A 55,920-nucleotide genomic window follows, 5' to 3' on the forward strand; every position below is an offset into this window, starting at 1 on the left:
AGCGGTCCGAGATCTTCACCACCGCCGAGGACAACCAGCCGTCCGTGCAGATCCAGGTCTACCAGGGCGAGCGCGAGATCGCGGCGTACAACAAGAAGCTCGGGATGTTCGAGCTGACCGGTCTGCCGCCGGCGCCCCGCGGCGTCCCGCAGATCGAGGTGTCCTTCGACATCGACGCCAACGGCATCATGCACGTGACCGCGAAGGACCTGGGCACGGGCAAGGAGCAGAAGATGACCGTCACCGGCGGCTCCTCGCTGCCGAAGGACGAGGTCGACCGCATGCGCCAGGAGGCCGAGCAGTACGCGGAGGAGGACCACAAGCGCCGCGAGGCCGCCGAGTCCCGCAACCAGGGCGAGCAGCTCGTCTACCAGACCGAGAAGTTCCTCAAGGACAACGAGGACAAGGTCCCGGGCGACATCAAGACCGAGGTCGAGGAGGCCGTCGCCGAGCTGAAGGAGAAGCTCAAGGGCGAGGACTCCGCCGAGATCCGCACCGCCACCGAGAAGGTCGCGGCCGTCTCGCAGAAGCTCGGCCAGGCCATGTACGCGGACGCCAATGCCGCCCAGGCCGCCGGTGGTCCCGCCGGTGACGCGGGCGCGGCCGGTGGTGCCAAGGCCGCTGACGACGACGTCGTCGACGCCGAGATCGTCGACGAGGACCGGAAGGACGGTGCCGCGTGACGGAGGAGACCCCGGGCTTCGACGAGCAGCAGCCCGACGTCCCTTCCGGCGCCACCTCCGAAGACGCCGAGCCGAAGGCCGCCTCCCCCTCCGCGGAGGAGGGGGCGGCCCCGGCCGGGGACACGGGCCAGGACGTGGCCCTGGTGGCCCAGCTGGACCAGGCCCGCACGGCGCTCACCGAGCGCACGGCGGACCTCCAGCGCCTCCAGGCCGAGTTCCAGAACTACCGCCGCCGGGTCGAGCGCGACCGGATCGCGGTCAAGGAGATCGCCATCGCGAACCTCCTGACCGAGCTCCTGCCCGTGCTCGACGACATCGGCCGCGCGCGGGAACACGGCGAACTGGTCGGCGGCTTCAAGTCCGTCGCCGAGTCGCTGGAGAGCACCGCGGCGAAGATGGGCCTGCAGCAGTTCGGCAAGGAGGGCGAGCCCTTCGACCCGACGATCCACGAAGCCCTGATGCACAGCTACGCACCGGACGTCACCGAGACGACGTGCGTCGCGATCCTGCAGCCCGGGTACCGGATCGGCGAGCGCACCATCCGCCCCGCGCGGGTGGCCGTGGCCGAACCCCAGCCGGGGGCGCAGACGGTCAAGGCGGACGAGTCCGCCGACGCCGACGACAAGGAGAGCGGTGGCCCGGACGAGGGCTGACGTCACGGACGAAGGGAAGGAGGGGCGTCGAGGATGAGCACCAAGGACTTCATCGAGAAGGACTACTACAAGGTCCTCGGCGTCCCCAAGGACGCCACCGAGGCCGAGATCAAGAAGGCGTACCGGAAGCTCGCCCGCGAGTTCCACCCGGACGCCAACAAGGGAAACGTCAAGGCGGAGGAGCGCTTCAAGGAGATCTCCGAGGCCAACGACATCCTCGGCGACCCCAAGAAGCGCAAGGAGTACGACGACGCGCGCGCCCTCTTCGGCAACGGCGGCTTCCGCCCGGGGCCGGGCGGCGCGGGCGGCTCCTTCAACTTCGACCTGGGCGACCTCTTCGGAGGCGGCGCCCAGGGCGGCGGCCAGGGAGCCGGCGGCTTCGGCGGCGGACTCGGTGACGTTTTCGGGGGCCTGTTCAACCGCGGCGGCGCGGGCGGACCGGGGACGCGTACGCACCCCCGGCGCGGCCAGGACATCGAGTCCGAGGTCACGCTCAGCTTCACGGAGGCGATCGAGGGCGCGACCGTCCCGCTGCGGATGTCGTCGCAGTCTCCCTGCAAGGCCTGTTCGGGCACCGGCGACAAGAACGGCACCCCCCGCGTGTGCCCGACCTGCGTCGGCACCGGGCAGGTCGCCCGGGGCAGCGGCGGCGGCTTCTCCCTGACCGACCCCTGCCCGGACTGCAAGGGCCGCGGCCTGATCGCGGAGAACGCCTGCGAGGTCTGCAAGGGCAGCGGCCGGGCCAAGTCCTCGCGGACCATGCAGGTGCGCATCCCCGCGGGCGTCAGCGACGGCCAGCGGATCCGGCTGCGCGGCAAGGGCGCGCCGGGCGAGCGCGGCGGCCCCGCGGGCGATCTGTACGTCGTCGTGCACGTCGACTCCCACCCGGTGTTCGGCCGCAGGGACGACAACCTCACCGTCACCGTCCCGGTCACCTTCACCGAGGCGGCCCTCGGCGGCGAGGTGCGGGTCCCGACGCTCGGCGGCCCGCCCGTCACGCTGAAGCTGCCCCCCGGCACGCCCAACGGCCGCACCATGCGCGCCCGGGGCAAGGGCGCGGTCCGCAAGGACGGCACCCGCGGCGACCTCCTGGTCACCGTCGAGGTGAGTGTTCCGAAGGACCTGACGGGGAAGGCTCGTGACGCACTCGAGGCGTATCGCGAGGCGACCGCGGGTGAGGACCCGCGGGCGGATCTGTTCCAGGCCGCGAAGGGAGCATGAGTCAGATGGACGGTCGTCGACGCAACCCGTATGAACTGACCGAGGAGACCCCGGTCTACGTCATCTCGGTGGCGGCCCAGCTGTCCGGCCTGCACCCGCAGACCCTGCGTCAGTACGACCGCCTGGGCCTGGTGTCCCCGGACCGGACCGCGGGCCGGGGCCGGCGCTACTCGGCCCGCGACATCGAACTGCTGCGCACCGTCCAGCAGTTGTCGCAGGACGAGGGCATCAACCTGGCCGGAATCAAGCGCATCATCGAACTGGAGAACCAGGTCGCCGCGCTCCAGGCCCGGGTGGCCGAGATGCAGGACGCGCTCGACGGCGCGGCGGCGGCCATGCGCCAGCGCGAGGCGGCGGTGCACGCGTCGTACCGCCGCGACCTGGTGCCGTACCAGGAGGTGCAGCAGACCAGCGCGCTGGTGGTGTGGCGGCCGAAGCGGCAGCAGCAGTCCGACTGACGCGCGTACGCAACGGAAAGGGGCCGGGAGCTGACTCCCGGCCCCTTTCGTCTGTTTGGAGCGCCTTGCCCTGGTTTCGCTGGGCCCCCCGTGGATGACCGGGTGGTGCACGCCACTTGAAGATGATTCCGCAGAGTCTTCACAACCGCTGCGGAGCGTGGTGTTGTCATCTCGTTAAGTGGTTCCGCTTGACGCTGAGGGGCGCGTCCGCGTTGGCTTTTCAGTCACATGGGCACCAAAGCTGCGCCCACGTCCGAATCACACGCGAAGTGAGCCCCCGCATGCGTCGTATCGCCATATCCGTGGCAGCCGCCACGATTTCCGTCACGCTCGCCGGCTGCGGCGTGCTCAACGCGACGGGGAGCAGTGACGACGCGAGTCCGGCGAAGGGCAACGACATCACCGTCGGGCTCCTGCTGCCGGAGAAAGCCAACACGCGCTACGAGAACTTCGACTACCCGATCATCAAGACGAAGGTCGAGTCGCTCACCAACGACAAGGGCCGCGTCGAGTACGCCAACGCCGAGGCGAGCTCGGACAAGCAGGCGACCCAGCTGCAGCAGATGATCGACGACCGGGTCGACGTGATCCTGCTGGACGCCGTCGACTCGAAGGCCATCGCGAGCGGCGTGAAGAAGGCGAAGGAGGCCGGCATCCCGGTCATCGCCTACGACCGGCTGGCCGAGGGCCCGATCGACGCGTACATCTCCTTCGACAACGAGCTGGTCGGCGAGGTCCAGGGCCGCACGCTGCTGGAGGCCATCGGCGAGAAGGCGAGCCTCTCCGACAAGATCGTCATGATGAACGGCTCGTCGACGGACCCGAACGCCAAGCAGTTCAAGGCGGGGGCCATGTCCGAGCTGAACGGCAAGGTGACGATCGCCGCGTCCTTCGACACCAAGGACTGGAAGCCGGAGAACGCCCAGGCCAACATGGCCGAGGCGATCCGGAAGATCGGCAAGGGCAACATCGCGGCGGTGTACTCCGCCAACGACGGCATGGCGGGCGGCATCCTCGAGGCGCTGCAGGCCGCGGGCGTGACCGAGCTGCCGCCGATCACCGGGCAGGACGCGGAGCTGCCGGCGGTCCAGCGGATCATCAGCGGCGAGCAGTACATGAGCGTGTACAAGTCCTACCCGCAGGAGGCGGAGAACGCCGCGGAGATGGCGGTCGCCAAGGTCCAGGGCCGCGACATCCAGTTCGCCGCCCTCACCCGCGACAAGGTCGACAGCCCCACGCACAAGGGCATCCCGGCACAGCTCGTGCCCGTGGTCGCGCTCACCAAGGAGAACATCAAGGACACGGTGGTCGCGGACGACATCTACAAGCTGGCGGACATCTGCACGGCCGAGTACAAGGCGGCGTGCCGGGCCATCGGCCTGAAGTAGCCGCGCCCCCGGCGCACATCGCGCCGGGCTCACCCACCCCCCGGCCGGCGGCCGCGACAGGGCGATCCGGCGCCCGGAGATACCGGTGCGTACCGGTGGTTTCCGGTGGTCGCCGCGCGGGGAGCCGTGTTGCGGAGCACGTCCCGTCCGCGCATAGTTGCGCTGCGGAAAGACGGCGAAACCGGGGGTGGGATGGGCGATGGCCGGGCACGGGGCGGAGCAGCATCCACACGGTGCAGACCGACTGTGCGAGGCCGGGGACCGCGTGTATTCCCGGGCCGTACGGCGCGGCCGGGTGCCGCGCCGGGATGCCGATCCGGTGCCCTGCCTGCTGGAACTCGCCTTGCTGCACCCGGATCCCGACGACATGGACTGGCTGGTGCCGACCTCCCCGCAGGAGGTCATGACCCGGCTGCTGCGCGGGATGCACGACGAGGTCAGCGCCAGCCAGCGGCGGGTGGGTTCGGCCGTCGCGGCCGTCGAGTGGTACGCCGGGCTGGGCCGCCAGGTGCGGCCGGCCGCGCCGGCGGCTGAGGGCCCCGCGATCCGGGTCCTGGACGGACTCGCCCGGATCCAGGCCGCGATGGACGAGGCGACCCAGGCGTGCACGGCCGAGGTGCTCACGGTCCAGCCCGGCGGCATCCGCCGCGAGGCGGAACTCTCCGAGGGGCTGCACCGGGCGCTGGCGCTGCGCGGCCGGGGCGTGCGGATGCGGGACCTGTACACGCATGTCGCCCGGCACGGGCAGGGCTTGCTGAACTATCTGGAGCTGATGGGCGACGCGGTGGAGGCGCGCACACTGGACGAGGTGATCGACCGGCTGATCCTCTTCGACCGGACGGTGGCGTTCATCCCCGCCAACACCGACCGCACGATGGCCCTCGAGCTACGGCATCCGGCGATCGTCGAGTACCTCGTCACGGTCTTCGACCGGCTGTGGCGCCTGGCCATCCCCCTCAAGGCCCCGCTCCCCGACACCGGCATCGAGGGCATCTCCCACCGTGAGCAGTCCATCGCGGCGCTGCTGGCGGAGGGGCATCAGGACGCCGTCATCGCCGAGCGGCTGGGCATAAGCGTCCGGACCTGCCGGGCCCACATCGCGCGCCTGTCGGAGACGCTGGGGGCGGCCAGCCGTACGCAACTCGGCGTGCGCATCGCCCAGGCGGGCCTCGACGGCCCGCCCCCCTCGGCCGCCTCCCCGTCCCTCAGCGTCCCTGATCAAGGATCCCGGACCGCCCGATGAGATACCCGGGCTGCGCCCTGCTCCGACTGCCCAGCGTCGCCGCGAGTTTGGCGATGTGCACGCGGGCGGTACGTCTCCCGGTGCGCGCCCGGGAGGTCAACCGGCGACACCTTCCTCATCCTGCTTCAGGATGCCGGACCGGGCGATGAGGTACCCCAGTTGGGCACGGCTGCCGCTGCCGAGGGCGGACGCGAGCTTGGCTATGTGGGCCCGGCAGGTGCGTACGTTCATGCCGAGGCGCCGGGCGATGGCCTCGTCCACGTGCCCCTCGACCAGGAGCTTGGCGATGGAGTACTGGATCTCCGTGATGCCGTCGCGGGCGGTCTCGTACGGTGTGCCGGTGCTGAGCGGGACCGACCGGTCCCACAAGTACTCGAAGAGCTTGATGAGGTAGCGGACCAGACCGGGGTGGCGCAGTTCCAGGGCGACCTGCTGATCGTCGCGGGCGGGGATGAAGGCGACGGACTCGTCGCAGATGATCAGGCGCTCGACGAGTTCGTCGATGGTGCGGTACTCCGCCTTGCCGTTGGAGAGCTGGGCCGCGTAGGCGAGTTGCTCGGGGTTGTAGCGGGCGGTGTGCTGATACAGGGTGCGGATGCGCACACCGCGTTCGATCAGCGGCCGGTCGCGCTCCAGGCCGAGCAGGAGGCTGCGTTCGGACATCCGGTCGGTGGGCTGGACGGTGAGCATCTCCGTCTGGCATTGCAAAGTGGCCATGTTGAGTGCGGCGTTGATTCGTTCGCCGCCTTCCAGCACAGTGATGGCGTCACTGGTGGCGGCCAGCTGGGTGCCCAGGGTCATGAACGGCTCGAAGGTCTCGGCGAGGCCGGTCGCCAGGCGCCGGCGGTCGGCTATCTCCTGCTCCAGCGGGTTGAGCTGCCGGGACAGGGCGACCGCGGGGGGCACCGGCCGCAGCCAGCCGGGGTCGTCCGGGTCGGGGTGGAGCAGGGCGAACTCCATCAGGCACGGAGCGGGCGCCACGTCCTCGCGTGCGATGCGTCCGGCGCGCAGTGCGGCGGCATACAGACGGCCGCCCTCGTCGCACCACTGGGTCATCGCATGGGGATGTGTCTCCTTAGTCCGATTCGATGTCAAATCTCCACCCCCCAGGGTCCTGAACATGCAGGAACATGATGCATCGATTGTGTGGCCATGACGTGCCCGAATGAGCCATCGTCGTACTCGACGGGGGAAAAGGGGACCTTCAAGTGAGGACGAAGCCGACTATGCGTAACAGAATGCTTCGCTCGGTGCTTGTCGCCGCCTTCTCCGCCGTTGTAGCCCTCGGTGCGCTGAGTGGCTTCTCCGATGTGAAGGACGAGGTTCGGGCGAACAGCAGCTGGCCGTCCGTCGCCGTGAACAGCGCTCAGGGGGCGGAGAACAGCAGCTGGCCGAGCTCCGGGGCAGCCGGATCCGGGAGCTGACCGTGACCACTCCACCCGACGACCGCTCCTTCCGCCGCGAGATGGCCACGGCCTACCGCTCCGGCTGGCACTTCATCGACCTGGTCACCGCCATCCCCCACAGTGGTGACTCGTTGATGGTGACCGTGTTCGGCGAGCCGGTGGTCGTCACGCGGGACGAGGACGAGGACGTACGGGCGTACCGGTGTCTGCGGCGGCCTCGGGGGGCGCCGCAGCCGGTGCGGTGCGCCGTACGGTACGGAATGATCTTTGTGAACCTGGACCAACGGGACCACCAGCAGGTGGAGGCCGACTCCCCTCCCCCGAGGACCATCTCTGCCACCCCCCGCAGTGCCTGACGCGATTCCCCCGTCGTAACAGATCGCTCAGGTGCTTCCCCCCGCAGCGGCGTCACCGTGACCTGAACACGGTGACGCCGCTGCAGTTTTCGGGGACATTTCCGGGTATCGACCCCAAGCGGTGGTGGCTGGATCCAGTCGATCACCGGTGTGGATTTTCACTTCGCTCAACCTCGCCCCATCGCCCGCGTCAGGTGGATCTCGATCACCACGCGCGCCGGGTTCGGCGACGGCGTCCTGCCGTAGCGCTCCGCGTAGCGCCGCTCCGCCTCGGCCACCCGGTCCGGCTCGTCGCGGACGAAGGCCCGGCCCTCCAGTGTCGCCCAGCGGCGGCCCTCCAGCTGGCAGACGGCGACGGCCGCCCCCTGGTCCCCGGCCGCCCGCACGTACCGCACCTTCGCGCTCGCCCGGTTGGTGATCACCCGAGCGAGACGGGCCTCGGGATCGTATGTGACCCCGACGGGTACCAGATGCGGAGTGCCGTCCGGGCGGGGAGTCGTCAGGGTGCACAGGTGCCGCTCCCGCCAGAAGCTGAGATACGACGGGTCCGGAGCCCCGGGGTCGACGGAGTACTTGGTCGCCATGCCCCGGAACTTAGACCCCCCGTGCCTCCCGGAACCGTCCTTGAGTGCACTAGACTCAACTTTGTGCAAGCCGTTCGGGTCAGTGCAAGGAGGAGAACGCGAACGTGGACGCCGAGCTGACCAACCGGAGCCGGGATGCGATCAACGCTGCCAGCAACCGGGCCGTGACCGAGGGGCACCCCGACCTCACCCCGGCCCATCTGCTGCTCGCGCTGCTCCAGGGCCAGGACAACGAGAACATCACCGACCTGCTCGCCGCGGTCGACGCCGACCAGGCCGCCGTACGCGCCGGGGCCGAGCGCGTCCTCGCCGGGCTGCCGAGCGTGACCGGGTCGACCGTCGCGCCGCCCCAGCCCAACCGCGAGATGCTGGCCGTCGTCGCCGACGCGCAGGCCCGCGCCAAGGACCTGGGGGACGAGTACCTCTCCACCGAGCACCTCCTGATCGCGCTCGCCGCGAAGGGCGGCGCGGCCGGCGACGTGCTGTCCCAGCAGGGGGCCGACGCCAGGAAGCTCCAGGCCGCCTTCCAGAAGACGCGGGGCCAGCGCCGGGTGACCACGGCCGACCCCGAGGGGCAGTACAAGGCCCTGGAGAAGTTCGGGACGGACTTCACCGCCGCGGCACGGGAGGGCAAGCTCGACCCGGTCATCGGCCGGGACCAGGAGATCCGCCGCGTCGTGCAGGTCCTGTCCCGCCGCACGAAGAACAACCCCGTCCTCATCGGCGAGCCCGGCGTCGGCAAGACCGCCGTCGTCGAGGGACTCGCCCAGCGGATCGTCAAGGGGGACGTGCCCGAGTCGCTGAAGGACAAGCGACTCGTCGCGCTCGACCTCGGCGCGATGGTCGCGGGCGCCAAGTACCGGGGCGAGTTCGAGGAGCGGCTGAAGACCGTCCTGGCCGAGATCAAGGACTCCGACGGGCAGATCATCACCTTCATCGACGAGCTGCACACGGTCGTCGGGGCCGGCGCGGGCGGCGACTCCGCCATGGACGCGGGGAACATGCTGAAGCCGATGCTGGCCCGCGGCGAGCTGCGCATGGTCGGTGCCACGACCCTCGACGAGTACCGCGAGCGGATCGAGAAGGACCCCGCCCTGGAGCGGCGCTTCCAGCAGGTGCTGGTCGCCGAGCCGACCGTCGAGGACTCCATCGCGATCCTGCGCGGGCTCAAGGGCCGCTACGAGGCCCACCACAAGGTGCAGATCGCCGACAGCGCGCTCGTCGCCGCCGCGTCGCTCTCCGACCGGTACATCACCTCCCGCTTCCTGCCCGACAAGGCCATCGACCTCGTCGACGAGGCGGCCTCCCGCCTGCGCATGGAGATCGACTCCTCGCCCGTCGAGATCGACGAACTCCAGCGCGCCGTCGACCGGTTGAAGATGGAGGAGCTGGCGATCGGCAAGGAGACCGACGCGGCCTCCCGCGAGCGCCTGGAGAAGCTGCGGCGCGACCTCGCCGACAAGGAGGAGGAGCTGCGCGGCCTCACCGCCCGCTGGGAGAAGGAGAAGCAGTCCCTCAACCGCGTCGGTGAGCTGAAGGAACGCCTCGACGAGATCCGCGGCCAGGCCGAACGTGCCCAGCGCGACGGCGACTTCGACACCGCCTCCAAGCTGCTCTACGGCGAGATCCCCGCCCTGGAGAAGGAACTGGAGGCCGCCTCCGAGGCCGAGGAGGAGGTCGCCAAGGACACGATGGTCAAGGAGGAGGTCGGCGCCGACGACATCGCCGACGTCGTCGCCTCCTGGACCGGCATCCCCGCCGGGCGGCTGCTGGAGGGCGAGACGCAGAAGCTGCTGCGCATGGAGGACGAGATCGGCAAGCGGCTCATCGGCCAGACCGAGGCCGTGCGCGCGGTGAGCGACGCCGTACGCCGCTCACGGGCCGGGATCTCCGACCCGGACCGCCCCACCGGCTCCTTCCTCTTCCTCGGACCGACCGGCGTCGGCAAGACCGAACTGGCCAAGGCCCTCGCCGACTTCCTCTTCGACGACGAGCGGGCGATGGTCCGCATCGACATGTCGGAGTACAGCGAGAAGCACAGCGTGGCCCGGCTGGTCGGCGCCCCGCCCGGATACGTCGGCTACGAGGAGGGCGGCCAGCTCACCGAGGCCGTGCGCCGCCGTCCGTACTCCGTCGTCCTGCTGGACGAGGTGGAGAAGGCCCACCCCGAGGTCTTCGACATCCTGCTCCAGGTACTGGACGACGGGCGTCTGACGGACGGCCAGGGCCGTACGGTCGACTTCCGCAACACGATCCTCGTGCTCACGTCGAACCTGGGCAGCCAGTACCTGGTCGACCCGGTGACCAGCGAGCAGGAGAAGAAGGAGCAGGTCCTGGAGGTGGTGCGGACCTCCTTCAAGCCGGAGTTCCTCAACCGGCTGGACGACCTGGTCGTCTTCGCCGCGCTGACCAAGCCCGAGCTGGAGCGCATCGCGAAGCTCCAGCTGGACCGGCTGGCCAAGCGGCTCGCCGAGCGGCGCCTCACCCTGGACATCACGCCCGAGGCGCTGGCGTGGCTCGCGGAGGAGGGCATGGACCCGGCGTACGGCGCCCGGCCGCTGCGGCGGCTCGTGCAGTCCGCCATCGGCGACCGGCTCGCCAAGGAGATCCTGTCCGGGGAGGTCAAGGACGGGGACACGGTCCGGGTGGACCGCTTCGAAGACGGGCTGCTGGTGGGCCCGGCGACCGGCAAGACCCTCTGACGGCCGCTCACGCGCTGGACGGCGGCCCGCCCCGCACATGCGGGGCGGGCCGTTTGGGCAGGGCGGGCCGTTGCGCAGGGCGGGCCGTGTGCCGCTCCGCCGGATGCCACGCCCGGGCATGGTGCCCGGCGGGGTTCGGGACCTCGTCCGCGACGCCGCCGCCCGGACGCGATGTATCCGGCCAACTCGCCGCGCCGTCCGTACGCTGCGGCCCTTCCGTTTCACGGCACCGTCGCTGTGTGCGGCCTTGTTCGAACGGCCTTCCGGTTTTCAGCCGCCGGTTCCGCTCCCCTGGCGGTTATCGGCCATGTCCTCTTGGCTCACTGTCGGCGTGTTGCCGGTGTGCCTAAAGTGACCGGGCTGCCAGTGAAGTGGACCTGACCAGTCCGTCCTGGTGCGTTGACCATCCACGGGGGGATTCAGCCATGCACGTCATCCTGCGCGCCTTCACGCCGCCACCTGCCCGCTGACGGGGAGGGAGCACCTCGCGGCCCGCGCCCGGAACAGCGGCGCTCCCGCACGGCGATGAACGCGTCCGCGTTCTCCGGCCGACGCTCCTTCGCACAGGTGACCAGCCCTCGGCCGGTGCCCTGCCCAGCCCTCGCGTGTATCCACTCCAGCAAGAAGGAATGCCCATGCGCAAGCTCCTGACCGCAGCCGGTCTCACCTCGTCCGCCGTCGCGCTCGGCGTGCTGTTCGCCGGCCCGGCCGCCGCCTGGACGGCCTCGTCCCAGTTCGACGTCGTCTTCCCCGGCCAGAAGCCGCAGACGACCTACTACGTGGAGAACACCGGCGCGAACACCACGTCGACCGGCAACATGACCGGGAAGTCGGTCGTCTACTGGCAGCTCGGCGTCAACCAGGTGATCGACGACTCGAAGCGGTTCACCAGCTTCAAGATCACCACCCGCATCGAGGCCCGCCTCGGCAAGGACGGGGACGACGAGGTCATCACCAAGAAGACGTGTGACATGACCACGGCCATCAATGAGCGCTACGCGTGGTCCTACGACTCCCCGGAGAACACCTGCGTCGCCCCGTCCACCGTCTACGACGGTGAGCTGTGGTGGTCGTCGGACGCCACGGTCGTCTACGACATCGAGGGAGACGGCAAGGGCGCCATCACCCAGGAACTCGCGGGCACCACCCTGATCCACGGCTGACGGGCGGAGCGCATGACCCGCACGCGGGTGACGCGCCCCCACCCGATGATCGCCGAGTACCGACCTGCGCCCCGGGCCCGTCGAGGACCGGGTCCGGCGGCCACGTCTTCGAGGTCCGGCGCGCCTGACAGGTGCGCCGGGGCTCCGGCGAGGTACCCGGTGTTTCCGCCGACCGGCCGGATCCTGTCAGCCGTGGGCTGACGGGGCCGGTCCGGGCTTGCCACCCCCCTCCCTGCATGGGGGAGGATGGCGGAATCCGTACGAAGGGAAATTCACGGTGACCATCGACCCGTCCTCGATTCCGAACTTCGGGGGCCAGCCCGAGCCGCAGCCCGGCGGCCCGGCCGGCCCCGTCGTCCCGGATCAGGACCTCGTGAAGCAGCTCCTCGACCAGATGGAGCTCAAGTACGTCGTCGACGACGAGGGAGACCTCGCGGCGCCGTGGGAGCAGTTCCGCACCTACTTCATGTTCCGGGGTGAGGGAGACCAGCAGGTCTTCTCCGTGCGGACGTTCTACGACCGGCCCCACGAGATCGAGGCCAAGCCGCAGATCCTGGAGTCGATCGACGACTGGAACCGCCGCACCCTGTGGCCCAAGGTCTACAGCCACACCCACGACGACGGCACGGTCCGCCTGATCGGCGAGGCCCAGATGCTGATCGGCATGGGTGTCAGCCTGGAGCACTTCGTCTCCTCGACGGTCAGCTGGGTGCGCGCCGCGATCGAGTTCGACAAGTGGCTCATCGAGCAGCTCGGTCTCGAAGAGGAGATCAACGAGGCGGAGAAGCCCGAAGACGACGAGTAGGCCCCCACGCCCGGGGCCACGGCGCGTCGGCGCGTACGAACAGGTACGCGCTGTACGCGCCGTTTGCCTTTTCGCACACGAGGAGGAGCAGTCCATGAGCTCCCCGTGAGCGGCTCCCACGGACGGACCCAGCCCTGCGCCGTTGTTTCCGATGAGTAGAGTAACCGGCTGACTGAAGATCGTAAGAGAAGGGAGCAAGGGTGCGCCGGTTACTGGGCGTAGCGGTTGTGATTGCGGGGATGGCTCTCGCGTTCTGGTTGGTCTTGGGGCCTTCGGCTGACTGGGAAGGTGGCGCGAGGTTCGGGCGCTTCGCCCTGTTGCTGAGCTGCTTCCTGGTGATCGGCGGCGGCGTGCGGTTGATCTTCCCCGACAAGGCCAAGGACGAGCCGACCGAGGTCGCCGGGTAGTCCCGTGCCCGGGGCTCAGCACGATCGCCCGGCCAAGTCGATGGCCGACCGGCCAGGATGCAGGCCCAGACGGGTGATGTCCTGGCCGGACAGGGTGGCCGGCGTCGGCGAGCGGGAGACCTGCTCACCACCCCGGCAGAGCCTCAGCGCGGTCCGAGGTGCGGAGGAGTACGCATGCCGAACTCGCGACGGAGTGCGGACAGCGCGGCCAGGTAACCCGACATGCCGTGAACGCTCGGCCCGGGCGGCGTTGACGCAGAGCACATGTAGACACCGGTCAGCGGTGTGCGGTATGGATCAAAACGTGGAACAGGGCGCATGACGGACTGCCAGAGAGTCATGGCACCCGCCCCGATGTCCCCGCCCACATAATTCGGGTTGTACGCGTGGTACTCGGCACCGCTGATCCCACGTCGATGGATCACCGTGTCGGCGAATCCGGGCGCGTAGCGCTCGATGCATGCCGTGACCATTGCCGTCGGGTCCACCGCGTCGCCGTTGGGGACGTGCGCGTAGGCCCACACCGGACGTCGCCCCGGTTTGGCGCGGCTCGGATCGGCCGAGGCGGGGTCGACCAGCAGAACGAACGGTTCCTCGGTTCGGATCCCGGCGGCAGCCTTTGTCTCGGCGTCGAACATCTCAGCCTGGGTTCCCCCCAGGTGAACGGTTGCGGCTTGCCCGACGCCAGGGTTGGCCCAGGGAATCGGCTCAGAGACGAGAAAGTCCACCTTGGCCGCTGCCGGCCCGTACCGGAAGCGTGCCAGGCCCCGCTTGTAACCGGCCGGAAGCCGGTCGGCTGCGATCTCCGTGAACGTCTTGGGGCTTGTGTCGAGAAGCACCAGTTTCGCTCGCGGGAGTTCGTCGAGGCTGGTCACGTGATGATCGGTGTGGAAGGTTCCGCCGTGGGCGGTGATGTCGTCTGCAAGCGCGTCGGCGATGCGAGCGCTGCCTCCCTCGGGGATCGGCCAACCGCCGGCGTGCGCGAGGTGTCCGAGGAGCATGGCGACCGCGCCCGAGGCAAGGGAAGGAAGTTTGCCGACCGCATGCGCCGCCACCCCCGTGAGGAGCGAACGGGCTACTTCGGTGCTGAAGCGGTGGGGCGCCAGCGCAGTGCCATGGGCAAGCACGCGGGAGCCCAGGAGCGCTGGGACGGCAAGGCTTCGCGGGAGTTCTCTCTGCCCCGACAGGACGAAGTCAACGAGCTCCTGGGAGTGGTTGACCAACGGCTGCATGAGACGACGCCAGCGCTCACCGTCCGGACCGAGATGGGCGCAGGTCGCTTCCAGATCCTGGTAGGCAAGGCCGGCCAGTCCGTTTTTCAGGGGGTGGGCGTAGCTGACGGATGGATACAGCATGTTCACCCCCCGGGATGCCAGGTCGAACTGACGAAAAAAGGGGGACACAACGGCCATAGGGTGAACGGCGGAACAGATGTCATGTTCTATCTCGCTATCGAAGAGTGACTCCGTCCGCAGCCCGCCCCCGATGGTTGTCCGGGCCTCGTACAAGGCAACCTTGAGGCCTGCCCGCCCGAGAGTGACCGCAGCGGCAAGGCCGTTCGGGCCGGTTCCAACCACAATCGCGTCGGGTTCCATTCATCCTCCGTAATTTTCGCCACTCGGAGCCGACGGCGAATGGGAGCCGCCCGGCGTCGGAAGTCATCGGCGGCGACTTTATGTGGGCGCTCGGCGGTATGTCACAGCGGCCAACGGGTGCAGACCGCGGCGACCATCGGGCGGGAACTTCCGGAATGGTTGGTTCCAGACCTTGTGATGATCATCACGTGACCACTCCTTGAGATGCCCGCGTCAATCTCCATAAGATCATCAGGAATCACGGCGGCGTGAGGAATCAACCTGCGAAAACAAGTTGACATCCGGAACGCGCGTCGCGAGAAAGCTTCCGGCTCCGTCGGAAGGCTGATTCGTCCACGGGGGACGAGCGGTCGAAGATGTCTGACCAACATCTTCAAACATGCCGCTGTTGATGTCTGACCAACATCTCGGGTGTGCCGCCGCTCTCCCCTCAGGCGATGAGGTAGTGAACAATAGAGGGGAAAAATGAAGAAGAAGAATGCCGCTGCCGTCGTCGGCGTGGCCATTGCCGGCACGTTCCTGACCGTGTCGATGCAGGGTTCCGCTCAGGCCTCCACGCCGCCGCAGGCGACCGCGGCCCTGAGCGCTCAGGCCACCACCGAGGACGCTCCGAAGGCGCCTCAGGCCCGCGCTGCCGGCCGGGCTGCTGTGGCTGCCGGCCGTGCTGCCGGCCGGGCTGCGGCCCGGGCCACCGTTCACGCACGGGCTGCTGCGGGATCCCTCGCGGAGCAGGCGGGGCAGGTTGCCAACAACTTCAGCCTGTTCGCCCCGCCTGCGAAGGTGTCGGGTGACGGCGCCTCCGCTGCGGCGACTGTCTTCGACAGGTGACAACGCGCCATCGGCGCATCCAGAGGGCGGCACTGTTGGCTGGTGCCGCCCTCCTGGGCGCCCATTTCTCCATCGCGGCGTTCTCTCAGGCGCCACTCAGCCCAGCCAAGATTCAGCTGCATGGAGTGATCAGCGGCTATCTGGAGCCGTACTTCACGCAGAACTGGAGTCTGTTCGCCCCTGATCCGACGAAAGACGATCAGGGGATAGTCGCGCGCGCAAAATGCGCCGACGGTGCGGTCACGGATTACTACGATGTGACCGGCCCTTTGATCAAGGAGACCCAGGAAGACCGATTCTTTCCTTCTCGTACGGTGCGGCTCGTAAGTAACGGGCTCAATCAGCTCAACGATTCAGATGACCTGTTGTGGCGTCTCCGTCAGAAGCAGAAAGAGGAGAACAGCGAAGACTCCGAGGTGAAGGACGGGAAGCGTAAGGGTGAAATCCCTCTGACGCCCTACGAGAAGAGTCAGCACAAGGACGCTGAGCGCTCCCTGTCCCGTTTCGCACTGACCCAGATACGCAACGTCTGCCCGGATGGCACGGGCCCGACCGCCGTCCAGGCGCGCATGTACATCAAGAAACTGCCTCCGTGGTCACAGCGAAACAACTCAAAAGCGAAGAGCACGCTGGACATTTACGACTTGCCGTGGAAAAAGGCGGTTGAACTGCAGTGAGTATCATGAAAAAGATTGACTCAGCTGCCAGTCGACCCGTCGCCGCACTGGGAGTTTCAGGAACCCGTGCGCTGCTCGGCTTCGTCGGGCTCATGTACTACCTGAGTCACTACGGTGATCGGAGCTACCTCTTCGGCCCGGGAGCCGATTCGGTCCTGCCGCACCACCTCTTCCTCGATCAGATCCGTGAGAAGGGAAGCTTCAGCCTCTACGCCTGGAGCACTTCCGAGGTCTGGTTCGAAGCGGTCTTCCACCTCGGCGTGCTCGCCGCCCTGGCTGTGACAGTGGGTGTGGGAGGCAGAGCGGTTCTCGCGGTGCACGGCATCCTCATCTGGTCGCTCTACGAGCGGCAGTCAGCCTTTCTGGACGGGGGAGACAACCTCGCCCAACTCGTGATTCCGATGCTGCTCCTGACAAACTGCTACCAGAACTTCTCGTTCTCGAGCGGAGTCGCCGACCGTGTCATCGGGCGGCTCCCGGAGAGCGTGCGCTCTCTGGGTGTTCCACTGCACAACCTCGGCGTGGTGGCGATCGCCGTACAGATGTGTCTCGTGTACGTGGTGAGCGGTCTGTACAAGGTGCAGGGAGACGTGTGGCAGGACGGCACCGCGCTCTTCTACATCATGCGCGTTCCCGAGTTCGAGCTGCCAGGTGTGTCCAACCTCGTCTACAACAACGACGTACTCGTCTTCCTCGGCACCTACAGCACCACCTTGTTCCTGGTGTACTTCCCCATGGGGATCCTGGTGCCCGCCCTGCGCCCGTGGACTGCGGCGGCCTCCATCGCGTTCCATGTATCCATCGGCGTGTTCATGGGCCTTACCGCGTTCGCCCTGACGATGATCGCCTGCGACCTCATCTTCCTCTCCTCCGCGCTGTCTCGCGCTCGCCGGATGGCACGGACCATCGGCAAACGCCGGACGCGGGAGCAGCCCGGGAGTATCCCGACGGTCACCGACCAGGACGCACCGGAAAGTGACACCCCGGACCGTGTCCCCGTTCCCCAAGCTGCAAGGTGAGGGTCATGCGCAGCGTCCCCACCTGCATCATCGGCAGTTCCCACACGGCTCCGTTGGTCACCGGCGCGCACGATCCCGACAAGTACGCTGAGGTGGGCTCCTTCACCAAGGTCATCACCGGGACCGTCCTGCAGCAGCTGGCCGAGCAGGGTGTCCTCACGATCGACGACCCCGTCGAACGCTGGCTCGACGTCCCGTCGGGAACCGGCATCACCCTGCGCCACCTCGCCGAGCACACCTCGGGCCTGCCTCGCCTCCCCCCTGGCACCGCTCGCCTCGACCCGTACCGGAATTTCACCGCTGACCGGCTGCGCCAACTGCTCGCCGACTTCGACCGGCTCACCGATGGTCCCGCCGGCGCGCACGAGGAGTACTCCAACTTCGGCTACGCGGTGCTCGGGGCGGCACTGACCGCAGCGACGGGGCAGGAATACGACGAGCTCGTCGCCGTGCACGTGCTGTCCCCGCTCGGCCTGCCGCCAGAAGCCATGACTGCCCGACCGCCCCAGGACAGCAGTCTGCTGCCGACCGGATGGTTCGGCCGCAGGGCGAAACCGTGGACCATGACGGGAGCCATCCTGCCCGCGGGCGGCCTGTGGGCGAGCCCCCGCACGCTGTCACGTGTGCTGACCGGTCTCGTACTCGACCGATCACTCGGGGAACCCGCCCTCGGATGGCAACGGTCGGGGCCGCTGCCCCTGATCTGGCACAACGGAGCGACAGGCACGGCGTCTTGCTTCGCCGGCGCGGTGCCTGACGGCCGCTGGACAGTGGTCCACCGTTTGAGTGGCTCGCCCGACGTGACGGACCGCACCGGCCTGGAGTACCTGCGCACAGCGCATTCCCGGTGAACCGGGAAAGGGCCACGCCCGGCGACCCGTCGAAACCCTCACGTCGACAACGCCGCCCCGAGCCGCTGCGCCGCCTCCTCCAGCACCCCCGTCCGCTTGCAGAACGCGAACCGTACGAACGGGGCGCCCTCCTCGCGGTGGTCGTAGAAGACCGCGTTGGGAATGGCGACGACGCGGGCGCGTTCCGGCAGGCCGCGGCAGAAGGCGATGCCGTCGCTCTCGCCGAGCGGGCGGATGTCGGTCGTGATGAAGTACGTGCCCGAGGGGCGGAAGACGCGGAAGCCCGCCTCCGCCAGGCCCGCCGCCAGCAGGTCCCGCTTGGCCAGCATGTCGGCGCGGAAGTCCGCGAAGTACGACTCGGGCAGCGACAGGGCCTCGGCCACCGCGTACTGGAACGGGCCCGCCGAGACGTACGTCAGGTACTGCTTGGCCGAGCGCACCGCCGTGACCAGCTCCGGGGCCGCCGTCACCCAGCCGACCTTCCAGCCGGTGAACGAGAATGTCTTCCCGCTGCTGGAGATGGTCACCGTGCGCTCGCGCATCCCCGGGAACGTCGCCAGCGGCACGTGCTCGGCGTCGTCGAAGACCAGGTGCTCGTACACCTCGTCCGTCACCACCAGCAGGTCGCGCTCCACGGCCAGCTCGGCGATCGCGGCCAGCTCCTCGCGGGTGAGAACCGTGCCGGTCGGGTTGTGCGGGGTATTGACCAGCAGCAGCCGGGTGCGGTCCGTGACGGCGTCGCGCAGCTCGTCGAGGTCGAGCCGGAAACGGCCCTCGTCCTCGTGCGCCCGCAGGGTGACCGGCACCCGGCGCCCGCCCGCCATCGCGATGCACGCCGCGTAGGAGTCGTAGTAGGGCTCGAAGGCGATCACCTCGTCCCCGGGCTCCACCAGGGCCAGCAGGGCGGCGGCGATGGCCTCCGTGGCGCCGGCGGTGACCAGGACCTCCGTGTCGGGGTCGTAGGACAGTCCGTAGCGGCGCTGCTGGTGGGCGGTGACGGCGGTGCGCAGCTCGGGGACGCCGGGGCCCGGCGGGTACTGATTGCCGCGGCCGTCCCGCAGGGCCCGTACGGCGGCCTCCCGGATCTCCTCGGGGCCGTCGGTGTCGGGGAAGCCCTGCCCGAGGTTGATGGCGCCGGTGCTCAGGGCCAGGGCGGACATCTCGGCGAAGATCGTCGTCCCGAACTCGGCGAGCCGGCGGTTCAGGAGGGGGCGCGCGCTGGAGGTCATGGCGGCCATCCTGCGCCGAAGCTCTGGAGTTCCTCAACTCACCTTCGGGGATGAGCGCCTGCGCCGGCACACGAGGTGCCCTCTCTGAGCAGGGGGAGGGCTGTCGTCGGCTGTCGTCATTTGTCGTCGTTGGCCGCCCTCGGACGGCCCACAGACGGCCCAGCCCGCAGGGAGTGGGCGGGGCCGTCCGAGGGCGTGTGGCTTGGCGTGCGGAGTATCTGCCCCCATAGACCGGGGGCCCTGAGCACGAGCATCGACTACAACAACCGCGATTTTGCAGGGGACTTCTTCGTCCCGAAGCAACTTGGGTGAGGCCGAGGCCTTGTGCTCATGCGCCTCTCACCTGCGCTGATAGTCCGCAGGCGTTCGCATTCGTCCGCTACTGTTCGCCGACGTTGTCACGCAGTTAGACGCTCAGCCGATCCGGCTCTGGAGGACTGCGCCCCGGTCGGCCGCTTCCCAATCTCAAGGCTTTCTGACTCTTGGCTCACCCCATCGCGCACGGGCACAACTCTGCCGAGTGGTGCGCCACAAACCGGCTGGTTATCCTTGCTGTGAGGTACTTGTCCGACCTGCTCGCGTGTACGGCGAGGCGAACGGCAAGCGAGGGTTTCCCACAAAGGCTCAGAAAGGCTGGACGCAGCCCTCTTTGTGTCGCAGGCCAACTAACTACCGGTGCCATCGCGCATTGATCCGGGTAGAGACAACCGTATGCCAGCGGCGGTTAGAACTGTCATCGGTATAGGCCCTTGGGGGTCAATTATGGAAGCCCTGATCGCGATCCTGGGATTTCTGGGCGGCGGGGCGGCTGGCGCGACGATAACGACTATATCAACGCGCGCTAGGAATAGGGCTGAAATTGAGAGAGCCAAGGCGGAAACGCGCAAAGCAGGGCTGGAGGCAGACCGCATAATTGCCGAAATTGAGCGAGCGAAGTCGGCAATTCAAGAGAGCCAGTCGAGCAATACTGAGGCCATAGGAAGCCTGAGTGAAACGATTAGCGGAACCGCAAGTCGGGTCGAAGAGGTGGCTCGACAGATTGAGGACGATCGGAAAGTCGATTCGGTCGATCGTGCAGTGCTGAGTAACTTGATCCGAAGAGCATCTGAGATTCCAAATCGACGCCTCAACGAAGAGTCACTCGTCTCGTCTATTCGCGAAATCCTCGGAGATAATGCAGAGATTGAGATAGAGATAGATAGGCTTATTCGGTCGGGAAGTATTAAGCGGCTGGCCAGCGATAGGTATGTAGTGACGGAGATTGGGAGACAGCGAATCGTCTGAAATTTAAGGACGAATCACCCGCGACATTCACAAGAAAGGAGCACAACAATGAATAGGAAGTTTTTCGACCTGGGAGCAAACGCTGGAGAAGGCGTAATGGAAATTCCAAGTTTTGCGGTCTTGCAATTTTACAGCCCGGAAGCGTTGATCGAAGACTTCCAAAAGCGCTGGGGCGTCCCTCCTCGGGCCATAGCGATTCCAGTCGTTGAGCATGATGGTTTGCTCTTTGAGGTGTCCGGCCTTGGGGATCTCAAGCAATCCGAGTACGCGATACCGTCGGATACTCTTCAAGGGTTCTCTGAGGTCGTGGAGGAATTCACTCGCCGAGAGATGGAGGTCATCCTGTTGTTGGATCCTGCTATCTCGTTTGTTCCTGGAGAAAGTCTTGTTTCGCGCGATATTCTCGGCGTTTCCTCGTCTCCGTTGTGCATCGGAAACGATCAGAGTCGCCTGATTTTGGGAGCCGTATTGGGAACAGCGATTGACTTGGTAGAGGAGGTGACAAAATCCGCACCAAGGAAGCTGATCGGAATTGCACTTGACACAACAGATCTATGGCCGATGGGAGGGGAACTGGGCAGGATTGAGGCAACCTGCTTCTGTGACAGCTGCACCACCTACTTTGAGACAAATGAACCCGGGCTTTTGAAAGAGTTTCGCACTTTCCCGAATCCCTGGAGCTTGCTGTTGAAGCCGAGCGAGACCGGCATAGGCTTCGTTAGCGACGTGAGCCCGAACACTTCGGATGAGGAAATCATCGGAATTTCGCGCCTGCGGGGTTACATAAGTCAGTTCGAAGAAAATGCTCAAGCGCAACTCCTGTCTACTTCCCGAGCCTTGCGTCGCTATATGCGAACGCGGCACAATCAAACCCTTGGTGCAGCAAAAAAGATCTTCGATACTGCCTGTGAAGGCTTGCAGGTAGATGAACCGCCAAAGCGTATCCTCATCTTGGAGGGGGAGCGGTACGGATGGTCGTCCGGCCTATCGATTGAAGACCTTGATGCGGAGTATCGTCAACATTCGGGTGGGGCTTATGATGAATTGTGGTTCAATTCCAGTCAAGAAGTTCACCAGGTGAACGAGGTGCCATTCCGAGCATACATGCGTCGGCGATCTCGTTATTATCTAAGGAGCTTTTTTCAGTTTTGTGCCAGCGTCCGAAATGTGCAGTCTCGCACGATCGGCGGCGTCAGTGAGTTCACCGTGAGTGAAGTAAAAGAGCTTATCCGAGAACGTCTTGATCGTGTGATCGGCACAAACGTAACGGGCCAAACAGCGCTAATTTCGTTGCCGCAAGTCAGCGACTGCTCCCGGATAGGATTCGTAGGGGTTTCCATAGATAAGGAGTTCGGGGCGCGGTTTATGAATCAGCTCACGATTCTCCCGGGTCCGGCCGACCGGCGCTCTGCCGCAGGTGCAAGTGCCACGGAAATGGCCAGGATTCTTAGCGCTATGCACATGGATTCATAGCGCTTTTCCATCCTCGCCCGCATGCCCACAGCGCGCCGGCAGGCGCGGCCAGCCGGGGCGGAAGACCCGAGACAGGCCGCGCCGTGCGCGGGCCTTGATGAGGCAGGGAAAGCGCAGAACCGTGGGCTGATGCCCGCCCTGGCATCACGTGCCGGGGCGGGGAGCAACGTCAGTCGGCATGAGTCGGCTGGTGAAGCCCTCGATGCACAGCCGCTCAAAGGCGGCTACAACGGTATGTGGTACGTCCTGCTCGATGGCCAGACCCAACCTTGGGAAGACGAACACTCGTTGCAGGGCGCCCACGATCATGTCGATCACCATGCGAGCGTCTCCGATGGAGGCGGCGTACTCCTCCAAGCCCATCGGCGTGGACGCGCACACCACGTCGACATCAGGCCAGAGCTTCCGCATCATGCCGTACGAGCGTCGCTCTTCATACGGCTTGCTCACGAGCAGGACGGACGAGACCTTGACGTCGGCCTCTGCCAGCACCGCTTTCGTGAGCTCGATGTTCTCGCCGGTGTTCGTGGCACGCGGTTCCAGGAGTACCGCGGACTCGGGCACTCCTAGCTGCAACGCCCGCTCGCGGTAGTGGACAGCTTCACCGCGCGGCATGCGCGCCCGGGTCGTCGGGCTGGTGGCCCCCGTGAAGACGATGACCGGTGCCATGCCCTGGTGGTACAGCTCCGCTGTCACGTCGGCCACCCCGAGGTCGTGACTGCCCAGCCCCACCGCCACCGAACATGGCCGTGGGGCATGGTGCATGAAGTGGTAGTCCCACAGGATTTGAGCGTCCGCCCATGCCTGCGCCGAGATCATTCCTGCCCCTTCTTGTCCTGTGCCGAGTCGGGAACCTTGAAGTCGTACTCCCACGCGAAGCGAGAAGCCGCGTGAATGCCCACTGCGAACTCAACCACCGTGCCATCTGCGGTGTACGTGGTCCGGTGCAGCTCGACTACGGGCTCACCTGCGGGGAGCTGCAGGAGCTGCACTTCGTCCGTTGTCGGGACGCGGGCGAACAGGGCCTCCCTCATGTGGTCGATCTCGTATCCGGCGTCGTAGAGGACCCGGTACCCGCCGCCACGGCCGGCAGGGCCCGGGGTGGGGTCGACGATGCGTGTTCCCTCGACGTGCTCCGGCCGGTAGTAGCTGGTCAGCGTGTGAGTCGGCTGCACCCCTTCCTTCACGAGTCGGGCGCGTGCGTACACCTCGGAGCCAATCGGGACACCCAGCCCCTCTGCTACGAGGCTGTCCGCCTCGACACGGCTCACGGTCTGCGTCTGCTCGTTGCGCTTGTACGCGCGTCCCGATGCGACGCGGTCAGCGATGAACGCGACTTCATCACCGTCGCGCCACTTCGCCTTGTCGTACCGGGTGATACCCAGCCGCTTGAGGGCAGTGCGAGGACGCACGACGGTGCCACGTCCGCGCGTCGACGTCACAAGGCCTTCAGCCTCCAATGCCTTAAAGGCCTTGTGGACGGTCTCCTTTGAGCCTTCCCCCGCGTCCACTAGCTCTCTGATCTGGGGCAACTGGGCGCCCGGCGGCAACTGACCGCTCTTGATCTGCTCCGCGAACCTGTCCGCCAGGTCGCGCCACTTCGGTGCCACGCAGAACTCCTCTCGACCCAACCAGTGAACCACATAGTCCTAGGACTGTTGACAGTCCTAGGACAGCGTGGCACTGTCATCTCAGGCCGCTCGCAGTCCTAGGACAGCGAGGTGGAGGGGCCTTCTTTGGGCTGCTTCCAGGCCGAACCAGTTCGGGACAGCTCGCCCCCAGGGGCGGGCCCCTTGCTGGAAGTTCCTTGACAACTCAACAGCGTGCCTGGGAGGCCGTCCCTCCCCTGCCAGCAAGAGGACGGATGCGTACGGGTGCACCTCGTACGCGACTGCACGACCAGCCTCCGCAGCGCTTCGCTGCGGCCGGTTGCCTCCGCTGCTCGTCTCGTACGAGCAGCGCTGAGGGGAGCCGGACGTTCCGACTTCAACGGCGCGCGGCCCCGGTGCGGGAACACCGGGGCCGCTGTTCGGGCCGTTCCTGTGTGAGAGGAACCAGACCCAATGGACCACATCGTTACTGTTCAGGACGCTGTTACCGTGTTCGCCGACTTCATGGAGCCGACGGACGTTGCGCTGGACGCGATCGAGCAGGAGATGCCCGTCATCCTGGCGGACGTCGAGCTGCTGGACGCGCAGATCGTCACTCTCGACCGCACCCCGTCCGAGCTGGACGAGCGGCGCATCCGCCGGGCCCGCCGCCGAGCGCTCGCCGCCCGGGTCGCTCTGGTGAACCGCGCGGCCGGTACGAGCCTGCCCGGGGGTGCCGCGTGAGCACCGCGACGGAGAAGAGCCTGACCGCCGCACACACTGAGGTGAAGGCGGAGATCACGCGGACCGACACGAAGACCGGTCTGCTGCTGGCGTTCGTCGGCGCGGTGCTCGCCGGCGCCTGGACGGTCGCCCGAGAGCTTCCCTTGACGCTCCCCGCCTACGTGGCGGGCGGGTTCGGGATGGTGCTGCTGGTCTCGGCGGCCGGTCTGCTGCTGCGCTCGACCCGCCCGAACCTGAGCGGCCGGCACGGGTTCCCGCTGTGGGCCACGCTCACCGCCGAGGAGATCACCACCGCCGTAGAGAGGGACCTGGCGGCCGATATCGCCGGGCTGTCCCGGCTCGCGGTCGTCAAATTCACCTGCCTGCGCCGCGCGGTCGACCTCACCTTGTCCGGCGGGGCAATGCTCATCCTCGCCTCCCTGCTCACTGCTGGCGGTGCCGCATGGGGACGCTGACCGCGCAGATGGCGAGCGACGGCGGGCCGTGGCGTCTGTACATCGTGTTGTACGGCGAGAGCGAGTGGCCCACCGTCCGGTGGGCGTCCGGCCCAGTGCCCACCGGGGCGCAGCGCCGGGAGGCACTGGCTTCCCTCGGCTACGAGGTGGCGCCCCGTGCCGAGTGGTCCTGGGTCGAGGACAGCCAGAAGCGCGACGACGACAGCACGCCGGTCGTCCTGATCGCGGCCGTGGACGTGCGCGAGCAGGAAGGGGCCAGCGCATGAGCGCGAAGACTGTTCTGCCGGCCGTCGCGATGACGGCCGTGTCCATGGTGCTGACCCTGGCCGTGGTGATGATGTGGCTGGGTAGGGCGGTGCCGTGGCCGGTCGCCCTGGTCGTCGGTCTCGGTATCGATGGCGGATGGCTGGCGACCCTCGCCTACGAACGCCGCCTTGCCGCGCAGGGTGACCACAACCGCACGGTGACCGCCGTCGGCTGGTGCTTCGGCATCCTCGCCGCCGGCGTCCTCGTGGCGCACGCGCTAACCGCCGAGCATTCCGCCGGGGCGTGGCTGGCCGTCGCGTGGCTGCCCATCGCCGCCAAGGCCCTGTGGCTGGTCCACAGCCTGTGGGAGCGCACGGCGCTCACTCCGCTCGCGTTGGACGCGATCCGCGGAATCCAGCAGGAAGCGCGCGACGAGGCGGCCGTGGCCCGTGCCCGGCTGCGGGCAGAAGCGGCCACCGAGGAGACGCGACTGACGGCCGTGACGGAAGCCGGGGCCCGCGTCGCACGCGTCCAGGCCGAGACCGCGCAGACCCTCGCGGGGGCATGGTCGACGCTGGAGATCACCCGCAAGGGAGAAGAGACCGGCAGGGCCCTGACCAGCGTGACGACCCCCGTCACGCCCGGCGTCACACCCCGCTGGGAACTTCCCGTGTGGGGCCCCTCCGACCCGGTGCCGGCGCTGGAGACGGGGGCGCCCGCGCTGTCGGATGAAGCGCTGGACACGCTGGTTCACGACATTCGGCACAGCCAGACGCCGCCGTTGTCGTACCGCGACATGGCCGCTCGCTTCCGGGCCGCCGGGTACTCCGCCTCTGAGGTCCGGCTGCGGGCCGCGTGGAAGCGCGTCGCCTGATGGCCGCGCTCCCGGTCTACCGGTGGCGCCTGGCCCCGGACGGCTACGCCACCCGCCGCCAACTCCGCGCCCGTGGACTTCGACCCGGTGGCCAGGACGTGGCCGCACAGCTCGAACGGCCGCGCCGCCGTGGCTCGCTGGTCGCCTACCTCTACCGCGTCGACTTGGCCAAGCCGGTGAGGCCGATGACACCGGCCCGGTGGGCGGCGCTCGCTAAGGCCAACGCCGCCCGCCGTACTTGCCCCGCATGCCGGCGTGACGTCGGCTATGTCATCCCTGCCTCGCTCGGCATGTGCGTGACCTGCGCCTACCCCGAATAGCGCGCCGCCTGAGCCAGTTGGTGATTCGAACTGGTACGCCACGTACCAGTTTGGAAGTTCGACGCTCGTAGAACTGGTACGCACCGTATTACTTCGACGGTTATCGAAATATCAAAGTGGTACGGCTCGTGTCTTCAGTTCAGCGTCGCAACGCGAAACCCTTGCAACTCACCCCAGGACGGGGCCCGGCCTTGCCCGCCAAGACAGCGGCCGGGCCCCTTTCGCATCCCTTCTGAGGAAGGAACTCATCGAGTGAACCACGACGACGACAAGGAACTGTTCAACCGGCTGGAAGCGGAGATGGCCGCCGACCACGGCGCCGACGTGGTCGACCTGGACAAGGCCCGCGCGGCGCGCGAGTCGGCCCCGTCCGGCCCCGAGGTGGACGATCCGACCGCACCCGACATGGTCGACCAGCCCGCCCCCGCGGCGACCGGTCCCGGCTACCTCGGTCGACTCGCCGGCGCCCGCCGCCGCGCAGTCGTGCCGGTCTGGCTGAAGTCGGTGGCTGAGCTGCGCACCGCTATCGGGTGGGTGGCCCGCCACTACACCCACGCCGCCGGCTACCACGCGCTCCGGACCCCGGTTTATGCCGCCCGCCTCGCCTTCCAGGCGCCGGCCGGCGCCGCGAAGGTCGTCGGGGGCACGATGCGGTGGGTGGCCGACCGCGAGGGCGAACTGGTCCGACTCGCCGCGGTGCGGCGTGAGGACGCTGCCGAGTACCTGAAGCTGTCGCGGCAGCGTGACGGACGGGTTCGGCTGCGGACCCTGGTCGCCGCGCTCGCGATGTTCACCGGTCTCGGTCTGGCGCTCGCCATCTACGTGCTGGCCCCCGACTGGCTGCAAGCCGTCTCCGTGAGCACGGTCGTCCTCGCCCTGGGGGCCGCCGGACGCCAGGCGGACGCCCCGGTTGTGCACCGGGCGGTGGAACTCCCGAAGGCGACCAAGCTGACGAGTGACATCGTCCTGCGGGCCCTGGGCTCACTCGGTATTCCCGCGATCAATCAGGCGCAGGGCAAGGGACGGGACGGGTTCGAGTTCACCGCCCCCATCACCCGCGACGGCCCCGGCTGGCGTGCGGAAGGCAACCTGCCCTACGGCGTCACGGTCACGGACATCATGGAACGCCGCGAGCGTCTCGCCTCCGGTCTGCGCCGCCCGCTCGGGTGCGTGTGGCCCGAGGCAGTGCCGGATGAGCACACCGGGCACCTGGTGCTGTGGGTCGCGGACCAGGACATGTCCCGGGCCTCTCAGCCGGCATGGCCGCTGCTGAAGTCCGGCACCGTGGACCTGTTCAAGCCGGTCGCCTACGGCACCGACCAGCGCGGTCGGTGGACCGAAGTCACGCTCATGTACATCGCCGGCGTCATCGGCGCAATCCCGCGCATGGGCAAGACGTTCCTGCTGCGTCTGTTGCTGCTCATCGCGGCATTGGACCCGCGTGCTGAGCTGCACACCTACGACATGAAAGGCACCGGCGACCTGGACCCGGTCGGCAACGCGGTCGGCTACCGCCACGCCGCCGGCGACGACGACGAACCCATCCAGTACGCCCTGGACGACTTCCGAGCCCTGCGCGAGGAACTACGCCGCCGCACAAAGGTGATCCGCTCCCTGCCCCGCGACATCTGCCCCGAGTCCAAGGTGACGTCTGCACTCGCGGACAAGCGGTCGTTGGGGCTGCACCCGATCGTGGTCGGGGTGGACGAGTGCCAGGTCCTCTTCGAGCACCCCGACCACGGCAAGGAGTTCGAGGAAATCATCACCGACCTGGTCAAGCGCGGCCCCGCCACCGGCATCGTGGTCCTGCTGGCCACGCAGCGCCCCGACGCCAAGTCGCTGCCCACCGGCATCTCCGCCAACTCGTCCGCCCGGTGGTGCCTGAAGGTGATGGGCCAGCTGGAGAACGACATGGTGCTGGGCACCTCCGCCTACAAGCGCGGGGTGCGGGCGACCATGTTCGCCTGGGGAGACAAGGGCATCCACTACTTCGTGGGTGAAGGTTCCGACGCCCGTATCGTCCGCTCCGTCTACGTTGACGCCGGTGGCGCCGAAGCCATCGCCGCCCGCGCCCGCCGCGTGCGGGAGAAGGCCGGACTGCTCGCCGGCCACGCCCTCGGGGAAGCACCGGAGCCGACCACGGCGGCCTACGACCTGCTGGCGGACATCCTCGCCGTGGTCCCGGCCAAGGAGGCCAAGGCGTGGTCGGAAACCATTGTGGCCCGACTGGCGGACCTTCGCCCCGAGGTCTACGACGGATGGGACCCCGACGCACTCGCCGCCGCACTCAAACCGCACGGCATCGCCACGATCCAGGTAGGCCGCCGGGTGAACGGCAAGGTCGTCAACCGGCGCGGTGTCGACCGCTCCCACATCACCACCGCGATTGCGGAGCGTGACGGAAAGCGGGACGCGGGCTGACACTCCGGGACCGCTAACGATAGCGGCAACCCCCGCTAACGTTAGCGGCCCCGCTAGCGCCTCAAACCGCATCTGATCAGGCCGCTAGCGGATAGCGGCCCACCTGCGCAAACCCCAAAAACCCGCCAGGAAGGGCCCCACGTGACCCCCGCCCTGCTCGCTTTCTCCTGCCTGCTCGCCGTCACCCTCAGTTACGGCGGGGTGTGTGCGGTGTCGCCGTTCGGTGACTGCCGCCGCTGCCGTGGCATGGGCCACGCCCTCAAGACCGACCGCAAGGGACGCATCAAGCGCGGCAAGGACTGCCACCGCTGCCACGCCACCGGCAAGCGCATCCGCATAGGCCGCTGGCTCTACAACCGCTGGGCGCGCATCTACCGCGCCGGCACGGACTGAGCATGCGACCGGCGACCGCCCGTCATGAGACGGACCCCGCTCCGAGAAGGAGCTAGGCGGGCGCGGTCGCCGGTCAGACGCCCCAAGCTTGCGAGCACCCGGGGCGCCTGAAGCGTATCCACCCATCCGCCTCACCCGGAAGCGAGTTCTTCCCGATGATCCTCAACATCTCCGCCGTGCTGCTGTTCGGCGCCGCCTCCGTCTTCGCCGTCAAGACCAAGTCCGCCGGCGGCGGCGCCGCGCTCGTGCTGTTCCTGTTCGGGTTCTTTGCCGCCGGCACCGGCGCCTACGAGCCCATCCGCAACCTCGTGCAGGCATCCGCCGACGCCCTGTCCGCCCTCGACAACTGAAGGAGACCCGGCCGTGAACGAACCCACCACCCACCACAGCGCGCCCCTTGTGGTCCACCACCCCACCCCGATCACCCCCGCCGCGCACGCGGCGCCGGTCGTTCCCGTCCAACCGGGCACCATCCCGGCCGTGACGAGCGTCGTCCTGCCGGACGGCCGCGTCGTCACCGGCTACGCCGTGGCACCGGCTCAGCCCGAACTGGTCACCGCCAAGCCGGTCGTCTCCCGCGCGGCGGTGAACGTCGCCGTCGGCGGCGTCGGGTTCCTCGCGACGTGCGGCGGACTGCTGCTGCTCACCTCGTTCATCACCGCCCTGACCGCACTCGTCACCCAGCTCGTCATCCTCGCCGCCGTCGTCACCGGCGGCTGGATCGCCGTCCGGGTCCTCACCCCGAGCGGTGGCGCGAGTGGCACGACGGTGAACATCCGCCGCGCTGTGTTCAAGCGCAACCACTTCCGCGGCTGAAGCCCAGGTGTCCCTGGGCTGGGCAGCTAGGACTCCGATCGATGGAGACGCCAGTGCCTACCAAGCCAAGTGCGGTGTTCCCGTTGCAGGGGGACTGCCACCGGTTTTCCCTGCAAACTCGCGTACAGCGGATACGCGAGCATCTCCGCACTGATATCGAGCGTGCCTGTCGTGGGATTCACCGCAATCTCGCCCAGGTCGAAGAGACGGTGGATGTCGCGGCGCAGCAGCAGCCCGCCGTGCTCGTGGTGCTCTCCGCTCTGGGCATAGCTGTAGAGGTGGGCAGCTTCCAAGGCTGTAGCGGGTGCAGGGCCTGTGAAAGCACATTGCTCGCCTTGGTCGGCCAGCAGCCGCTTACGGAAGGCGCCTTGCCCTATGCGAACCCGTACGACCGACTCTCGGTGTCCTCCGGGAATGGCCAAGCGCGTCTCTTCCAGCACGTCGAGTTCAGCGACGTCGCCCGTGACAGCGGTCAGGGCGTTACGTAGCTTCTCCCACCGCGCGGGTCGCATGCTGTGCTGCGATCGCGGCGAGTCACACAGGGCCCGTAGTTCCGCCCCGGAAAGTAGCCCTCTCGCGTCCATCCACGCCTTGCCATGGCGTGACTGGTATGTCGTCACCTGCTTGGTCGTGCGGCCCGGGACGTCGAACGACGCTCCGCAGTCATAACAGCGGTACTGAGGCGCCTTCTGCTGTCTCCGCTTGATCGCTGCCTTATCGCAATGCGGGCAGAAATACAGCGGCTTCTCACGAGTGTCCGTCTCGATGGCCTCGATGACAGAGACGCCGATCAGTTCCTTCCTGTCCCAGAGGGCGATCACGTGTCCCTCTGCCAGGCGCGCGTGGTTGGGAACCGTGCTGTCCCAGCTGTAGTGCTCCGCAGGATTGTCGTCGTACCCGTCGTTTCCGGCGTGCTCTCGCCTGTCCCCCAGAGCCAGCACCAGCCACGCAGTAGCCATTCCACCCCCAAGTTGTCATGACTCGGGGCGGTCGCCTCTCGCCAAAGACCGCGACCGCCCCGACAACCAGCACCCAACAAGAGAACTGGAGACACACCAGCATGACCCAACCCACCGACATTCGGCGAGCACCTGACTCGCCGCGCATCCTGGCACTGTGCGCCGGCTACGGCGGTTTAGAGGCCGCGATCCGGGCCCGCATCGGCGGCCAGGTCGCCGCCTTCGCCGAGAACGACCCGCACGCCGCGACCGTGTTCGCCCACCGACACCCGGGCGTGCCCAACCTCGGGGACATTCGCCACGGCGACTGGAACCGCGTCCGGGACGTGTACCGGCCCGACGTGATCGGGGCCGGCTTCCCCTGCCGCAACACCTCCAACGCTGGACGAAGGGACGGGATCAATGGCCAGTGGTCGCGAGTCTGGAAAAATGTCGCTGATGCTGTGGGCTTCGTTCGACCGCGGCTCGTCTTCCTGGAAAACGTGGCGGCGCTCCGCTCGCGGGGGCTGGACGTCGTCGCCGCGGACCTGGCCGCGATCGGGTATGACGTCCGGTGGACATGCGTACGCGCTGGTGACCCCGAAGTCGGCGCACCGCACGAGCGCGACCGCTGGTTCGCAGTTGCCCATCCCGCTGATGCCGACCCCCACCAGCTCGGACGGCACTGGCGGCCCCGGCACCTCGCCGAAGCGCAAGGGCGGGATGAACCTGCGCACCGCCGTCACGAAACTCCCGGCGCCCCCGGAGTCGTGAGCCTGCTGCCCACGCCGGCGGCCCGCGACTGGAAGTCCGGCGCGTCGAACCTGCTGGAGCGCAACGCCCGGCCGCTGAACGAGGTGGCCGTCAACCTGCTCGCCGGCGTGGACACCACCCCCACCGGGCCGGTCCCGCTGGACGAGCGGTGGGTGGCGAGCGACGGCACCGACTTCGGGCCCGCGATCCGCCGTTGGGAGCGCATCACCGGACGGCCGGCGCCGTGCCCGACCGAACCGGGCACGCGCGGAAACCGGCGGCTGTCCCCGCTGTTCACCGAGTGGATGATGGGCCTGCCCGCCGGCTGGGTCACCGCCGTGCCCGGCATCCCCCGCAAGGAACAACTGAAGATCCTCGGCAACGGCGTCGTGCCACGCCAGGCACACCACGCCTACGGATGGTTGCTTGGTACCGCCGCGGCCAGGCCGTCGCTGGGGGTGGCGGCATGAGCGGGACGCTCTCCCCCCGGCACACCGCGCTGAGCCTCGCGGCATCCGGCTTGCCCGTATTGCCCTTGCGTCGGGGCAAGGTGCCGTTCGGCAACTGCACGACGTGCGCGGACAACGCCTGCGGCGGCCGGCCGAACATGAAGACCCCGGGCCCCTGCCGGTGCCCCGGCGTCTGCCACGCGTGGGCCGCTGCCACCACCGACCCGGCCGTCATCATCTCGCCCTCGTGGGCGGCGACGTGGCGGCGGGCGGTGTGCGTCGGCTACCACCCCGGCGGCGCCGGCCTGACCGTGGTCGACCTGGACAACGCGGACGCCATCGCCTGGGCCCGCACCACCCTGCCCGTGACGCGGACCGTGCCGACGACGCGCGGCCAGCACTGGATCTACCGGGGCGCCATGCGGTCCGTGAACGGGGTGCGCCCCGGCGTGGACATCAAGTCGACCATGTCCTACGCCCGCTACCTCGGTCCCGGCACCGGCCACATGGCCGACCTGCCGGATACCGTCCGTGCCCTTGCGGTGAAGGAGCCTTCCCCGGCCCTGCCGGCGCCGCAGGCCGTCACCGTGCCCGCAGGGCCGGGGGGTGCGGAATGCCCGCACCGCACGCCCGCCTACCTCGAACGCGGCATCGCTATGGCCGTGCAGCGCATCACCGGTGCCCGCGGCGCGATCCACGCCACCGTGTACGGGGCGTTCCTCGCGGTGCTGTCCACGCACGGCCGGTGCGGCTGCCTCACCGAGACCCACGTCGCCCGGTTGTTCACCGCCGCGCAGGCCAAGGGCGAGACCCTGCGGCACTGCACGGACGCGTGGACCAACGCCCGCACCACGTTGGGACTGTGACCATGTCCGACGACGACAAGAACCCCGCCCGCGAGGTCATCACCGACTACGCGCAATCCCACTTTCGGTACTTCCGCACCGCTGACGGGACCGTGTACGCGCAGCGCAACGGCCACCCCGTGGCCCGCCCGATCCGCTCCCAGGGCACCACGGGAAGCCACCGGCAGGAACTCATGGTCGGACTGTTCAAGGACGGCATCGGCGTGTTCAACGGCACCGCCATGAAAGAGGCGCTGGACCTGATCGAGGCACTGGCGTTGACCGAGGACGTGCAGCCCGTGCACATCCGCGTCGCCCCCGGATTCGACGGCGCCACATGGCTGGACCTCGGGCGCAGCGACGGGCAGTCCGTGCGGATCCACCCCACCGGCTGGGACATCACCACCCCGGACCCGCGCGAGGTGTGCTGGCGGCGCACCCAGCTCACCGGGGAACTGCCCCTGCCAGTCAAGGACACCAACGGCAAGGGCATCGATCTGCTCATGCGGCTGTGCAACTTCGCCACCGCGGAGACCGAGTGCCTGGCCATCGCCTGGCTCATCGGCTGCCTCGGGCCGACGGTGCCCGTCCCGGCCCCGTTCCTCACCGGACCGCAGGGCGCGGGCAAGTCCACCGGTGGACGGATGCTCGTGCGGATCATCGAGGGCATGACCGGGGACCTGCGCCGAGCACCCAAGGATGAGGAGAACCTGATCACGGCGGTGGCGGCCGGTTGGGTCACCGCCCTGGACAACCTCTCCCACATGACCCCGGAGCTGTCCGACGCGATGTGCTGCATCGTGACCGGGGCAGAAAACGTCAAGCGCGCCCTGTTCACCGACGGGGACGTCTTCCGCGTCAGCTACCGCCGCCCCCTGCTCCTGACTGGCATCGACGTGGGCGTGATCCGGCCCGACCTCGCCGAACGCCTGTTGCCTCTGCGTCTGGAACGCCCCCGCGTCCGGCGCACTGAGGCGGAACTGTGGTCCGACTTTGCAGAGGTGCTGCCGGTCATCCTCGGCTCGCTCCTGGACCTCACCGTGCAGGTGCGCGCAGCGGAGGCGGACATCCCGACCGACCTGCGGATGGCGGACTTCGCGCACCTGTGTGCGCAGCTCGACGCGGCCACCGGTCTGAGGGCGCTCGCCGCCTACCGGGCCAGCCTGGACGACCTCAATGACGACGTCATCGAGGGCGACTTGTTGGCACAGACCGTGCTCAAGCACGCCGCCGGCATCGACCCCGGCACCGAGCAGCGGATGACGTCGGCCGAGTGGCTGCACTGCCTCAGCGGCCTCTACGCGGGTGAGGACTTTCGTCCCCTGCCTAAAGGGTGGCCGACCACGGGCAAGGTGCTCTCAGACCGCCTCAAGCGCCTTCAGCCCACCCTCGCGGCTCGGGGGGTCCTCATCGACTGGGGGCGCACCAAGACGTCCCGCTACATCGAAATCGCGCGGCCGTCCGCCGCACGACCCCCGCACGAGCAGGAACCGGCTTTCTGACCGCGGGGCACCACGCCTGCCCCGCACAAGCAAGAGGAGCACCCGGCGACGCGTGCTCTTCTTGCTGTTCGGCGGCGGCGCCGCCCTCCGATGGTCGCCGCGAAGCGGCCCGTTCTTTCACTCTCTGAGCCGCGCACCACAACAGACACCACCCCTCTCTTGTCCGAAGTAGGAAGACCCTGCGTCACCTGCGTCACCCACACCCCGCAAACGGCTGTTGACCTGCCGAAAGACGGGTGACGCAGGCAGCCGATTCCTGCGTCACCCCGCGTCACCTGCGTCACCTGCGTCACCCGATGACGAAGGTCTACGTCACCGATGACACACCTCCAGAGTCCTGCGTCACCCAGAAACCGCAGGTCAGGGGCGCGAATGACGCAGGTGACGCAGGTGACGCAGAAAGCCGCACCTCGGACAGACGCAGCTCCGGCGCCCGCACGCAACCCACGGCACCAGAACCCACCGCAGGACACCTCACCCCCCCGCGACGGATATGAGGAGTCACCACACCATGGCCACCGACGAGCCGACCGACCCGCGCGCCCTCCTGCGCGGCGGACTCCCAGACCGCTACCTCACCCCCGAAGACCTGGTCACGATGTTCAGCCTCCCGAGCGTCGAGACGGTCTACCAGTGGCGACGCAAGCGCATCGGCCCGGGCGGCTTCCGCGTCGGCCGCTACCTCCGCTTCAACCCCGCCGCCGTACAGGCGTGGGAGGCCGAACGCACCGCCCTCGAAGACGCCGCCTGAGGCTGCCGAACTCCTCACCACTCAACTCCGCGGGGAGGGCCACACCGTGGCCCTTCCCGTCCCGTGCCCAGAAGGGACCGCACCCTACGTGGCAGGCCACATCCAAGACCGCTGGTTCAAGACCGAGACCAACTCCGCCGGCAAGACCGTCCGCGTCAAGACCGACCGCCACGGCACCGGCCTGCGCTACCGCGCCCGCTACATCGGACCCGACGGAACCGAGAAGTCCAAGAGCTTCCCTGACGGCAAAAAGCGTCTCGCTGAGAAGTGGCTCAGCGCCGTAGAGACGGACATGACGCGCGGTCAGTACACCGACCCCAAGTCCATGCAGATCACGTTCCAGCAGTACGCCGAGAAGTGGTTGGACAGTAAGACACCCAGCCCGATGACCCGGAAGGAACTCGGCCGGCGCCTGCGGTTGCACGCCTACCCGGTGCTTGGCTCCCGTCCGATCGGGACCTTCCGGCCGGAGCACATCAGGGAGTTCGTCGCCGCACTGGAAGCGAAGCCCGGCGTCGGCCCGTCCTACGCCCGGAACATCTTCGCCGACGTTCAGTCGGTCCTATCTGCCGCTGTTGACGACACGCTGTTGTCGCGCAACCCGTGCGGTGCCCGGACCGTTCGGCGTCCCAAGCCTGACCCGCATCCCGTGGTCCCGTGGGTGCCCGACCAAGTGTTCGCCGTTCGTGCGGCCCTTCTGGATCGGTACCGAGCGATGGTCGACGCCGGGGCCGGATGCGGTCTGCGCCAGGGCGAGGTGTTCGGTCTCGCCGAAGACGCCATCGGCACCGACGGGCGCACGCTTCACGTGGTCCGGCAGATCAAGCACGTGGAAGGGCACCCGGTGTTCGCCCTTCCTAAGGGCGGCAAGAAGCGAGACGTGCCGCTCCCTGCCTCCGTGGCGGAAGCTTTCCGGGTCCACATGGACGCCTTCAAGCCCGTAGAGATCACCCTCCCATGGGATGTGCCAGAGGGGCCCAAGGTGTCCGCGCGATTGATTTTCACGGCGGAGCAGGGCGGCCTGGTGTGGCGCAGCAACTTCAACCGCAAGGAGTGGAAGCCCGCTCTCGCCGCCGCTGGCCTCATTCCGGGAGCAGACGACGACGGCAACTACGAGTCGGCGCGCGAGCACGGCATGCACGCCCTGAGGCACTTCTACGCCTCCGCACTGTTGGACGCGGGCGAGAACATCAAGGCTGTCAGCGAATACATGGGGCACGCTGACCCAGGGCTCACGCTGCGGGTGTACGCCCACCTCATGCCCGACAGCCGCCAGAGGGCCCGCCGCGCCATCGACACGGTGTTTCAGCGCGTCTCTCAGGAAGATCACGGCCCACAGACGGCCCGGTGAACCACGAACGGCCCCTGACCTGCCCTTCTGTGCAGGTCAGGGGTCATCACCCCTACGGAACCCTCTGAAGTTCCTCAACTTTGTGTTGGCCCGTTCCGCGGCCGGGCATCACCGCCTCACGCAAGAGCGAGGCGCCCACGGGGGGCCGCTTCGGGGGAACGAAAGGAGGGTGACGCCATGATCGTCGGCATCATCCTGGCGGTGGTCGGAGTCGTACTGATCGGGGCGCTGGTCTCCCAGGCCCGCAGGGGCGGTACCCGGCGGACGACGCGTCGCGGGGCGTGGGCGTCCACCGGGTCGAGCAGCAGCACCAGCGGCAGTGGCGACGGCGGCAGCTGGTGGGTCGGCGGGGGAGACTCCGGTTCCTCCGGTTCCTCCGGCGGCGACGGACACCGCGGGGGGCACTCCTGCGGTGGCGGCTCGTCCTGCGGAGGCGGGTCGTCCTGCGGGGGTGGTGGCTGCGGCGGGGGCAGCTGACTGACGTCGGCCGTCCTCACGACGGGGGAGCCGCACGACCGAACGCGGGGTCCGCACCTGGGCGGGCCCCGCGTTGCCATGTCCGGAGTTCCCGGACGGATGACCGCTCGAACGGCTATGGGGCGGCTTCGGGCGCATCCTGGCAACCTCCCCTGTCTGTAGGACAACTGCCGCCGTGCCGAACCGAGTCCGGAAGGGCCTTCCGCAACTGCACGTTTTTCACGGCGATTTCGGGCGGCGGCCGAAATCCCGGGCTCCCCTCCGTCGCGGCTCCGGGCGTGAAGCACGGCGCACCGGCGCACGCCTCCCCGGCACTGGCGCACGCCGTAGTTGAACAGTTGAGCTGTGGAGCCCTCTGAGGGGTGGAAACCCCACGAACTTGGGTAAAAACGCTGTGGTGGCGCCACCGTTCATGATTCCCTAAGTCACCGACGCAGCCCCTCGGACGTTCTGCGGACCTTCTGAAACCGGCCGACCGGTTTGACCCGGGCCGACATCCCCCGGTGCGACCGGGGCGCAGCGGACCCATCTCCCTCTCCTTGTGTGCTTGCGGAGCCGATCCATGCTCACGACCCTGAACACCTCCTACACCGACACGTCCGCAGCCGATCTCGCGTGGGCCCTGGGGCGCGAGCCACTTCCCGCACTGGCCGTGCTCGACCTCGAACTCGCGGGCACCAAAATGCAGTTGCGACTCCTCGGCGCGTCCCATCAGGTCCTGCTGGAGGAGGAGCGGGGCATCTGCTCGGAGACGGTGGCGTGCCTCGCGGGCAGCAGCACTCCGTTGCCGCTCGGCGTCGCCAAGCGCGTGGACGACTGGGAGTACGAGTTCGCGGCCCGGGTCGAGGTCCTCTCGCCCGGCTCCTTCGCGGGCCGCGCCCAGGAGTTGCTGGCGCTCGTCTCCGACCATCCGCACGGCCTCGCCGGCGTCTTCCCCGGCAGCCCGTACGCCTTCACGGCCCTGCTCGCCCAGCACCACGAGGGGCAGGTGCACTGGCGCACGTGGCACGCCTACCCGCAGGACGGGCAGTTGGTGGCGACCCGCACGAAGGTGGGGGTGCGCGTTCCGGCGGCGGTCTCCGCCAACTGACCCCGGCCGACCGCTGCCCGGCCCGTCGAACCACGCGCGGCCAACCGCACGCGGCACACCGGATCCCGTACCGATATCCGGCCTCTGTAAACCAGCACCACACGTGTGGGTGACGAACCGCAGTCGAGGCGTGACGTAACGTCGCAGCGTGATCGAGCCGCCCGCGCCCGCCCCGCCCGGTTGCCCGCAGCCCTGGAGCGCCCCTGGCGGCCCCGCCGGCCCGGCGCGACTGCCCGTCCGGCCCGGCACCGGACGGTTCCTGGTCCTCGCGGGCGTGTTCGTCTGCGCGGCCTGCGGACTCGTGTACGAACTCGAACTCGTCGCGCTCGCCTCGTACTTGATGGGCGACTCCGTCACCCAGGCGTCCGTCGTGCTGTCCGTCATGGTCTTCGCGATGGGCATCGGCTCCCTCGCCGCGAAGCGGCTGCGCCCGCTCGCCGCGGCCGGCTTCGGCGCCGTCGAGGCCACCCTCGCGCTCGTCGGCGGGTGCAGCGCGATGGCCCTGTACGCGGTGTTCGCCTGGACCGGTGACTGGGGCGGGATGTGGGCCAACGGTCCGCGCTGCCTGCTGGTCGCCTTCTCCCTCGCCACCGGACTGCTCATCGGCGCCGAAGTCCCGCTGCTCATGGAGCTGATCCAGCGCATCCGCCGCCAGGACGCGGGCGGCGCCGTGGCCGACCTGTCCGCCGCCGACTACGTCGGTGCCCTCGTCGGCGGCCTCGCCTTCCCCTTCCTCCTGCTGCCGTTCCTCGGCCAGTTGACCGGCGCGCTGCTCACCGGCGCGGTCAACGCGGTCGTCGGCGGCGCGCTGGTGCTCGGCCTGTTCCGCCGGGACCTGACCCGGCGCGCCCGGTGGCTGCTGCTGCTCGGCAACGCCCTCGTCCTCACGGTCCTCGCCGCGGCCGCCGTCCTCGTCGACGACTTCGAACGGGCCGCGCGGCAGGCGGTGTACGGCGGGGACGTCCGCGTGGCGCTCCGGACCGGAGTGCAGGAGGTCGTCCTCACCGGCGGCACGCACGGGCGGCCCCTCGCCCTGTTCCTCGACGGCCGGCTGCGGGTCAGCGAGCGGGACGAGCTGCGCTTCCACGAGGCCCTCGTCCACCCCGTGATGAGCGGGCCGCACGCGCGCGTGCTGATCCTCGGCGGCGGGGACGGCCTCGCCGTCCGCGAGGTGCTGCGCCACCCGGGAGTCGACCGGGTCGACGTCGTCGAACTCGACGCCGAGGTGGTCCGGCTGGCCCGCACCGACCCGGCCCTGTCCGCGCTCAACCAGCACGCGTTCGGCGACCCGCGCGTCCACGTGACGACCGCGGACGCCTTCCACCGGCTGCGCGGCGTGACTCCGGCGGCCTACGACGTGGTCGTCTCGGACCTGCCGGATCCGCGCATCACCGCGAGCACGAAGCTGTATTCGCAGGAGTTCTACGGCCTGGCCCGGCGCGTGCTCGCCCCCGGAGGCCGGCTCGTGGTGCACGCCGGCCCGGTCGCGGCCGGCCCCCGGGTCCACTGGACCGTCGAGGCGACCCTGCGCGCGGCCGGATTCCGCACCGCCCCGTACGGCACGGGCGGCCGCCGCCCCGCTGCCGCCGCCGGGCCCGACCGCACCCCCGCCGACCGTTCCGGGGCGCCCCGCGACTGGCGTTTCGTGCTCGCCGCCCGCACGGAGCCGCCGCTGCGGCTCGACCCGGCCGGACCGCGGCCGAGCGTCCTGACACAGGCGTCCCTCGCCGCGGGCGAGCGGGCGGCGCGCAGGACGCGGATCGCGGGGCTGCCGGCGTCGACGCTGGTGCATCCGCGGTACTGAGGGGCCGGAACCGCCGGGCGGGCCGGGAGGATACGCCTGGTGGGGGTGGATCGGAGGTGAATCCCTCAGGCGCGGGTGCGTTTCGGGCTGTGCTGGGTAGAGTCCGTCGACATGGAGCACGAGGTGTTCGTTCCGGTTCCGGCGGAGCGGCTGAGGGAGGTGCTGGACGACCCCGCGCGGGTCGCCCGGGCCGTTCCCGGGCTCCAGCAGGACGCCGGCGCCGGGCCCGTCGCCGGGCGGATGAAGATCCGGGTCGGCAGCCACTCCGTCACCTACCGGGGTGCCGTACGGGTCTCCCGGCGGGACGACGGCACCTACGCCGTCGAGGGCGAGGCGGAGGAGTCGCGCGGCAGCGGCTCGGTCGAGCTCACGCTGCGGATCGCCCTGCGCGAGGCGGAGGGCGGCTGCACCGTCGCGTACGACGGCACGGCGTCCGCCGACGGACGGATCAAGGACCTTCCCGCGGAGTCGGTGGAGGGTGCCGTCACCCGGCTGCTGAACCGTTTCGCGGAGCATCTGGCCGCGGCGGCCACGGACGAAAGGGCCGCCATGAACGACGAGCGTGCGGGGGCCGGGGCTGACGCGCAGCCCGCTCCCGACCCCGGTCTCACCGAGGAACCCCCGGCTCCCGAGCGCCCCTCCGCCTTCGGCTCCGACCGCCCGTCCCCCTCCTACGGACGCGCGGACGAGGGCGAGGACGATGATGACGACGAGGAGGACATCGCGGAAGCGGCGCACGCGCGACGGACCATGATCGGACGCAGCGCCGAGGAGGTCGACCACGCCCCACCGCGCGGCCGCTACGCCCCGGTCCCCGCGCCACAGACCGTGACACCCCCGGCCCCCCTGCGCTGGGCGGCCCCCGCGGCGGCACTGGCACTGGCGTCCGCCATCGTGGCGGTCCGGGCCCTGCGCAGACGCCGCTGAACCGCTCGTCGGCCGCCCACCAGGAGCCCCCTAACCGTCAAGGCCCTCTTGATCACCCCAGTAGGGTCGTCCCGTGAGTGACGAAGACATCACGCTGACCGCGGGTGACGCGGAGGTGACCGTGCAGCCGGGCAACGGCGGCCGGGTCGGAGGACTGCGGATCGGCGGGGTCGAACTGCTCCGCCAGGGCGAGCGGTTCGGGTGCTTCCCGATGGTGCCGTGGTGCGGCCGGATCCGGGACGGACGGTTCCTGGACGGCGCCCAGGTGCGGCAGATGCCCCTCAACGCCCCGCCGCACGCCATCCACGGCACCGTCCGCGACGGAGCCTGGCGCACCGCCCGCACGAGCACGGACGAGGCGGTCCTCACCTACGAGCTCGTCGCCCCCTGGCCCCACCCGGGCCGCGTCACCCAGATCGTCGCGCTCAGCGAGGACGCGCTGACGCTGAGCATGTCGGTCGAGACGTACGAGTCGTCCTTCCCGGCGCAGCTCGGCTGGCACCCCTGGTTCAACCGGAACCTCGGCGGCGAGGACGTACGCCTCGACTTCGAGCCCGCCTGGCAGGAGGAGCGCGGCGAGGACCACCTGCCCACCGGCAACCGCCTCGACCCGAAGCCGGGCCCCTGGGACGACTGCTTCGGCATGCCCGGCGGCGTCGAGGCCACGCTCACCTGGCCCGGTCAGCTGGAGCTGAAGGTGACCAGCCGCGAGGAGTGGGTGGTCGTCTACGACGAGCAGCGGGAGGCCGTGTGCGTGGAGCCGCAGACCGGCCCGCCCGACGGCCTCAACACCATGCCGCACCTGGTCACCCCCCTGGAGCCGCTGGAGGCCTCCACGACCTGGAGCTGGCGCCGCCTCTAAGCTGGGCGGCATGACGGACACTCGCGGCGCGCTGCTGCAGCAGATCAAGGACAAGGCCGTGGTGCACGGCAAGGTGACCCTGTCGTCGGGTCTGGAAGCCGACTACTACGTCGACCTGAGGCGCATCACGCTCGACGGCGAGGCCGCGCCGCTGGTCGGGCAGGTGCTGCTCGACCTGACCGCCGACCTGGAGTTCGACGCGGTGGGCGGGCTCACCATGGGCGCCGACCCGGTCGCCGCCGCCATGCTGCACGCGGCCGCCGCGCGCGGGAAGCGCCTGGACGCCTTCGTCGTGCGCAAGGCCGCCAAGGCGCACGGCCTGCAGCGGCGCGTCGAGGGCCCGGACATCGCGGGCCGCCGCGTGCTGGTCGTCGAGGACACCTCCACCACCGGCGGCTCCCCGCTCACCGCCGTCGAGGCCGTGCGCGAGGCCGGGGCCGAGGTCGTCGCCGTCGCGACCATCGTCGACCGGGCGACCGGCGCCGCCGAGAAGATCCAGGAGGGGGCCGGGGTGCCGTATCTCTTCGCCTTCTCGAAGGACGAGCTGGGCCTCGACTGACCAGGGCGTGGACGGTGGCCTGGACCTTCCGGCCAAGTCTGGAAAGATGGGGCCGACGATGACGTCGCACCCCAAGGTCTAGGTCAGGGCCGTTAGACACAGCAGTACGTCAACCCGCAGATACAAGGAGCGGACGCATGCCCATCGCAACTCCCGAGGTCTACAACGAGATGCTGGACCGGGCGAAGGCAGGGAAGTTCGCCTACCCGGCCATCAACGTGACCTCCACCCAGACCCTGCACGCGGCCCTGCGCGGTTTCGCTGAGGCGGAGAGCGACGGCATCGTCCAGATCTCCACGGGTGGCGCCGAGTTCCTGGGCGGTCAGTACAGCAAGGACATGGTCACCGGCGCCGTCGCCCTGGCCGAGTTCGCGCACATCGTCGCCGAGAAGTACCCGGTGAACATCGCGCTGCACACCGACCACTGCCCCAAGGACAAGCTCGACGGGTACGTACGTCCGCTGCTGGCGCTCTCCCAGAAGCGCGTCGACGCCGGTCTGAGCCCGCTGTTCCAGTCGCACATGTGGGACGGCTCGGCCGAGACCCTCGCCGACAACCTCTCCATCGCGCAGGAGCTGCTGGAGCAGGCCCGCGCCGCGAAGATCATCCTCGAGGTGGAGATCACGCCGACCGGTGGCGAGGAGGACGGCGTCTCCCACGAGATCAACGACTCCCTCTACACCACGGTCGACGACGCGATCCGCACCGCCGAGGCCCTCGGCCTGGGCGAGAAGGGCCGCTACCTGCTGGCCGCGTCCTTCGGCAACGTGCACGGCGTGTACAAGCCGGGCAACGTCGTCCTGCGTCCCGAGCTGCTGAAGGAGCTGAACGAGGGCGTCGCCGCCAAGTTCGGCAAGGGTTCCCCGTTCGACTTCGTCTTCCACGGCGGCTCCGGCTCCACGGAGGAGGAGATCCGCACCGCGCTGGAGAACGGCGTCGTGAAGATGAACATCGACACGGACACCCAGTACGCGTTCACGCGCCCCGTCGCGGACCACATGTTCCGCAACTACGACGGTGTCCTGAAGGTCGACGGCGAGGTCGGCAACAAGAAGACCTACGACCCGCGCACCTGGGGCAAGCTGGCCGAGGCCTCCATGGCCGCGCGGGTCGTCGAGGCCTGCGGCAACCTGCGCTCGACCGGTACGAAGATCAAGTAGTTCCCGGTTCCGCTCGCGTCGAGCCCGGCACCTCCTGTGGTGCCGGGCTCTTCCGTATGCTCCCTGCATGCCCGATGTCCGGTTGGCCTCACCGCAGGGCAAGTGGGTCCTGCTCACCACCGTCCTCGGCTCCGGCATGGCGATGCTGGACTCGACCGTCGTCAACGTGGCCCTGCCGCGCATCGGCCGCGACCTCGACGCGAACCTGTCCGCGTTGCAGTGGACCGTCAACGCGTACATGGTCACGCTGGCCGGGCTGATCCTGCTGGGCGGGGCGCTCGGGGACCGGTTCGGGCGGCGGAAGGTGTTCGTCGTCGGCGTGGTGTGGTTCGCGGTGGCCTCGCTGCTGTGCGGAATCGCGCCGAATGCGGGCGTGCTGATCGCCGCGCGGGCCCTGCAGGGGGTGGGCGGCGCGCTGCTGACGCCCGGGTCGCTGGCGCTGATCCAGGCGTCCTTCCACCCCGACGACCGGGGGCGGGCGGTGGGCCTGTGGTCGGGCTTCGGCGGGATCGGGGCGGCGGTCGGGCCGTTCGTCGGCGGCTGGCTGGTGGACGGGCCGGGCTGGCGGTGGGTGTTCCTGCTGAACATTCCGGTGGCCCTGGTGTGCGTGCCGGTTGCCCTGCGGCACGTTCCCGAGTCGGGGGACCAGCAGGCGCACGGGCGGTTCGACGTGCTCGGGGCGGTGCTGGGGGCGCTGGCGCTGGCGCTGGTGACGTACGCCCTGATCGAGGCCGGCGGGGACGGTGTGGTGGTGGCCGTCTCGGCGGTGGCCGGGCTGGCCGCGGTCGTCGCGTTCGTGCTCGTCGAGCGGCACCGGCCGGATCCGATGATGCCGCCGGACATCTTCGCGTCCCGGCAGTTCACGGCCGTCAACCTCGTCACGCTGTGCGTGTACGCGGCCCTCGGCGGGTTCTTCTTCCTCGCCGCGCTCCAGCTCCAGGTGGTCGTGGGCTACTCGGCCCTCGCCGCCGGTACGGCACTGCTGCCGACGACCGTGCTGATGCTGTTGCTGTCCGCGCGGTCCGGGGAACTGGCCGACCGGATCGGGCCGCGGATCCCGCTGACGGTGGGACCGCTGCTGTGCGCGGCCGGGATGCTGCTGATGCTGCGGGTGGGGCCGGGGGCGTCGTACGCGGCCGATGTGCTGCCGGCGCTGATGGTGCTCGGGCTGGGCATGGTCACGCTGGTGGCGCCGCTGACGGCCACGGTGCTGGGCTCGGTGAGCGTGGTACGGGCCGGGCTGGCCAGCGGCATCAACAACGCGGCGGCCCGGGCGGCGGGCCTGATGGCGGTGGCGGCGCTGCCGCTGCTGGCCGGGATGGGGGAGGAGGCGTACCGGGAGCCGGCCGCCTTCGACACGGCGTTCGACAAGGCGATGGGGTGGTGTGCGGGGGCGCTGGTGGCGGGGGCCGTGATCGCGGCCGCGGTGGTGCGCAGGCCGCCGCCGGACTGCAAGCGCCCGGAGTGCCTGCGGCACGGCGGCGTCACGGCCCCACCGCTGGAGGGGGAGCCGGTGCGGAAGCGGCTGGGGTAGGCCGGGGTGCCGGTGCCCGGGCCGGTCCTCGGCGGGACCGGTGCCCGCGGCCGAGCGGTATGGCGCAGACTTGGGGCATGTCCATTCACGAGAACCTCCTCGGGGGCCCGCCCCCGACCCACCTCCCCGACGACCCCGGGCCGCGGGAAATGCTCGCGTCGGGTGCCGCGCCCGCCGAGGTCGCCGGTGCTCACCCCACCTCCTCGCTCGCCTGGGCGCAGCTCGCCGACGAGGCGTTCGAGCGGGGTGCGGCCGTGGAGTCCTACGCGTACGCCCGCACGGGCTACCACCGCGGCCTGGACGCGCTGCGCCGCAACGGCTGGAAGGGCCACGGCCCCGTGCCGTGGGAGCACGAGCCGAACCGCGGCTTCCTGCGCGCCCTGCACGCCCTCGCCCGCGCCGCGCAGGCGATCGGCGAGCAGGAGGAGTACGAGCGCTGCTCGCAGTTCCTGAAGGACTCCTCGCCGACGGCGGCGCAGGTCCTGGGCTGAGAACACGGTCCGTGCACGCGAGGCCCGTCCGCGAAAGGCGGGCCTTGCGGTTTCGGGGGACGATTGCGGAAGATGCCCCTGGGGACCGGGGCCCCCGTGTCGGATTCGGCAGGGGCGGACCGCTACCCGGAGTTATACGCAGGAGACAGCGATGTCCCACGAGGCTCACGAGCCCGAGACCCCGCATCTCGACTTCCACGGCACGACGCCGTACGAGGACTACGTCAAGGCGGACGTACTCACCCACCTCCAGCACACCCTCTCCGACGACCCCGGAGAGATGGTCTTCCTGGTGACGACCCAGGTGATGGAGCTGTGGTTCACCGTCATCGTCCACGAGTGGGAGACCGCCGCCGGCGCGCTCAGGGGTGACGACATCCCCACCGCCACCGCCGCGCTCAAGAGGTCCGTCCGCGAACTGGAGGCGCTCAACCACTCCTGGAAGCCGCTCGCCCAGCTCACGCCGGCGCAGTTCAACTCGTACCGCAGCGCCCTCGGCGAGGGCTCCGGCTTCCAGTCGGCGATGTACCGCCGCATGGAGTTCCTGCTCGGCGACAAGTCCGCGTCGATGCTCGTCCCGCACCGGGGCGCACCGCGCGTGCACGCGGAGCTGGAGAAGGCGCTGCACGAGCCGAGCCTGTACGACGAGGTCGTGCGGCTGCTCGCGCGGCGCGGGCACGACATTCCGGAGGCCGTGCTGCGGCGCGACGTCTCGAAGCGCTACGAGCCGTCGCCGGAGGTGGAGGCGGCCTGGACGGCCGTCTACTCGGGTGACGAGAGCGACGAGGTCGCCCGGCTGGGCGAGGCGCTGAGCGATGTCGCCGAGCTGGTGTGGCGCTGGCGCAACGACCACCTGGTCGCCACCCGCCGCGCGATGGGCGCCAAGACCGGCACGGGCGGCTCCGCCGGGGTGGCCTGGCTGGAGAAGCGCGCGCAGAAGCACGTGTTCCCCGAGCTGTGGACGGCGCGGTCCTATGTCTGAGCCGGCGGAACGCGCGAAGAAGCTGGACGCCGTCGACGAACTGGCAGGCAAGCGCGCCGAATTCGTCCTTGACGACGTGGTCTACCTCGACGGCAACTCGCTCGGCGCGCTGCCGGCCGTCGTCCCCGGGCGGGTCGAGGACGTCGTACGCCGTCAGTGGGGCGAGCTGCGCATCCGCTCCTGGGAGGAGAGCGGCTGGTGGACGGCGCCCGAGCGCATCGGTGACCGGATCGCCCCGCTGGTCGGGGCGGCGCCCGGGCAGATCGTCGTGGGCGACTCCACAAGCGTCAATGTCCTCAAGGCACTCGTGGGTGCGGTGCGGATGGCAGGGGAGGGCCGCGACGAGCTCCTCGTCGACGCGACGACCTTCCCCACCGACGGGTACATCGCCGAGTCCGCCGCCCGCATGACCGGCCGCACCCTGCGGCCCGTGGCACCGGCGGACGTCCCGGGCGCGCTCGGCGACCGCACCGCCGCCGTCCTCCTCAACCACGTCGACTACCGCACCGGCCGGCTGCACGACCTGCCCGGTCTGACGGCCGCCGTGCGGGAGGCGGGCGCGGTCGCCGTCTGGGACCTGTGCCACAGCGCGGGCGCGCTGCCGGTCGGGCTGGACGAGCACGGTGTGGACCTCGCGGTCGGCTGCACCTACAAGTACCTGAACGGCGGGCCCGGTTCACCGGCGTACCTGTACGTGCGGCGGGAGCTGCAGGACCGCTTCGACTCACCGCTGCCCGGCTGGAACTCGCACGCCGAGCCGTTCGGCATGCGCACCGGCTACGAGCCGGCTCCCGGTGCCCTGCGCGGCCGGGTCGGCACGCCCGACATCCTCTCCATGCTCGCCCTGGAGGCGGCACTCGAGGTCTGGGACGGGGTGTCGGTCGAGGCGGTGCGGGCCAAGTCCCTCGCGCTGACGGACTTCTTCCTGGAGTGCGTGACGGCGTACGTGCCCGAGGGCCGGGTGGAGTGTGTGACGCCGGTGGCGCACGAGGAGCGGGGCAGCCAGATCGCCCTGCGCTGTGATGACGCCGGTGACGTGATGAAGCGGCTGATCGAGCGGGGTGTGGTCGGTGACTTCCGGGCGCCCGACGTGCTGCGGTTCGGCTTCACACCGCTGTACGTCGGGTTCGCCGACGTGGAGCGGGCGGCGCGGGTGCTGGCTCAGACGCTGGCCTGAGCGGTGGCGGGGCCGGGACGCCCGTGCGGTGTACCGGCCCGGCGGTGCCCGTCCGCTCCTCCTGTCCGGGTCTTCACCGAGCGTGACATCCGCATGTCCGCGCATGTCACGCGCCTGGTACCGTCCCGGCCAAACGGCGCGGCCCTCAACCGGCTTGCCGCGTACGGTTCATCGCTGGAAGGTTGGAGCATGACGGACGACGTCGCAGCAGCACGGGCCGCTGCCGAGGAGAAGTCGGCCTTCTCCCACGCGCCCGTCGATCCCGACGCCGCCGCGGCCTACGGCGACCACCCGGACCAGGTGATCGACTTCTTCGCGCCGCGCCGGGCCGGTGGCCCCGGACCGGCCCCGGTCGTCGTCGTGCTGCACGGCGGCGCCTGGCGCGCGCCCTACGACCGGCGTCACATCAGCCCGTTCGCGGACTTCCTCGCCCGCCGCGGGTTCGCCGTGGCCAGCGTCGAGTACCGGCGCGGCGGCGACGGCGACTCCCTCGCCGGCCGGTGGCCCGACACCTTCGACGACGTCGCCGCGGCACTGGACGCCCTGCCCGCGCTGGTACGGGAGTCGCTGCCGCAGGCCGACCCGCGCCGTACGGTCCTCACCGGTCACTCGGCGGGCGGGCATCTCGCGCTGTGGGGTGCCGCCCGGCACGTTCTGCCGGCGGACTCGCCCTGGCGCGGCGGCAGTCCGGTGACGCTGCGCGGCGTCGTAGCCCTCGCGCCGATCGCGGACCTGGCGATCGCCGGCAAGCTGGACGTGTGCGGGGGCGCCGTGCGTCAACTCCTGGGCGGGGACGAGCACTTCGGGGAGCGGCAGCCGTACGCGGACCCGGCCCTGCTGCTGCCCACGGGCATCGCCACCACCCTCGTGCAGGGCCGCGCGGACCTCGACGTACCGCAGGCGGTCGCCGAGTCGTACGCGGAGGCGGCGGCGAAGGCCGGGGAGATGGTGGGGGTGACCCTGCTGGAGGACGTGGGGCACTTCCCGCTCATCGACCCGGCGGCTGACGCGTGCGCGGTGGTGGTGGAGGAGATCGCGCAGCTGGCCTGGTGAGCGGCAGCTGCCCCATGAGGTCCGCCTCTTGAGGTCTGCCCCTTGAGGTCTGCCCCTTAAGAGGCGCCCCGGTCATACCCGTAGTACCTGAGAGCTACGCCGCAGAAGCGTTCCCCGGTGTGACGCGGACGAGGTGCCCCGCTCCGTAACTTCCTTTCCGAGCAGACCCGATGGCCGGGTGCGCTGGAGGGGGACGACCATGGGGTCCGCACCGCAGTACCGCCGTGCCGGCGACGGCTGCAGACGCCGCGCCGGCCGATGGCGCCGCGCCGCGCTCGCCGCCCTCATCACCGGTGCGGTGGTCGTCCCGCTGTCGGGGGCCGTACGACCGCAGACCCCCGCACCGGCCCCCGCCTCCCTCGCCCCCCTCAGCGCGTCGACGCTCGGCGAGGCGTACGCGGCCAACCGGGCCAACGCCGCCGAGGCGGCCCGTACGGCCGCCGCCCACCACGACCGGGACCGGGCCGCGACCGACCGTCGTCTGGCCGCCTCGGGCCGGCACCTCCTGCGGTTCGACGGCCGCGGCTCCGGCCGGGTGACGGAGGTCCTCGGCGACCTCGCCCGGGCCGACCGCATCGCCGTCCTGGTCCCGGGTTCCGACACGAGCCTCGACACCTACGGCCGGTTCCACGCGGCGGCCGCCGCCCTGCACCGGCAGCTCGCCCGGCAGGCCCCCGCGGGCACGCACACCGCGGTCGTGGCCTGGCTGGGCTACGAGACGCCGGGGACGGTCAGCACGACCGTCACGACGACCGGCAGGGCGGAGCAGGCGGCCCCGCACCTGCGCGCGCTGGTCGCCGACCTGCGTGCCGTAGCGGGCACCGGACCGCGCATCTCGCTGCTGTGCCACTCCTACGGCTCGGTGGTCTGCGGCCGTGCCGCCGCAGGGCTCGCCGTCGACGACATCGCGCTCGTCGGCAGCCCGGGCACGGGCGCCGACACCGCCGCCGGTCTGCACACCCGCGCCCGCGTCTGGGCGGCCCGGGGCGGTGACGACTGGGTGGAGAACGTCCCGCACCTCGACCTGGACCTCTTCGGCACCACCGTCGGCTTCGGCACCGACCCCGTCTCCCCGGCCTTCGGCGCCCGGGTCTTCGCGGCCGGCGACGGGGGCCACAGCGACTACTTCAGGCCCGGCACGGCCTCCCTGACCAACCTGGCCCGGATCGTCCTGGGCGAGACCGAGGCGGTGACCCATGACTGACATCGGCGTACGCGCCCTGCGGCAGACGGTGCGCCGGGGCGCCGGCCGCATCGGTGCGGCCACCCCGCCCGGCCGCGACCGGGCCGTGGACGCCCTGCGGGCCGCCGCCGTCCTCGGCGTCGTCCTCGGGCACTGGCTGGTCACGGCCCTGGTCTCCGACGGCCGCGTCCTGCGCACGGCGAGCCCGCTGCAGGACATGCCCTGGCTGACGCCCGTCTCCTGGATGTTCCAGACACTCGCCGTGTTCTTCCTGGTCGGAGGGCATGTCGCCACCCGCAGTCACGCCTCGGCCCGGGCCCGGGGGATCCCGTACCACCAGTGGCTGACGGCCCGGCTGTCCCGGCTGTTCAAGCCGGTCGCCGCCGTCCTCACCCTGTGGACGGTCGCCGCCGTCGCGCTGCTGCTGTCGGGCACCGAGTTCGGCACGGTCCGCACGCTGGTGAAGCTGGCCCTGTCCCCCCTGTGGTTCCTCGTGGTGTTCGCGGGCCTGACGGCGGCGACCCCGCTGCTCACCCGGCTCAACCCGCTGTGGCCGCTGGCCGTCGTCCTGCACGTGGACCTGCTGCGCTTCGGCCTCGGCGGACCCTCCTGGCTGGGCTGGGTGAACGTGGCGGCCGCCTGGACGGTGCCCTACACGCTGGGTGCGGCCTGGACGCGCGGCGAACTGGAGCGCAGGCGTGCGGGCTGGGTCCTGCTGGGTGCCGGGGCGGCGGCGACCGCGGTGCTCGTGGCGTGGGCGGGCTATCCGGCGGCCATGGTCGGCGTCCCGGGCGAGGGCATGTCCAACCTGGATCCGCCGACGCTGGCGGTCGTCACGTTCGGCCTGGCCCAGTGCGGTCTCGCCCTGCTGCTGCGCGAGCGGCTGCGGCGGGCGATGCGCCGGCCCGTGGCGTGGGCGGCGGTGGCGCTCGTCAACCTCTCCGCGATGACCATTTTCCTCTGGCACCAGACGGCCCTGATGGCCACCACGGCCACCGGCCTCCTCGTCGGTCGGCTCCCCGGGCTGCACACCCGGCCCGACGACCTCGGCTGGGTCGGGGCCCGGCTGCTCTGGCTGCCCGTGTTCGCGCTGGCTCTCGCGGTCTGCTGGGCCGCTTTCCGCTCTTTCGAGCGAGGGGGCGGCGGCCGGGACCGCAGGTCGCGGGTGGTGCAGGCGCACCGTCCTTCCGACCGGGACACAGCGGCGAAGGCGCGTCATGTCTAGGCTGGGCCGTGTGACGGACACGGGGGTGGGCCGCGCGCTGCGGGCGCGCGTCGAGGGCTGGCTGCGGAAGCTGCGCCAGGACCTGTGGACCGTCCGGGTGGACCCGCTGCCGCCCTCCACGTGGCTGCGCTGGCTGCCGCACGGAATCGTGTGCCTGGCCGCGTTCGGGGTCACGGTCGGCGGCACGGGCGACATGAACGGCAACGGCCATCTGGCCCCAGGTCTGGCATTCCTGATCGCAGTCGCGCAGGGCGGCGCCATGGTCCTGGGGCTGTGGCGGCCGGTGCCGGCGTGGTGGCTGTCCCTGGGCGCCTTCCTCGTGGGCGCCGTGGCGGTGCGCGGCCGTCTCGGATTCGACCCGCACACCTACACCTGGCCCTGGACCGCGGCCGGCCTGATCGCCGAGATGTTCGTGCTGCTGCTGCTCGCGCTGCGGGTCCCCACCCGCGCGGCGACGGCGGCCCTGGCCGTGACCGCGCTGTTCACCTACGTCCTGGAGAGCCTGCAGGGCGCCGAGCGCTACGACACCACCGGCGTGCTCGCACTCTCCCTGTTCACCGTCGTGGTGATAGTCGGCACCGCCCTGCGCGGCCGCCGCGAGGCCCGCAGGGAACTGGTCGAGCAGACCACGCTCACCGCCGAGGAGCGCACCCGGCGCACCCTGCTGGAGGAGCGCAGCCGCATCGCGCGGGAACTGCACGACGTGGTGGCCCACCACATGTCGGTCATCTCCATCCAGGCGCAGGTCGCCCCGCACCTGGTGGAGAACCCGCCCGACGAGCTCAGGGAGAACCTCGCGGGCATCCGGCAGAACGCGCTGGAGGCACTGACCGAACTGCGCCGTGTGCTGGGCGTGCTGCGCTCGGAGCACCCGGGGCCGGGTGAGCCGTTCGCCGACGCGGGTGACGGGACCACACCGCACGCCCCGCAGCCCACGCTCGACCGGCTCGACGCGCTGGTGGAGAACACGCGGGCGGCCGGACGCGAGGTCGTCACCGACATCCAGGGCGAGCGGCGTCCGCTGCCGCCCGGCGTGGAGCTGTCGGCGTACCGGATCGTGCAGGAGGCGCTGAGCAACGCCCTGCGGCACGCGCCCGGCGCGAGGATCACGGTCCGTCTCACCTACGAGCCGGACGGCCTGGAGGTGGAGATCGTCAACGGCCGCCCGACCGGACCGCCACCGCCGTCGACGGGGGCGGGGCACGGGCTGCTCGGCATGCGGGAGCGGGTCGCGATGCTCGGCGGCACCATGACCGCGCACCCGTGGCACTGGGACGGCTTCAAGGTCACCGCCTTCCTCCCGGAGACCCCGCCCGCCGACGCCCCGGGCACCCATCACTCCACGGCCCGCCAGAGAGGAATCTCATGACCAGCGGCACCGGCAACCCCATCCGGGTTCTCATCGTCGACGACCAGGCGATGGTCCGGCAGGGCTTCACCGTGCTGCTCGGCACCCAGCCCGACATAGAGGTGGTCGGCGACGCGAAGAACGGTGAGGGCGGCATCGCCCTGGCCGCGGAGCTCGCCCCGGACGTCGTCCTGATGGACATCCGCATGCCCGGGATCGGAGGCATCGAGGCCACCGGGCACATCACCGCGGCCCACCCGGACATGCGGGTGCTGGTGCTGACCACCTTCGATCTCGACGAGTACGTGTACGACGCGCTGCGCGCCGGAGCCTCCGGGTTCCTGCTGAAGGACGCGTCGTCGGAGCAGCTCGCCGAGGCGGTCCGGGTGGTCGCGGCCGGGGAAGCGCTGCTCGCGCCGGTCATCACACGCAAGCTGATCGCCGAGTTCTCCCGGCTCGACGGCAAGCCCCGCGCCCCGCTCATGGAGCGCGTCGGCGACCTGACCGAGCGGGAGACGGAGGTGCTCGCGCTGATCGCGCAGGGCCTGTCCAACGCGGAGATCGCCCAGCACCTGTTCGTGGCCGAGCAGACGGTGAAGACCCACGTGGGCCGGATCCTGGTGAAGCTGGGCCTCAGAGACCGGACGCAGGCGGCGGTGTTCGCCTACGAGTCGGGGCTGGTGCGGCCGTCGGGGTACTGAGGGGTGGCCGACGGGGTCCCGTAGTACCTGAGGGGGACGCCGGGGAACCCCTCTCCAAGGGGACGACCGGGGGACCGGGGCCGCATACCGTTCTGTACGTGACCGAGACGACCCACATGCAGACCACGCCGCCGGGGGACGGGGCGGCATCGCGCAGCCCGGAGTACCGGCTGGCGGTGGATGCCCTGCGCGGGCTGCGGCAGGACCTCATCCACGACGCCTTCGCCTACCGGCCGCTGCCGGGCCGGCACACGGACGGGCGGATCGTCCGGCGGTTGCCGGGGCGGCTGCGGGAGCACGCGCAGTGGCTCCCGCACGCCGTGATCATCGCGGCGGCCCTCATCACCCTGGCCCTGGCCTCGGTCGACTCCGGCGGTCCGGCCCTGCTGCTCGGCCCGCTCTGCGCGATCCCCGTGCTGCTGACCATGGTGCGGCCGGTCGGCGCGTTCTGGGCGTCCATGGTTTCCACGCCGCTGGCCGCCGTGCTCGGCAGCCGATGGGGGGAGTGGCCCTGGGCGGCCGGCAGCTTCGCCTGCCATCTGACCGTGCTGACGGTCGTGGCGATACGGACCCGGCCGCGCACGGCCGCCTGGATGTGGGCGCTGACCGCGCTGTACGCCATCGTCGCGGACAGCGGCGTCGGCCCGACCTACACGTACGGCACCAACTCCGGTCCCATGCTGGTCATATCGGCCCTGGTCCTGCTCTGCGTCACCGTCTGGCACATCCGCCGCCACGCCGAGCAGGAGGTCACCGCCCAGCAGACGGTCACCGCGCACGAGCGCTCGCGGCGCACCCTGCTGGAGGAGCGCACCACGATCGCCCGCGAGCTGCACGATGTGGTGGCCCACCACATGTCGGTGGTCGCCATCCAGGCGGAGGCCGCGCCCTACCGGGTGGAGAACCCGCCGCCGGAGCTGGAGAAGGCGTTCGCCACGATCCGGGAGAACGCGGTGGCGGCCCTGACCGAACTGCGCCGCGTGCTGGGCGTCGTCCGTGCCGAGGACTACGAGGCCCCGGACGCCCCGCAGCCCACGCTCGCCGAGCTGGACGGGCTGCTGGCCAATGTCCGGGAGGCCGGGCTGAGCGTCGAGAAGGTGGTGACCGGCGCGGTGCGGGAGCTGCCGCAGGGCGTGGAGCTGTCGGCGTACCGCATCGTGCAGGAGGCGCTGAGCAACACCCTGCGGCACGCGCCCGGGGCGACGGCCCGCGTCGAGATCGGCTACGTGCTCGGTGGCCTGGGCCTGCGCGTGGTCAACGGCCCGCCGCCGAACCCGAGCCTGATCAAGCCCTCGCCCGGCGCGGGGCACGGCGTCACGGGCATGCGGGAGCGGGTGTCGATGCTGAACGGCGAGATGACGGCGGGCGGCACGGACGACGGAGGGTACGAGGTGGCGGTGTTCCTGCCGGTCGCCCTGCCGGACGAGGGCGACGCATGACCATCCGGGTGCTGATCGCGGACGATCAGATGATGGTGCGTGAGGGATTCTCGGTCCTGCTGAACGCGATGCCGGACATCGAGGTCGTCGGCGAGGCGGTGAACGGCCGGGAAGCCGTCGCCAAGGTCCGCGAGCTCGCCCCGGACGTGGTGCTGATGGACATCCGCATGCCCGAGCTGAACGGCATCGAGGCGACCCGCGAGATCGTCGCCGCCGACGGTGCGGCGAAGGTGCTGGTGCTCACCACCTTCGACCTCGACGAGTACGTGTACCAGGCGCTGCGCGCGGGTGCCTCCGGCTTCCTCCTCAAGGACGCCTCGGCCCGCCAGCTGGCCGACGGGGTGCGGGTGGTGGCGTCGGGGGAGGCGCTCCTGGCCCCCTCGGTGACCAGGCGCCTGATCACCGAGTTCTCCAAGCTCTCCGAGAAGCCGCCCCTCATGCCCTCCGCCCAGGCGGCCTTCGGTGACCTCACCGAGCGGGAGACGGAGGTGCTGGTCCTGATCGCGCAGGGCCTGTCGAACTCGGAGATCGCGGAGCGGCTGGTCGTCGCCGAGTCGACGATCAAGACGCACGTCAGCCGGATCCTGGTGAAGCTGGGCCTGAGGGACCGGACACAGGCGGCGGTGTTCGCGTACGAGGCGCGGCTGGTGACGCCGGGGTGACAGGTGGGCGCCGCCCCTGGTCAGAGTGGGGGTCGCCGGGCTAGCGTCCGTTCATGGCAGCTGTTTTCGACCTCGGGTTCGACCCGTGGGGCCCGGCGTTCCTCACCGACCCGTACCCCGTCTACGCCGAGCTGCGTGCCCGGGGCCGCGTGCACTGGTTCGAGCCCACGAACCAGTGGCTCGTCCCGCACCACGCGGACGTCTCGGCACTGCTGCGCGACCGGCGCCTCGGCCGGACGTACCAGCACCGGTTCACCCACGAGGAGTTCGGCCGCACGGCGCCCCCGCCGGAGCACGAGCCGTTCCACACGCTCAACGACCACGGGATGCTCGACCTGGAGCCGCCGGACCACACCCGGATCCGCCGTCTGGTGTCGAAGGCGTTCACGCCACGCACGGTGGAGCGGCTGAAGCCGTACGTGCGGGGCCTGGCCGACGAACTGGTGTCCGGGCTGGTCGCGGCGGGCGGCGGCGACCTGCTGACGGACGTCGCAGAACCCCTCCCCGTCGCGGTGATCGCCGAGATGCTCGGCATCCCGGAGTCCGACCGGGCCCCGCTGCGCCCCTGGTCGGCGGACATCTGCGGGATGTACGAGCTCAAGCCGTCCGGGGACACGGCGGCGAAGGCGGTCCGGGCGTCGGTCGAGTTCTCCGACTACCTGCGCGAACTGATCGCGGCCCGCCGCAAGGAGCCCGGCGAGGACCTCATCTCGGGTCTCATCGCCGCCCACGACGAGGGCGACCGGCTCACCGAGCAGGAGATGATCTCCACCT

57 protein-coding genes (2 of these 57 only partly in view) are annotated in these 55,920 nt (G+C 69.8%); 50 read left to right on the forward strand and 7 right to left on the reverse strand.

The window, feature by feature from the left end; genetic code table 11:
- The 6 genes from dnaK to HNR57_RS16350 all read left to right on the forward strand — a co-directional run.
- A protein-coding gene (gene dnaK, locus HNR57_RS16325; RefSeq protein WP_062928188.1) for a molecular chaperone DnaK crosses the window boundary here: on the forward strand, positions 1–683 show its 3' portion. It extends 1,174 nt beyond the left edge of the window; 683 of the gene's 1,857 nt are visible here — the last part of the coding sequence; its start codon lies beyond the left edge, outside the window; the stop codon is at positions 681–683.
- The gene (gene grpE / locus HNR57_RS16330; RefSeq protein WP_184560720.1) at positions 680–1,336 is read left to right on the forward strand and encodes a nucleotide exchange factor GrpE; all 657 of its coding nucleotides are present in this window, start codon (positions 680–682) and stop codon (positions 1,334–1,336) included. Before dnaK ends, grpE begins: the two co-directional genes overlap by 4 nt.
- Before the next feature lie 33 nt (positions 1,337–1,369).
- Complete coding sequence (gene dnaJ, locus HNR57_RS16335) at positions 1,370–2,557, forward strand: molecular chaperone DnaJ (protein ID WP_184560721.1); 1,188 nt, start codon at positions 1,370–1,372, stop codon at positions 2,555–2,557.
- 5 nt (positions 2,558–2,562) lie between these two features.
- The gene (locus HNR57_RS16340; RefSeq protein ID WP_033310108.1) at positions 2,563–3,015 is read left to right on the forward strand and encodes a heat shock protein transcriptional repressor HspR; all 453 of its coding nucleotides are present in this window, start codon (positions 2,563–2,565) and stop codon (positions 3,013–3,015) included.
- A 269-nt stretch (positions 3,016–3,284) separates the two neighbouring features.
- On the forward strand, positions 3,285–4,403 hold the full coding sequence (locus HNR57_RS16345) for a substrate-binding domain-containing protein (protein WP_184560722.1): 1,119 nt from the start codon (positions 3,285–3,287) through the stop codon (positions 4,401–4,403).
- Positions 4,404–4,602: 199 nt separating this feature from the next.
- Entirely contained in the window at positions 4,603–5,646 is a 1,044-nt protein-coding gene (locus HNR57_RS16350; protein WP_184560723.1) for a helix-turn-helix transcriptional regulator, read from the forward strand.
- 96 nt (positions 5,647–5,742) lie between these two features.
- On the opposite strand, the gene HNR57_RS16355 is transcribed toward HNR57_RS16350, so the two are convergent.
- Positions 5,743–6,702, reverse strand: coding sequence for a helix-turn-helix domain-containing protein (locus HNR57_RS16355; RefSeq protein ID WP_246554658.1), 960 nt, complete (start codon positions 6,700–6,702; stop codon positions 5,743–5,745).
- Between the two features lie 370 nt (positions 6,703–7,072).
- On the opposite strand from HNR57_RS16355, the gene HNR57_RS16360 reads away from it, so the two are divergent.
- Positions 7,073–7,408 (forward strand): Rieske (2Fe-2S) protein, encoded by a 336-nt coding sequence (locus HNR57_RS16360; protein ID WP_184560725.1) that lies wholly within the window; start codon positions 7,073–7,075, stop codon positions 7,406–7,408.
- Between the two features lie 167 nt (positions 7,409–7,575).
- On the opposite strand, the gene HNR57_RS16365 is transcribed toward HNR57_RS16360, so the two are convergent.
- Entirely contained in the window at positions 7,576–7,992 is a 417-nt protein-coding gene (locus HNR57_RS16365) for a pyridoxamine 5'-phosphate oxidase family protein (RefSeq protein WP_184560726.1), read from the reverse strand.
- Between the two features lie 104 nt (positions 7,993–8,096).
- Between HNR57_RS16365 and clpB the strand changes: the two genes are divergently transcribed.
- From clpB to HNR57_RS16385, 4 genes are all read left to right on the forward strand, one after another.
- On the forward strand, positions 8,097–10,694 hold the full coding sequence (gene clpB, locus HNR57_RS16370; protein WP_184560727.1) for an ATP-dependent chaperone ClpB: 2,598 nt from the start codon (positions 8,097–8,099) through the stop codon (positions 10,692–10,694).
- Positions 10,695–11,329: 635 nt separating this feature from the next.
- The gene (locus HNR57_RS16375; RefSeq protein ID WP_184560728.1) at positions 11,330–11,857 is read left to right on the forward strand and encodes a hypothetical protein; all 528 of its coding nucleotides are present in this window, start codon (positions 11,330–11,332) and stop codon (positions 11,855–11,857) included.
- A 277-nt stretch (positions 11,858–12,134) separates the two neighbouring features.
- Positions 12,135–12,662 (forward strand): YbjN domain-containing protein, encoded by a 528-nt coding sequence (locus HNR57_RS16380; protein WP_033310117.1) that lies wholly within the window; start codon positions 12,135–12,137, stop codon positions 12,660–12,662.
- A 239-nt stretch (positions 12,663–12,901) separates the two neighbouring features.
- A complete protein-coding gene (locus HNR57_RS16385) occupies positions 12,902–13,069 on the forward strand; it encodes a hypothetical protein (protein WP_184560729.1) in 168 nt (55 codons plus the stop codon).
- 143 nt (positions 13,070–13,212) lie between these two features.
- Here HNR57_RS16385 and HNR57_RS16390 read toward each other — a convergent pair whose 3' ends face one another.
- Complete coding sequence (locus HNR57_RS16390; protein WP_184560730.1) at positions 13,213–14,664, reverse strand: phytoene desaturase family protein; 1,452 nt, start codon at positions 14,662–14,664, stop codon at positions 13,213–13,215.
- 465 nt (positions 14,665–15,129) lie between these two features.
- On the opposite strand from HNR57_RS16390, the gene HNR57_RS16395 reads away from it, so the two are divergent.
- From HNR57_RS16395 to HNR57_RS16410, 4 genes are read left to right on the forward strand one after another with little or no spacing between them, the layout of a single operon-like run.
- Complete coding sequence (locus tag HNR57_RS16395; protein ID WP_184560731.1) at positions 15,130–15,492, forward strand: hypothetical protein; 363 nt, start codon at positions 15,130–15,132, stop codon at positions 15,490–15,492.
- A complete protein-coding gene (locus HNR57_RS16400; RefSeq protein ID WP_184560732.1) occupies positions 15,489–16,169 on the forward strand; it encodes a DUF5819 family protein in 681 nt (226 codons plus the stop codon). The genes HNR57_RS16395 and HNR57_RS16400 overlap by 4 nt, the downstream gene beginning before the upstream one ends.
- 5 nt (positions 16,170–16,174) lie before the next feature.
- Positions 16,175–17,188, forward strand: coding sequence for an HTTM domain-containing protein (locus HNR57_RS16405; RefSeq protein ID WP_221342571.1), 1,014 nt, complete (start codon positions 16,175–16,177; stop codon positions 17,186–17,188).
- A 5-nt stretch (positions 17,189–17,193) separates the two neighbouring features.
- Entirely contained in the window at positions 17,194–18,039 is an 846-nt protein-coding gene (locus HNR57_RS16410; protein ID WP_184560734.1) for a serine hydrolase domain-containing protein, read from the forward strand.
- Positions 18,040–18,077: 38 nt separating this feature from the next.
- Here the strand turns inward: HNR57_RS16410 and HNR57_RS16415 are convergent, their stop codons facing one another.
- Positions 18,078–19,277: a pyridoxal phosphate-dependent aminotransferase gene (locus HNR57_RS16415; protein WP_184560735.1), complete on the reverse strand. Its 1,200-nt coding sequence runs from the start codon at positions 19,275–19,277 to the stop codon at positions 18,078–18,080.
- A 702-nt stretch (positions 19,278–19,979) separates the two neighbouring features.
- Here HNR57_RS16415 and HNR57_RS16420 point away from each other — a divergent pair.
- Both HNR57_RS16420 and HNR57_RS16425 read left to right on the forward strand, forming a co-directional pair.
- Positions 19,980–20,552 (forward strand): hypothetical protein, encoded by a 573-nt coding sequence (locus tag HNR57_RS16420; RefSeq protein ID WP_184560736.1) that lies wholly within the window; start codon positions 19,980–19,982, stop codon positions 20,550–20,552.
- Positions 20,553–20,600: 48 nt separating this feature from the next.
- Positions 20,601–22,025, forward strand: coding sequence for a hypothetical protein (locus tag HNR57_RS16425; RefSeq protein ID WP_184560737.1), 1,425 nt, complete (start codon positions 20,601–20,603; stop codon positions 22,023–22,025).
- Positions 22,026–22,169: 144 nt separating this feature from the next.
- On the opposite strand, the gene HNR57_RS16430 is transcribed toward HNR57_RS16425, so the two are convergent.
- Both HNR57_RS16430 and HNR57_RS16435 read right to left on the reverse strand, forming a co-directional pair.
- Positions 22,170–22,844, reverse strand: a complete 675-nt coding sequence (locus HNR57_RS16430; protein ID WP_184560738.1) for a YdcF family protein — start codon at positions 22,842–22,844, stop codon at positions 22,170–22,172.
- A complete protein-coding gene (locus HNR57_RS16435) occupies positions 22,841–23,635 on the reverse strand; it encodes a GntR family transcriptional regulator (RefSeq protein WP_184560739.1) in 795 nt (264 codons plus the stop codon). The genes HNR57_RS16430 and HNR57_RS16435 overlap by 4 nt, the downstream gene beginning before the upstream one ends.
- A gap of 453 nt (positions 23,636–24,088) precedes the next feature.
- Here HNR57_RS16435 and HNR57_RS16440 point away from each other — a divergent pair, with 453 nt between their 5' ends.
- The 9 genes from HNR57_RS16440 (at position 24,089) to HNR57_RS16480 (ending at position 29,883) form a co-directional block, all read left to right on the forward strand.
- Positions 24,089–24,358 (forward strand): DUF6284 family protein, encoded by a 270-nt coding sequence (locus HNR57_RS16440; RefSeq protein WP_184560740.1) that lies wholly within the window; start codon positions 24,089–24,091, stop codon positions 24,356–24,358.
- Complete coding sequence (locus tag HNR57_RS16445) at positions 24,355–24,813, forward strand: Pycsar system effector family protein (RefSeq protein WP_184560741.1); 459 nt, start codon at positions 24,355–24,357, stop codon at positions 24,811–24,813. Before HNR57_RS16440 ends, HNR57_RS16445 begins: the two co-directional genes overlap by 4 nt.
- A complete protein-coding gene (locus HNR57_RS16450; protein WP_184560742.1) occupies positions 24,801–25,079 on the forward strand; it encodes a DUF6303 family protein in 279 nt (92 codons plus the stop codon). The genes HNR57_RS16445 and HNR57_RS16450 overlap by 13 nt, the downstream gene beginning before the upstream one ends.
- On the forward strand, positions 25,076–25,933 hold the full coding sequence (locus HNR57_RS16455) for a protein spdB (protein ID WP_184560743.1): 858 nt from the start codon (positions 25,076–25,078) through the stop codon (positions 25,931–25,933). Before HNR57_RS16450 ends, HNR57_RS16455 begins: the two co-directional genes overlap by 4 nt.
- The gene (locus HNR57_RS16460) at positions 25,933–26,253 is read left to right on the forward strand and encodes an RRQRL motif-containing zinc-binding protein (protein ID WP_184560744.1); all 321 of its coding nucleotides are present in this window, start codon (positions 25,933–25,935) and stop codon (positions 26,251–26,253) included. Before HNR57_RS16455 ends, HNR57_RS16460 begins: the two co-directional genes overlap by 1 nt.
- Positions 26,254–26,505: 252 nt before the next feature.
- Positions 26,506–28,674 (forward strand): cell division protein FtsK, encoded by a 2,169-nt coding sequence (locus tag HNR57_RS16465; protein WP_184560745.1) that lies wholly within the window; start codon positions 26,506–26,508, stop codon positions 28,672–28,674.
- Positions 28,675–28,815: 141 nt separating this feature from the next.
- On the forward strand, positions 28,816–29,067 hold the full coding sequence (locus tag HNR57_RS16470; RefSeq protein WP_184560746.1) for a hypothetical protein: 252 nt from the start codon (positions 28,816–28,818) through the stop codon (positions 29,065–29,067).
- 155 nt (positions 29,068–29,222) lie between these two features.
- On the forward strand, positions 29,223–29,417 hold the full coding sequence (locus HNR57_RS16475) for a hypothetical protein (RefSeq protein ID WP_184560747.1): 195 nt from the start codon (positions 29,223–29,225) through the stop codon (positions 29,415–29,417).
- A 13-nt stretch (positions 29,418–29,430) separates the two neighbouring features.
- The gene (locus tag HNR57_RS16480) at positions 29,431–29,883 is read left to right on the forward strand and encodes a hypothetical protein (RefSeq protein WP_184560748.1); all 453 of its coding nucleotides are present in this window, start codon (positions 29,431–29,433) and stop codon (positions 29,881–29,883) included.
- 26 nt (positions 29,884–29,909) lie between these two features.
- Here HNR57_RS16480 and HNR57_RS16485 read toward each other — a convergent pair whose 3' ends face one another.
- Positions 29,910–30,842, reverse strand: a complete 933-nt coding sequence (locus HNR57_RS16485) for an HNH endonuclease (RefSeq protein WP_184560749.1) — start codon at positions 30,840–30,842, stop codon at positions 29,910–29,912.
- Positions 30,843–30,943: 101 nt separating this feature from the next.
- Here HNR57_RS16485 and HNR57_RS16490 point away from each other — a divergent pair, with 101 nt between their 5' ends.
- The 24 genes from HNR57_RS16490 to HNR57_RS16605 form a co-directional block, all read left to right on the forward strand.
- Positions 30,944–32,044 carry a DNA cytosine methyltransferase gene (locus HNR57_RS16490; RefSeq protein WP_184560750.1) on the forward strand — a complete coding sequence of 367 codons (1,101 nt, stop codon included), beginning with the start codon at positions 30,944–30,946 and terminating at the stop codon, positions 32,042–32,044.
- Positions 32,041–32,889, forward strand: a complete 849-nt coding sequence (locus tag HNR57_RS16495) for a bifunctional DNA primase/polymerase (protein WP_184560751.1) — start codon at positions 32,041–32,043, stop codon at positions 32,887–32,889. Before HNR57_RS16490 ends, HNR57_RS16495 begins: the two co-directional genes overlap by 4 nt.
- 2 nt (positions 32,890–32,891) lie before the next feature.
- Positions 32,892–34,370 carry an AICE element replication initiation protein gene (locus HNR57_RS16500; protein ID WP_184560942.1) on the forward strand — a complete coding sequence of 493 codons (1,479 nt, stop codon included), beginning with the start codon at positions 32,892–32,894 and terminating at the stop codon, positions 34,368–34,370.
- Positions 34,371–34,881: 511 nt separating this feature from the next.
- A complete protein-coding gene (locus tag HNR57_RS16505; RefSeq protein WP_184560752.1) occupies positions 34,882–35,121 on the forward strand; it encodes a helix-turn-helix transcriptional regulator in 240 nt (79 codons plus the stop codon).
- Positions 35,122–35,209: 88 nt separating this feature from the next.
- Positions 35,210–36,472, forward strand: a complete 1,263-nt coding sequence (locus HNR57_RS16510) for a tyrosine-type recombinase/integrase (protein ID WP_184560753.1) — start codon at positions 35,210–35,212, stop codon at positions 36,470–36,472.
- Between the two features lie 177 nt (positions 36,473–36,649).
- On the forward strand, positions 36,650–36,949 hold the full coding sequence (locus tag HNR57_RS16515) for a hypothetical protein (protein ID WP_184560754.1): 300 nt from the start codon (positions 36,650–36,652) through the stop codon (positions 36,947–36,949).
- A 562-nt stretch (positions 36,950–37,511) separates the two neighbouring features.
- Complete coding sequence (locus HNR57_RS16520) at positions 37,512–38,039, forward strand: DUF2617 family protein (RefSeq protein WP_184560755.1); 528 nt, start codon at positions 37,512–37,514, stop codon at positions 38,037–38,039.
- A gap of 148 nt (positions 38,040–38,187) precedes the next feature.
- Positions 38,188–39,843, forward strand: coding sequence for a polyamine aminopropyltransferase (locus tag HNR57_RS16525; protein ID WP_184560756.1), 1,656 nt, complete (start codon positions 38,188–38,190; stop codon positions 39,841–39,843).
- 111 nt (positions 39,844–39,954) lie between these two features.
- Positions 39,955–40,770, forward strand: coding sequence for an SRPBCC domain-containing protein (locus HNR57_RS16530; protein WP_184560757.1), 816 nt, complete (start codon positions 39,955–39,957; stop codon positions 40,768–40,770).
- 73 nt (positions 40,771–40,843) lie between these two features.
- Positions 40,844–41,632: an aldose epimerase family protein gene (locus HNR57_RS16535; protein ID WP_184560758.1), complete on the forward strand. Its 789-nt coding sequence runs from the start codon at positions 40,844–40,846 to the stop codon at positions 41,630–41,632.
- A 10-nt stretch (positions 41,633–41,642) separates the two neighbouring features.
- On the forward strand, positions 41,643–42,191 hold the full coding sequence (gene pyrE / locus HNR57_RS16540; RefSeq protein WP_184560759.1) for an orotate phosphoribosyltransferase: 549 nt from the start codon (positions 41,643–41,645) through the stop codon (positions 42,189–42,191).
- A gap of 137 nt (positions 42,192–42,328) precedes the next feature.
- Complete coding sequence (gene fbaA / locus HNR57_RS16545) at positions 42,329–43,351, forward strand: class II fructose-bisphosphate aldolase (protein ID WP_184560760.1); 1,023 nt, start codon at positions 42,329–42,331, stop codon at positions 43,349–43,351.
- Between the two features lie 67 nt (positions 43,352–43,418).
- The gene (locus HNR57_RS16550) at positions 43,419–44,885 is read left to right on the forward strand and encodes an MFS transporter (RefSeq protein WP_184560761.1); all 1,467 of its coding nucleotides are present in this window, start codon (positions 43,419–43,421) and stop codon (positions 44,883–44,885) included.
- Between the two features lie 77 nt (positions 44,886–44,962).
- Positions 44,963–45,376, forward strand: coding sequence for a DUF3151 domain-containing protein (locus tag HNR57_RS16555; protein WP_033310134.1), 414 nt, complete (start codon positions 44,963–44,965; stop codon positions 45,374–45,376).
- 151 nt (positions 45,377–45,527) lie between these two features.
- Positions 45,528–46,358 (forward strand): tryptophan 2,3-dioxygenase family protein, encoded by an 831-nt coding sequence (locus HNR57_RS16560; protein WP_184560762.1) that lies wholly within the window; start codon positions 45,528–45,530, stop codon positions 46,356–46,358.
- The gene (gene kynU / locus HNR57_RS16565; RefSeq protein WP_184560763.1) at positions 46,351–47,535 is read left to right on the forward strand and encodes a kynureninase; all 1,185 of its coding nucleotides are present in this window, start codon (positions 46,351–46,353) and stop codon (positions 47,533–47,535) included. Before HNR57_RS16560 ends, kynU begins: the two co-directional genes overlap by 8 nt.
- A 189-nt stretch (positions 47,536–47,724) precedes the next feature.
- Positions 47,725–48,588, forward strand: a complete 864-nt coding sequence (locus tag HNR57_RS16570) for an alpha/beta hydrolase (protein WP_184560764.1) — start codon at positions 47,725–47,727, stop codon at positions 48,586–48,588.
- A gap of 199 nt (positions 48,589–48,787) precedes the next feature.
- Complete coding sequence (locus HNR57_RS16575; RefSeq protein ID WP_184560765.1) at positions 48,788–49,792, forward strand: alpha/beta hydrolase; 1,005 nt, start codon at positions 48,788–48,790, stop codon at positions 49,790–49,792.
- Complete coding sequence (locus HNR57_RS16580; protein ID WP_184560766.1) at positions 49,785–50,996, forward strand: acyltransferase family protein; 1,212 nt, start codon at positions 49,785–49,787, stop codon at positions 50,994–50,996. Before HNR57_RS16575 ends, HNR57_RS16580 begins: the two co-directional genes overlap by 8 nt.
- Positions 50,989–52,365: a sensor histidine kinase gene (locus HNR57_RS16585; RefSeq protein ID WP_184560767.1), complete on the forward strand. Its 1,377-nt coding sequence runs from the start codon at positions 50,989–50,991 to the stop codon at positions 52,363–52,365. Before HNR57_RS16580 ends, HNR57_RS16585 begins: the two co-directional genes overlap by 8 nt.
- Positions 52,362–53,045 carry a response regulator gene (locus tag HNR57_RS16590; RefSeq protein ID WP_184560768.1) on the forward strand — a complete coding sequence of 228 codons (684 nt, stop codon included), beginning with the start codon at positions 52,362–52,364 and terminating at the stop codon, positions 53,043–53,045. Before HNR57_RS16585 ends, HNR57_RS16590 begins: the two co-directional genes overlap by 4 nt.
- 98 nt (positions 53,046–53,143) lie before the next feature.
- Positions 53,144–54,484, forward strand: a complete 1,341-nt coding sequence (locus HNR57_RS16595) for a sensor histidine kinase (protein ID WP_313673875.1) — start codon at positions 53,144–53,146, stop codon at positions 54,482–54,484.
- Positions 54,481–55,146 carry a response regulator gene (locus tag HNR57_RS16600; RefSeq protein ID WP_184560769.1) on the forward strand — a complete coding sequence of 222 codons (666 nt, stop codon included), beginning with the start codon at positions 54,481–54,483 and terminating at the stop codon, positions 55,144–55,146. Before HNR57_RS16595 ends, HNR57_RS16600 begins: the two co-directional genes overlap by 4 nt.
- Before the next feature lie 53 nt (positions 55,147–55,199).
- A protein-coding gene (locus tag HNR57_RS16605; protein ID WP_184560770.1) for a cytochrome P450 crosses the window boundary here: on the forward strand, positions 55,200–55,920 show its 5' portion. Its footprint extends 500 nt past the window's final position; the window shows 721 of its 1,221 coding nt (coding positions 1–721); it begins with the start codon at positions 55,200–55,202; the stop codon falls past the right edge of the window.

It is taken from the genome of Streptomyces paradoxus, from assembly GCF_014202475.1.
GTDB classification, from domain to species: domain Bacteria; phylum Actinomycetota; class Actinomycetes; order Streptomycetales; family Streptomycetaceae; genus Streptomyces; species Streptomyces paradoxus.

Excerpts from the sequence above, each read along its gene's own strand:
- HNR57_RS16495 (WP_184560751.1), top strand. The coding sequence starts at position 32,041 with ATGAGCGGGACGCTCTCCCCCCGGCACACCGCGCTGAGCCTCGCGGCA.
- fbaA (WP_184560760.1), top strand. The coding sequence starts at position 42,329 with ATGCCCATCGCAACTCCCGAGGTCTACAACGAGATGCTGGACCGGGCG.
- HNR57_RS16425 (WP_184560737.1), top strand. The coding sequence starts at position 20,601 with ATGAATAGGAAGTTTTTCGACCTGGGAGCAAACGCTGGAGAAGGCGTA.
- HNR57_RS16355 (WP_246554658.1), bottom strand. The coding sequence starts at position 6,702 with ATGACCCAGTGGTGCGACGAGGGCGGCCGTCTGTATGCCGCCGCACTG.
- HNR57_RS16455 (WP_184560743.1), top strand. The coding sequence starts at position 25,076 with ATGAGCGCGAAGACTGTTCTGCCGGCCGTCGCGATGACGGCCGTGTCC.
- HNR57_RS16350 (WP_184560723.1), top strand. The coding sequence starts at position 4,603 with ATGGCCGGGCACGGGGCGGAGCAGCATCCACACGGTGCAGACCGACTG.
- HNR57_RS16490 (WP_184560750.1), top strand. The coding sequence starts at position 30,944 with ATGACCCAACCCACCGACATTCGGCGAGCACCTGACTCGCCGCGCATC.
- HNR57_RS16375 (WP_184560728.1), top strand. The coding sequence starts at position 11,330 with ATGCGCAAGCTCCTGACCGCAGCCGGTCTCACCTCGTCCGCCGTCGCG.
- HNR57_RS16570 (WP_184560764.1), top strand. The coding sequence starts at position 47,725 with ATGACGGACGACGTCGCAGCAGCACGGGCCGCTGCCGAGGAGAAGTCG.
- HNR57_RS16420 (WP_184560736.1), top strand. The coding sequence starts at position 19,980 with ATGCCAGCGGCGGTTAGAACTGTCATCGGTATAGGCCCTTGGGGGTCA.
- HNR57_RS16500 (WP_184560942.1), top strand. The coding sequence starts at position 32,892 with ATGTCCGACGACGACAAGAACCCCGCCCGCGAGGTCATCACCGACTAC.
- HNR57_RS16580 (WP_184560766.1), top strand. The coding sequence starts at position 49,785 with ATGACTGACATCGGCGTACGCGCCCTGCGGCAGACGGTGCGCCGGGGC.
- HNR57_RS16505 (WP_184560752.1), top strand. The coding sequence starts at position 34,882 with ATGGCCACCGACGAGCCGACCGACCCGCGCGCCCTCCTGCGCGGCGGA.
- HNR57_RS16485 (WP_184560749.1), bottom strand. The coding sequence starts at position 30,842 with ATGGCTACTGCGTGGCTGGTGCTGGCTCTGGGGGACAGGCGAGAGCAC.
- HNR57_RS16450 (WP_184560742.1), top strand. The coding sequence starts at position 24,801 with ATGGGGACGCTGACCGCGCAGATGGCGAGCGACGGCGGGCCGTGGCGT.
- HNR57_RS16460 (WP_184560744.1), top strand. The coding sequence starts at position 25,933 with ATGGCCGCGCTCCCGGTCTACCGGTGGCGCCTGGCCCCGGACGGCTAC.
- HNR57_RS16385 (WP_184560729.1), top strand. The coding sequence starts at position 12,902 with ATGGCTCTCGCGTTCTGGTTGGTCTTGGGGCCTTCGGCTGACTGGGAA.
- HNR57_RS16560 (WP_184560762.1), top strand. The coding sequence starts at position 45,528 with ATGTCCCACGAGGCTCACGAGCCCGAGACCCCGCATCTCGACTTCCAC.
- HNR57_RS16405 (WP_221342571.1), top strand. The coding sequence starts at position 16,175 with ATGAAAAAGATTGACTCAGCTGCCAGTCGACCCGTCGCCGCACTGGGA.
- HNR57_RS16410 (WP_184560734.1), top strand. The coding sequence starts at position 17,194 with ATGCGCAGCGTCCCCACCTGCATCATCGGCAGTTCCCACACGGCTCCG.
- HNR57_RS16600 (WP_184560769.1), top strand. The coding sequence starts at position 54,481 with ATGACCATCCGGGTGCTGATCGCGGACGATCAGATGATGGTGCGTGAG.
- HNR57_RS16520 (WP_184560755.1), top strand. The coding sequence starts at position 37,512 with ATGCTCACGACCCTGAACACCTCCTACACCGACACGTCCGCAGCCGAT.
- HNR57_RS16390 (WP_184560730.1), bottom strand. The coding sequence starts at position 14,664 with ATGGAACCCGACGCGATTGTGGTTGGAACCGGCCCGAACGGCCTTGCC.
- dnaJ (WP_184560721.1), top strand. The coding sequence starts at position 1,370 with ATGAGCACCAAGGACTTCATCGAGAAGGACTACTACAAGGTCCTCGGC.
- HNR57_RS16415 (WP_184560735.1), bottom strand. The coding sequence starts at position 19,277 with ATGGCCGCCATGACCTCCAGCGCGCGCCCCCTCCTGAACCGCCGGCTC.
- HNR57_RS16430 (WP_184560738.1), bottom strand. The coding sequence starts at position 22,844 with ATGATCTCGGCGCAGGCATGGGCGGACGCTCAAATCCTGTGGGACTAC.
- HNR57_RS16440 (WP_184560740.1), top strand. The coding sequence starts at position 24,089 with ATGGACCACATCGTTACTGTTCAGGACGCTGTTACCGTGTTCGCCGAC.
- HNR57_RS16395 (WP_184560731.1), top strand. The coding sequence starts at position 15,130 with ATGAAGAAGAAGAATGCCGCTGCCGTCGTCGGCGTGGCCATTGCCGGC.
- kynU (WP_184560763.1), top strand. The coding sequence starts at position 46,351 with ATGTCTGAGCCGGCGGAACGCGCGAAGAAGCTGGACGCCGTCGACGAA.
- pyrE (WP_184560759.1), top strand. The coding sequence starts at position 41,643 with ATGACGGACACTCGCGGCGCGCTGCTGCAGCAGATCAAGGACAAGGCC.
- HNR57_RS16550 (WP_184560761.1), top strand. The coding sequence starts at position 43,419 with ATGCCCGATGTCCGGTTGGCCTCACCGCAGGGCAAGTGGGTCCTGCTC.
- HNR57_RS16340 (WP_033310108.1), top strand. The coding sequence starts at position 2,563 with ATGGACGGTCGTCGACGCAACCCGTATGAACTGACCGAGGAGACCCCG.
- HNR57_RS16575 (WP_184560765.1), top strand. The coding sequence starts at position 48,788 with ATGGGGTCCGCACCGCAGTACCGCCGTGCCGGCGACGGCTGCAGACGC.
- HNR57_RS16585 (WP_184560767.1), top strand. The coding sequence starts at position 50,989 with ATGTCTAGGCTGGGCCGTGTGACGGACACGGGGGTGGGCCGCGCGCTG.
- HNR57_RS16515 (WP_184560754.1), top strand. The coding sequence starts at position 36,650 with ATGATCGTCGGCATCATCCTGGCGGTGGTCGGAGTCGTACTGATCGGG.
- HNR57_RS16590 (WP_184560768.1), top strand. The coding sequence starts at position 52,362 with ATGACCAGCGGCACCGGCAACCCCATCCGGGTTCTCATCGTCGACGAC.
- HNR57_RS16530 (WP_184560757.1), top strand. The coding sequence starts at position 39,955 with ATGGAGCACGAGGTGTTCGTTCCGGTTCCGGCGGAGCGGCTGAGGGAG.
- HNR57_RS16475 (WP_184560747.1), top strand. The coding sequence starts at position 29,223 with ATGATCCTCAACATCTCCGCCGTGCTGCTGTTCGGCGCCGCCTCCGTC.
- HNR57_RS16555 (WP_033310134.1), top strand. The coding sequence starts at position 44,963 with ATGTCCATTCACGAGAACCTCCTCGGGGGCCCGCCCCCGACCCACCTC.
- HNR57_RS16365 (WP_184560726.1), bottom strand. The coding sequence starts at position 7,992 with ATGGCGACCAAGTACTCCGTCGACCCCGGGGCTCCGGACCCGTCGTAT.